Below are 56037 nucleotides of genomic sequence, written 5' to 3'. Positions count from 1 at the left end.
CGACAAGGATTTCGAGGTGAAGCTCACCCATGCCCTTGATGATCGTCTGGCCCGATTCATGATCGGTCGACACGCGGAACGAAGGATCCTCGGCAGCCAGACGATTGAGCGCAATGCCCATCTTTTCCTGGTCGGCCTTGGTCTTCGGCTCCACCGACAGCTCGATGACGGGTTCCGGGAACTCCATCCGCTCGAGGATGATCGGGTTGGACGTGTCGCACAGCGTGTCGCCGGTCGTCGTTTCCTTCAGGCCCGCGATCGCGACGATGTCGCCCGCACGCGCCTCGTCGATGTCCTCACGCGAGTTCGCGTGCATCAGGAGCATACGGCCGATCTTTTCCTTCTTGTCCTTCACCGAGTTCAGATACCCGCCCTTGGTGAGGGTACCCGAATAGATGCGGGCGAAGGTCAGCGTGCCGACGAACGGATCGTTCATGATCTTGAACGCGAGCAGCGACATCGGCGCGTCATCGGCCGGCGGACGCGAATCCGGGGTCTCGCCGTCGAGCTTCACGCCCTGCACGTCCGGAATGTCCAGCGGCGACGGCAGATAGTCGACAACGGCGTCGAGCAACGGCTGCACCCCCTTGTTCTTGAACGCCGAACCGCAGACGATCGGCACAAAGCTCATCGCCAGCGTGCCCTTGCGGATCAGCGCCTTCAGATCGGCGACCGACGGTTCATTGCCTTCGAGATAGGCTTCCATCAGGTCGTCGTCCTGCTCGACGGCCATTTCGATCAGTTCGCTGCGATACTTCGCGGCCTTCTCGGCCATGTCGGCCGGGATGTCCTGATATTCGAACTTCGCGCCCAGCGACTCTTCGAGCCAGATGATCGCGCGGTTCTCGACCAGATCGACGAGACCCTTGAAGCCGCCTTCGATACCGATCGGGAGATACAGGACCGCCGGACGTGCGCCCAGACGTTCGATGATCGAGTCGACGCAGAAATAGAAGTCGGCACCGGTGCGGTCGAGCTTGTTGACGAAGCACATGCGCGGCACGCCGTACTTGTCGGCCTGACGCCACACGGTTTCCGACTGCGGCTCGACGCCGGCAACGCCGTCGAAGCAGGCGACCGCGCCGTCGAGCACGCGCAGCGAGCGTTCGACTTCGATGGTGAAGTCGACGTGGCCCGGCGTGTCGATGATGTTGATCAGGTGCTCTTCACCCTTGCCCTCTTCCGCGCGCCACTTGCAGGTGGTTGCCGCCGAGGTGATAGTGATGCCGCGTTCCTGCTCCTGCTCCATCCAGTCCATGGTGGCGGTGCCTTCGTGCACTTCGCCGATCTTGTAGGACTTGCCGGTGTAGTAAAGAATACGCTCGGTCGTGGTCGTCTTGCCGGCGTCGATGTGCGCCATGATGCCGATGTTGCGATACCGTTCGAGCGGATGGCTGCGGGCCATGATCGTGCTTCCTTAGCAATGTGGGGAGCGAGGCATGTCGCCCGCTCCCCACGATATAGTCGGTTGCATCAGCGGTGAAAAGCCACCGCCGAGACTTACCAGCGGTAGTGCGAGAAGGCGCGGTTCGCTTCCGCCATGCGGTGCGTGTCTTCGCGCTTCTTCACCGCGTTGCCGCGGTTGTTGGCAGCGTCCATCAGCTCGCCCGACAGGCGTGCCGACATGGTGTTCTCGCTGCGGTTGCGGGCCGAGGTGATCAGCCAGCGGATCGCCAGTGCCTGGGCACGTTCGAAGCGGACTTCGACCGGGACCTGATAGGTCGCACCACCGACGCGGCGCGAACGCACTTCGATGTTCGGCTTCACGTTGTTGAGCGCATCGTGGAACACGCCCAGCGGATCGCGCTTCGCGCGGCTCTCGACGGTTTCGAATGCTGAATAGACGATGCCTTCGGCGACGGACTTCTTGCCGTCCAGCATCACCGAATTCATGAACTTGGTCAGAACCTCATCCCCGTATACGGGATCAGGCAGGATTTCCCGCTTTTCGGGACGACGACGACGAGCCATCAGATATTCCTTCAATCTTCAGCCGGTTCCCGAACCCGTCGGGGGCTTACTGGGGGTAGATGGACCTCTGGCCGCGCTGGCGATCAGCGCGGCGCGGGATCACTTCGGACGCTTGGCGCCGTACTTCGAACGCGACTGGCGGCGATCCTTGACACCCTGCGTATCGAGCACGCCGCGCAGGACGTGGTAGCGAACGCCGGGAAGATCGCGCACACGACCGCCGCGGATGAGCACGACCGAGTGCTCCTGGAGGTTGTGGCCTTCACCCGGAATGTAGCTGATGACTTCGCGCTGGTTGGTCAGGCGAACCTTGGCCACCTTGCGCAGAGCCGAGTTCGGCTTCTTCGGGGTCGTCGTATAAACGCGAGTGCAGACACCGCGCTTCTGCGGGTTCTGGTCCATCGCAGGGACCTTCGACTTGGCCTTCTGCGGTTCGCGGCCCTTGCGGACCAGCTGGTTGATCGTCGGCATGAAGCCCTTCACCTTATCTTGCGGTTACTTTGCCGGAGCCGTTCCTGTCAGAAATGCGCAAAGGCCACGTGTGCGAATCGCCACGAGGCCGATGTCTCCAGCAATGTTCAGCTCTTTGAACCCACATGCAGGCCAGCGACGGTTACGACGCCGACCCAGCGGGACGCGCGGCCTATACAGGCGGCACTCCGATCGGTCAATGGCACGCGGCGGACCGCCGCAGGCGCGAACGGGCGGCGAGGCCCCTGCCCCGCCGCCCGCCACAGGCCCGGCTATCGGACGCGATCAGTTGGCGCTGTTGCCCATCGTCGCGTTCATCGCGTCGGGGGTGTTGCCCATCATCGCGTCGCCCGCGGTCGTCACCGAATTGGCTTCGGTCTCCATCGGGTTGATCGCGATCATCTCGTTGCCGACCTCGCCGTCGTTGCGGAAGGCGGCATTGGCATAGGCATCGTTCAGCACGACGTTGCTGTCGTTGGTCGTCGTGATCTCCTGCCCCCCGCAGGCGCCGAGCAGCGCGAGGACAGGCAGTGTGGCGGCGGCGGCGAAGCGGATCATGGCATTCTCCCAGCAGGATTTCCCGGTCAACGTCAAAGCCCCCTGCCCGTTCCGCAAGCGTCCGCCACCGCGCCGACCGCCAAAACCAGCGCCACCACCGCAGCGGCCGGTCACGGCACTGCCAGCGTCCCGATTTACCTGGGCGAACCGGTCACGTAGAGCCGACGCAGCGATCAAGCCCGGAGCGAACCATGCCCTTTCTACTCCCTATAGAAGGCGGTTGCCGTTGCGGACGGATTCGGTTCCGCATCGACGCGACACCCATGATGACCATGGCCTGCCATTGTCGCGGGTGCCAACAGATGAGCGGGAGTGCCTTCTCGCTGAACGTCGCGGTGCCGAGCGCGGCGCTGATCGTCACGCAGGGCGAACCGGTCATCGGCGGTCTGCACGGCGAACAGGTCCGACATCACCACTGCGACCATTGCAAAAGCTGGCTGTTCACGCGGATCGAACCCGACCCGGGCTTTGCCAATGTCCGGGTCGGTGCACTCGACACCCCCGAACCATTCGCCCCGTTCATCGAGACATGGACCGATGAAGCCTTGCCATGGGCAATGACGCCCGCCCGCCATCGCTATCCGCAGTTTCCGCCGGCCGAGGCGTTCGGCCCCTTGCTGGCGGATTATGCCGCGACCCAAGCAGGCTGACATGCTTTCACCGGACGGTTCGGGACGGTAGGTAGCGGCGATGCGTATCCTGCTTGCCCTGATCCTGCTGGCCTTCGCCGTGCCCGCGTCCGCCCAGTCCGCCACCCGTGCGACACCCGGTTATGTCCGGGTCCGGTTCGACACCTCGGCGGGGCCGATCATCGTCGCGCTCGACGTCAGGCGGGCACCCGCGACGTCGAAAAATTTCCTCGCCTATGTCGATGACGGCCGGTTCGACGGCACGATCTTCTACCGGTCGGCGCGGCGCAAGGCCGATCCGTCGCTGGGTTTCGTGCAGGGCGGCATCCGCACCGATGCGCGACGCATCCTGCCCCCCTTCCCCCACGAACGGACCGACCGGACCGGCGTCAAGCATGTCGACGGCGCGATCTCGATGGCGCGGCGGCCCGAACCCAATTCGGCGGGCGGCAATTTCGTGCTGCTGGTCGGCGCGATGCCGAGCATGGACGCGAAAGGCGACTTCCCCGGCTATGCCGCCTTCGGGCGGGTGGTCGGCGGCATGGCGACGGTCAAGCGCATCCTTGCCAAGCCGACCGGCGGCGGATCGGATGCGATGAAGGGGCAGATGATCCTCGACCCGGTCCGCATCCTGCGCGCCCGCCGGCTGGACGGGACGCCGAAGCCGACCGGCGGGCCGAAGGTCTGGCTGATCGACGTGCCGCGATAGATCGCACCTGCCCCGTCACCTGTTACGCCGCCTGCATCTCGGCCACGGCCGCATCGTCCAGTTCGCTGGCCCGGACATGCGCCGGGCGAGCCGCAAGCCGCCCGATATAGGCCATGAAAGGGTCCAGCTTCGGCAGCGTCCCGAACTGCGTTCCCCACATCACGTGCGACCCGACATAGACATCGGCGGCGGTGAAGCGGTCGCCGGCGATATAGTCGTGCGCCGACACCGCCTGCTCCAGCACCGCGACGACCCGGTCGTAATCGCCATAGCCGACTATGCGCTGCTGATCCTCGCTCGGCGTCACCCCCAGCGACCGGTTGGTGATCGCCTGTTCCAGCGGCCCGGCGGCAAAGAACATCCAGCGATAATAATCGGCGCGTTCCTCCGCCGTCGGTGCGAGGCCGGCGGCGGGAAAGGCGTCGGCGAGATAGGCGCAGATCGCCGCACATTCGGTGACGACGCGACCGTCATGGACGATCGCCGGCACCTTCCCCATCGGGTTCAGCGCGAGATAGGCGTCGGCCTTCATCGAACCGCCATAGCCGAGCATCTCGACGTCATACTCGGCACCGACCTCCTCCAGCATCCAGCGGGCGATCCGGCCACGCGACATCGGGTTGGTGTAAAGCGTCAGTCCGGTCATGCTGCATTCCCCCTGCGATTCACTTGGAACAAAGATGGAACCTATCCGCGTTTCGCGTCAAGTTCTTGATGCAGGAACGCCGTGGTCCGCTCCCATGCCAGCTTCGCCGCCGCCGCGTCGTAGCGCATCGCCGAGGTGTCGTTGTTGAACGCATGATCGACGCCCGGATAGACATGGGTCGTCGCGTTCCTGCCCGCCTTGCGCAGCGCCTCTCCCCATGGAAGCGCGGTCGCATTCACCCGCGCATCCTTTTCGGCGAGTTGCAGCATCAGCGCCGTGCGGACCTTCGTCGCCTCGACCGGATCGGGCGCCGGGCCATAGTAACTGACCCCGGCGGTCAGCGCCGGATCGGCCACCGCCAGCCGGTTGACGAACGCCCCGCCCCAACAAAAACCAACCGCACCGGTATGCGCACCACTGTGCTGGCCGCGCGCCTTTGCGAGGAAGGATTTGGCCTGCGCCAGCGCAAGGTCGTAATCGATCGTCCCGATCAGGGTGCGGGCGCGATCCTCATCGGCGGGGGTGCCCCCCTGTGGTGCCAGAAAATCGGGCGCAATCGCACGGAAGCCCGCCAGTGCGACGCGACGGGCGACATCCTCGATATGCGCGTTCAGCCCGCGATTCTCATGGATGACCAGCACGATCGGCAGCGGCTGCTTCATACTCTTTGGCGCGGCGAAATAAGCGGTGGTCGGTTGGCCCGCCTCGGTGCCGCTGCGTTTGGCGGTATCGAGCCGGCTATCGGTCGCCGCGATCTGTTGCGCGGCGGCGGGCGACGCGGCGATGCCCGCGATCAGCGTTTCGGCAGCGGCGACAGACCCCGCCAGTGCCACCATCTCGGCCATGAAGGCACGCCGGTCGCGATGTTCGTGGGTGAAGGCGTCGTAAAGCGCGATCGCGCGGGCACGAAGGTCGGACATGGCTGCTCACTCCCCTGGGGACGTGGGCAACCTAACCGACTGGTCGGTTTACGCAAATGGCCCGGCCGCTCGATAAGAGCGACCGGGCCATCATAGGCGCGGACGCGCTTTAGCGGTTCAGCGTTTGAACGGATCGAAGAAGGAGCCCGACGTTTCGGGCAGTTCGCCGCGTTCGGCCAGTTCGGCGTCGCGGGCGGCCTGCGTACGTTCGTTGCGGAGCTGCTCGATCAGCGCCTCGCGATCGCCCTCCAGACGGGTGTCGGCGGGGGCTTCGATCCCGGCAGCCTTCGCGGCCTTGCCGACCAGCGCGTCGAGTTCGCGCTGCGAACACAGGCCCAGCGTGACCGGGTCCTTCGGCGTGATGTTGCCGATGTTCCAATGGGTGCGGTCGCGGATTGCGGCGATCGTGGTGCGGGTGGTGCCGATCAGCTTGCCGATCGCGCCGTCGCTGATTTCCGGATGGTTGCGGATGATCCACGCGATGCCGTCCGGCTTGTCCTGCCGCTTGCTCACCGGGGTATAGCGCGGGCCCTTGGTCCGGCGGACCTGATCGGGTCCCTTCATCATTACCAGGCGGTAATCGGGGTTCTTCTGCCCCTTCTCGATTTCGTCCATCGTCAGTTCGTGCGCGCGGACGGGATCGCGACCGGTCAGCTTGGTCGCGGCGGTATCGTCGGCAATCGCCTGCACTTCAAGAACGTGAAGGCCGCAAAAATCGGCGATCTGCGGAAAGGACAAGGCGGTGTTGTCGACCAGCCAGGAAGCGGTCGCGTGCGGCATCAGCGGCTGGGCCACGACGGGTCTCCGAAATAGAAAGGGCCGCCCAAACCGGGCGGCCACGTTGGGAACGGACTTAGTACCGCTTGCCGAAAAGGGCAAGCGGTCGCGGGTTTTGGCGGTTTGCAGCGCGTTTCAGGCTGTGGACGCAACCGTCAGCACGATTTTGCCGACATGATCGCCCGCCTCCATGCGTCGATGCGCCTCGTCCGCCCGATCAAGGGGAAAGGTCTTGTCGATCACCGGACGCAGCCGCCCTGCCTCGACATGCGGCCACACGGTCCGCGACAGTTCATCGGCGACCATTTCCTTGAACGCCGCATCACGGGCACGCAGCGTCGACCCGGTCAGGGTCAGGCGGCGGCGCATGATATCCCAGAGCGGAACGGTGGCGCTCGCCCCGCCCTGCACCGCGATCGAGACGTGGCGGCCATCCTCGGCGAGGCATTTGATATTGCGCGGGACATAGTCGCCACCGACCATGTCGAGCACGACGCTGACGCCCTTGCCGCCGGTGATGTCGGCTACACGTTCGACGAAATCCTCGGTACGGTAGTTGATCGCGTGCGCTGCCCCAAGGTCGAGCGCCGCGCGCGCTTTCGCATCGTTGCCGACGGTGACGATGACCTCCAGACCGAAGACGCGACCGAGCAGGATCGCCATCGTGCCGATACCGCTGGTGCCGCCATGGACCAGCACCGTGTCCCCGTCCGCCGCATACCCACGTTCGAACAGGTTGGTCCACACGGTGAACAGCGTTTCGGGCAGCGCCGCCGCCTCAACCATCGACAGCGCTTCGGGCACGGGCAGGCACTGGCCGGCCGGGACCGCGGCATATTCGGCATAGCCCCCGCCCGCCAGCAACGCGCAGACCGATTGCCCCAGCCAATGCAGATCGACGCCCTCACCCAGTGCCACGACCTCGCCCGATATTTCGAGACCGGGGATCGACGATGCGCCGGGCGGTGGCGGATAGCCGCCGGTGCGTTGCAGGACGTCGGGCCGGTTGACCCCGGCGGCGGCGATGCGGATCAGCACCTCCCCCTGCGCCGGTTGCGGCGTCGGGCGTTCGACGATCGTCAGCACTTCCGGGCCACCCGGTTCGGCCGGATCGATCGCACGCATCGCCGCTGGCACGTCCATATAGTCTTCCCCCTGCACCGGCGCGTTATTGACATCGTCGGCCACAGGGTCAACGCTGCTTGCAATGGAACCCGACGAAAATGTTAACCATGTTCGTGGCAACCTGCTCGCCATGCTGTTGCGCGAGGACCTCGATCCATTGTCTCAAGACGAACTGACCGCGCGAATCGACGCGCTGGAAGGCGAGATCGTGCGATGCCGTGCGCGAATCGACGCCGCGCGCAGCCACCGGTCCAGCGCCGACGCGCTTTTCCGGTCATGAGATGTTCCGCCCCCCGCTTGATGCCGGGCGGCGGCGTACCGACATGGTGGAAGACCCGGGACGCCGGGACGCAGGGCCGGCGCGTTCCCGCCGGCCGACCGGAGTGAATTGAATGCCATCCTTCGCATCCGCATTGGAATCCACGCTGCACAAGGCGCTCGAGGCCGCATCCTCGCGCCGGCACGAATATGCGACGCTCGAACATCTGCTCTTCGCGCTGACCGACGATCCGGACGCGGCGAAGGTGATGACCGGCTGCGGCGTCGAACTCGACGAACTGCGCACCACCGTCGCGCATTATCTCGACACCGAACTCGACACGTTCAAACTGGACGCCGCGACCGATCCGTCGCCGACCAGCAGTTTCCAGCGCGTCGTCCAGCGCGCCATCCTGCACGTCCAGTCGTCGGGCCGCGACGAAGTGACCGGCGCCAATGTGCTGGTCGCGATGTTCAGCGAGCGCGAAACCTACGCCGTCTATTTCCTGCAGCAGCAGGACATGAGCCGGCTCGACGCGGTCAGCTTCATCAGCCACGGCGTCGGCAAGGGCGGATCGACCGCAACCGAAACTCCTAGCCCCAAGGGTGCCGAGGAAAAGGAAACGCCGAAGGTGGCCGACAAGGGCAAGGGCGAAAGCGCGCTCAAGCAGTTCTGCGTCGACCTGAACGAAAAGGCGAAGATCGGCAAGGTCGACCCGCTGATCGGTCGGTCGGCCGAGGTCGATCGGACGGTGCAGATTCTGTGCCGCCGGTCGAAAAACAACCCGCTGTATGTCGGTGATCCCGGCGTCGGCAAGACCGCGATCGCGGAAGGGCTGGCGCGCAAGATCGTCGAGGGCGACGTGCCAGAGGTACTGTTGCCCGCCGTCATCTATTCGCTCGACATGGGCGCGTTGCTGGCCGGTACCCGCTATCGCGGCGACTTCGAGGAACGGCTGAAGCAGGTCGTGACCGAGCTGGAAAAGCTGCCGCACGCGGTGCTGTTCATCGACGAAATCCATACCGTCATCGGCGCCGGTGCCACCAGCGGCGGGGCGATGGACGCGTCGAACCTGCTGAAGCCCGCACTGTCGGGCGGGCAAATCCGCTGTATCGGCTCGACCACCTACAAGGAGTTCCGGAACCACTTCGAAAAGGATCGCGCACTGCTGCGCCGGTTCCAGAAGATCGACGTGAACGAACCGACGGTCGAGGATACGATCAAGATCCTGACCGGCTTGCGCACCGCGTTCGAGGAGCATCACAAGGTCAAGTACACCCCCGATTCGATCAAGTCGGCGGTGGAACTCTCGGCGCGCTACATCAACGACCGCAAGCTGCCCGACAAGGCGATCGACGTGATCGACGAAGTCGGCGCGATGCAGATGCTGGTGCCGGCCCCCAAGCGCAAGAAGACCATCACCTCGAAGGAGATCGAGGCGGTCATCGCGACGATGGCGCGTATCCCGCCGAAAACGGTTTCGACCGACGATACGCGCGCGCTCGCCAATCTCGAACTCGACCTGAAACGGGTGGTGTTCGGACAGGACGATGCGATCAAGGCGTTGTCCTCGGCGATCAAGCTGTCGCGCGCGGGTCTGCGCGATCCCGACAAGCCGATCGGCAACTATCTGTTCACCGGCCCCACCGGCGTCGGCAAGACCGAGGTCGCGCGGCAATTGTCGGAAATCATGGGCATTCCGCTCCAGCGGTTCGACATGTCCGAATATATGGAGCGCCATTCGGTCAGCCGGCTGATCGGTGCCCCGCCGGGCTATGTCGGTTACGATCAGGGCGGCCTGCTGACCGACGCGATCGACCAACAGCCGCATTGCGTGCTGCTGCTCGACGAGATCGAGAAGGCGCATCCCGACCTGTTCAACATCCTGTTGCAGGTGATGGACAACGGCAAGCTGACCGACCACCACGGCAAGACCGTCGATTTCCGCAACGTCATCCTGATCATGACGACCAATGCGGGCGCGTCGGACATGGCCAAGGAATCGATCGGCTTCGGCCAGATCGATCGCGAGGACGTGCAGGAAGAGGCGGTGCGCAAGCTGTTCACGCCGGAATTCCGCAACCGGCTCGATGCGATCGTGCCGTTCGGTTACCTGCCGCCGGAAGTCGTCGCGCGGGTGGTGGACAAGTTCATCCTCCAGCTCGAACTGCAGCTAGCCGATCGCAGCGTCCATATCCGCCTCGACGAAGCGGCCAAGACGTGGCTGACCGAAAAGGGCTATGACAAGCTGTACGGCGCACGTCCGATGGGCCGGTTGATCCAGGACAAGATCAAGCAGCCGCTGGCCGAGGAACTGCTGTTCGGCAAGCTGGTCCATGGCGGCGAGGTCGGCGTGACGCTCAAAGACAACGCGCTGGCATTCGAAATAACGCCAGCCGCTCCCAAGAAGCCGCGCAAGGGCGGCAAGGCCAAGGCTCCAGCCGAAGCATAACTCTGTTGTCCCGCCGCCAGTCCCGACTGGCGGCGGGCAAATCTTACGCATTCTATCGTAGAGCTCTGGTACGGATCGACAACGAAACGTCTGGCCGATCGAGTGGACCGCTCGACCGGCCTGCCTGTTACTCCGTACGGAACAGCATCGTGTCCGCAACCGTCGCGAAACTCATCGAAGGGGTCGGTCAGGCCGACGCGATGATCGCGCTCTACGACCCGGCCGGACTGATCCTGTTCGCCAATCCCGCGTTCCGGCGCGCCTTCTTTCTCGGACCGGACGAGCGGATCGACTGGGTGTCGATGATGCGTCGCAATCATGCCCATCGGCGCGGTCCGATCGAGTGATCGCGACGCAGCCGGACTTCCGGATCGATTTTTCCGCCGGCATGACCATGGTCCGCGCCGACGATAGCGTGTCGACCGTCTATACCCGCACCGACCACGCGCTCTACACCGCAAAGGCGGAGGGGCGCGGCCGGCTGAAGGTGGCGGGTTGATCCCCTGCCCGATCGTCATTCGACCGGGCAGGGGCAATCGCTTACTGAAGCACGACCGTCACCGCGCGACGGTTCTGCGCCCATGCACCTTCGTCCGATCCGAGCGCCAGCGGGCGTTCCTTGCCATAGCTGATCGTGGTGATGCGCGACGGCGAAATGCCGCGCGTCGCCAGATAGCTGGACGCCGCATTGGCCCGGCGATCGCCAAGCGCGAGATTGTATTCGCGGGTGCCGCGTTCGTCGCAATGCCCCTCGATCGTCACGCGCACATTGGGATAGCGCGCCAGCCACTGGGCCTGGCTGTCGAGCACGGCGCGGGCCGATGCGTCGATATCATATTGGTCGAGACCGAAATTGACCGTGTCGCTCGCCACCGACTGCTGGAAATCGGCGCGCGATCCCGGCACGACGCCGTTGGTGCCCGTACCCGTCCCGGTGTTGCCGGTACCGGCGTTCGGATCGACCGTCTGGCCCGGTGCCGGCGGCAGCACCTCGGGTCGCTTCTTGGCGCAGCCGGCGGTCGCCAGCAGCGCCGCGCCGACGATCAGCGTGGTCGAAAACTTGGTCATCAAAACCTCCCTTGGTCGTATCGCACCCGCTACAATGCCCCTGTACCGGAATTGCCCCTGTTGGTGAAAGCCTTAGGACCGGATCGGGCCCCAGCTCGGGTCGGACCCGTCAAGCGCGGTCGGAATCCGGCGGATGTTCGATCCGGTCAGGTCGACCGACCAGATCTGCGTCTTGCCCGACCCCTGTGCGCTGCGGAAGAACGTCAGCACGCGGCCATTGGGCGACCAGCTCGGCCCTTCGTCGCCCCACGCGTCGCTCAGCAGTTTCTCGCCACCACCCGAAGGCGACATGATGCCGATGCGGAACGATCCACCACCCTGCCGGGTAAAGGCGATCAGGTCGCCACGTGGGCTCCAGACCGGCGTCGCATAGCGTCCGCCGCCAAAGCTGATCCGCTGCTGGTTCGATCCGTCGGCGTTCATGACGTAGAGTTGCTGCGTGCCCGAGCGGTCGCTTTCGAACACGATCTTCGACCCGTCGGGCGAATAGCTGCCGCCGGTGTCGATGCCGGGCGCATTGGTCAGCCGCTGCGGACTGCCGCCCGCTGCCGGCACCCGGTAGATATCGGTATTGCCCGCCTGCGCCATCGAAAACAGGACATAGCGGCCATCGGGCGAGAAGCGCGGCGCGAAGGTCAGCGACGCATTCTGCACCAGCAGCCGCTGCCGCCCGGTACCGAGATCGAGGATGTAGATCGCCGGCCGGTCGTTGACATAGCTCATATACACGATCGACTGCTGGCCCGGCGCGAAACGCGGGGTCAGCACGATCGACTGGCCGTTGGTCAGGAAGCGGTGGTTGGCCCCGTCCTGATCCATGATCGCCAGCCGCTTGATCCGTTTGCCCTTCGGCCCGGTTTCGCTGACATAGACGATGCGGCTGTCGAAATAGGGGCCTTCGCCCGACAGGCGGGTATAGACGGCATCGGCGCATTTATGCGCGGCGCGACGCCATTCGGCCGGCGGTACGTTGAACCCCTGCCGCGTCAGTTCGGTGCGGCCGAACGTGTCGTAGAGATAGCAGCCGATCGTCAGCGTGCCGTTCGCCTCGGCACGGACATAGCCCTGCACCAGTGCCTGTGCGCCGCTCCATACCGCATAATCGGGCGACTGGACCTGTGCCATGGCGACGGCGGGAAGCCCGGCGGGGCCGGCGGGCTTGAACAGGCCCGAATTGCGCAGGTCGCCCGCGACGATCTCCGCCAGTTGCCGCCCGAGCGCATCGGTCGACCCGGCAGGGGTCGAGGCGATCTGCGGCGTCGGCATCACTGGCACCGCGATCGGCAGCGGTTCGGAGATACCGCCTTCGATATCCACCTCGACCTGCGCGAATGCGGCGGGCGCGGCCAGCACGCTGGCGAGTGCCGCACCAAGAGCCAGGGTCAGTTTCCGCATAAATCCTCTCCGGTCAGCCGGGCAGTTTGTAGTTGATGATGATATCCTTCCAGCCGCCCTCGTACAGGTCCGCCGGAAGTTCATAGGGGGCACACTGGATCAGCGCGGCGATGGCCAGTTCGGACACGCGCTGCGCATAGCGTTCATTCTCGCCATCAACCCCGGTCTGTCCGCGCAACTGCGGACGCGCGGCAAGCGTGCCGTCGGCGCGCATCTGCAAGCGGATCTTCGATCGGATCTGGTTCGCGCCGGGGCCGGGATTGGGAATCTTGTTGGCGCAAGGCTGCACCTGCCGCTGGATCGCGCTGGCAAGACCGGCGACCGACTGCGCAGTGACGGCCGTACCGCGCGGTGCCTCCGCCTTGCCCGGCTTGGGCGTGTCGGCAATGCCCTTCAGGAAATTGTCGCCCAGACGCCCGCCACGCGGCCGGGGGGCGGTCGCCTGCGCATTGGTCCCCTGCCCCTTGGTCGCCGCGGGTTTGGCCGGGGCAGGTTTTGCCGGAGCTTTCGCCGCCGGTGCGGGCCGTGCCGGTGCCGGCGCAGGACGCTGCGCCGGCTTGGCCGGGGCAGGCTTCGGCTCCGGCTTCGGCGCGGGGGCGGGTTTTGGCGCAGGCTTGGGGACCGGTTTCGGCACCGGTTTGGGAGCCGGAACCGGCTTCGGCGCGGGCTTTGGTTCGGGGCGCGGTGCCGGCTGCGGACGCGGTGCCGGTGCGGGCGGCGCGGGTGCGGGCTCCGGGGCCGGTTCCTCTACCGCCTCGGGCGGGGCGGCATCTTCCGGCGGTCCGGTGTCGGGAGCCTGACTGACGGCCGGGGCGTCGGTCTGGGCAGGGGCGCTTTGTTCGGCGGCGACGTCCTCCGCAAAGCTGACGTCCATCGGCTCGTTCTTCAACTTCACCGGGTTCGGCGTGGCGAGAAAACCGACCGACAGCAGGCCGAACAGGACGGCATGTCCCGCAACCGCTACGCCAAGCCCGATCTTCTCCGCCTTCTGCATCGCGTTACTGCGCCACGCTGATCAGCGACACCCGGTTCAGCCCCGCGCGGTTCAGTTCGCCGAGCACGCCGTTGACCCGGCCGTAATCGAGCGTGCGGTCGGCGCGCAGCATCACCTGTCGCGGTTCGGTCGCCCCGGCACCCGCCGCCGCGATCTTTTCCAGTTCGCCGGGCAGATTGTCGGCCGACACCTCGGCATCGTCGATAAAGGTCCGGCCATCGGCATCGATCGACAGCGTCACCGGCTGCTGCGTCTGTTCGACCGCCTTCGCGCGGCTGTCGGGCAGGTTCACCGGCACGCCCGCGGTCATCAGCGGCGCGGTGACCATGAAGATGATGAGCAGCACCAGCATCACGTCGACCAGCGGCGTGACGTTGATCTCCGCCATCGGCGCACGACGCCCTTTTCCCTTTGCCGACGGCAGGTTGACGCCCATCGCTCAGACCCCTTCGAGCTGGCGCGACAGCGTGGCGTGGAACGCGTCGGCAAAGCGGTTCAGCCGCGACTCGATCCGGTTCACGCCGTGGCTGAAGCGGTTATAGGCGATGACGGCGGGGATGGCGGCGAACAGGCCGATCGCGGTGGCGAACAACGCCTCGGCGATACCCGGCGCGACGACGGCCAGTGACGTATTCTGTTCGGAGGCGATCGCGGTGAACGACCGCATGATGCCCCACACCGTGCCGAACAGCCCGACGAACGGCGCGACCGCCCCGATCGTCGCCAGCACGTTCAGCCGGTCGGCCAGCGTCTCGCTCTCGTCCGCCACGCTCGACGCCATGGCGGTGGCGAGCCGTTCGCGGGTGCCGTCGCGGTCGATCTGCTTCGATGCGGTCGAGCGCCGCCATTCGCGCACCCCCGATGAAAAGACGCGGGCGATGGCGGTGTCGCGCGTCCCCTGCAACCGGTGGAACGCGTCGATATCCTCGGCCTGTTCGAAATCGGTTTCGAACCGGTCGATATCGCGGCGCACTTTCCGCGCGCGGACGAGGAAGCCGATGATGATCGCCCAGGTCCAGATGCTGGCGGCCAGCAGCCCCAGCATCACCGCCTTCACCACCCAGTCCGCGGCGAGGAAGAGCGCGACGGGCGACATGGTCGCGGCGTCGGTGTTCACGAGTACGTCCATCATGCCCCTTTTTTAGTTGCGACCAGCCGCTGGAAGGTATCGACCCACGCGGCCGGTTGACGACGCGGACGCCCGTTCGGGGCCACGAACGCAACCTCGACCCGGGCCGACGCCAGTAAGAGTGTGTCGCGGATGACTGTCTGATGAATATCGACCGCCGCCGCGCGTACGCGCTCGACGGTGCTGACCACGACCAGCGCATCGTTCAGTCGCGCGGGGGCCCGCCAGTCGAGCTGCATCGACCGGACGGCATAGGCCCCCTCGCCCGTTTCGTGCGCGGCACGCTGGTCGATGCCGGCGATCATCAGCATGTCGCTGCGCGCGCGTTCGAAATACCGAAGATAATTCGCGTGATAGACGACGCCCGACAGGTCGGTGTCCTCGAAATAGATACGGACGGGAAAGCGATGCGTACCGCCCGTGAAGCGGCCGCCGGCCGGCAGGACGGGGTCGGTCATTTGTCCGCTTTAACCATTGCGGCCGGACGGGGAAAGGGGTGACCGGATGAACCCGACGCTATGGCAGCACGACGGAACCGATCAGTCCGCCCGAATAACGGTGACGTTGCCAAAACCGGCAGAGCGGATCAGTTGGAGAACGACCCCGATCTGACGCGGCGATGCCATGGCACCGCCGCGGACCGACAGCGTCACCGGCCGGTCACGGTCGGGCAACGCACGAAGCGCCGCGACGAAGGCGGTTGCCGCGTCCGGCAGGACGAAGTTCGTGTCGGCGATGGTCGCCGAACAACTCGCGTCCGCCGCGAAGGTGACGTCGATCACCAGCGCGTCCGCCGCGGCGGCAACCCGCCCGGCCTGTCGCGGACCGATCGCCGCCGATGTCAGCAAATTGCCGCGATGCTTGCCGTTGCGTTCCATCAATCGAACAACCCATCCTGCACGCCCGCCGGCGGTTCGAAGCCGAGATGCTTCCATCCGCCGGCGTTCAGACAGCGCCCGCGCGCGGTGCGGGCGACCATGCCGATCTGGATCAGATAGGGTTCGATCACTTCCTCGATCGTGTCGCGCGGCTCCGACAGGCCGGCCGCCAGCGTCTCCACGCCGACCGGACCGCCGCGATACACATCGGCGATCATCGTCAGATAGCGGCGATCCATCGCGTCGAGCCCCTTCGCGTCGACCTCCAGCCGGTTGAGCGCGGCATCGGCGGTACGCGCATCGACGGTCTCGACCCCCGCGACATTGGCGAAGTCGCGGACCCGGCGCAGCAGGCGACCGGCGATCCGGGGCGTACCCCGCGCCCGGCGGGCGACCTCGGTCGCGCCGTCCTTCGCGATGCCGAGCCCCAGCAACCCGGCCGCGCGGACGACGACGCGGGTCAATTCGTCGACGGTGTAGAATTGCAGGCGGACCGGGATGCCGAACCGGTCGCGCAAGGGGGTGGTCAGCAACCCCTGCCGCGTGGTCGCCCCCACCAGCGTGAAGCGTGGCAGGTCGATGCGGACGCTGCGGGCCGACGGCCCCTCGCCGATCATCAGGTCGAGCGCACGGTCCTCCATCGCCGGATACAGCACTTCCTCGACCGCCGGATTGAGGCGATGGATCTCGTCGATGAACAGGACGTCGCCGTCCTCCAGATTGGTGAGCAGCGCGGCAAGGTCGCCCGACTTGGCGATGACCGGGCCGGAGGTGGCGCGAAAGCCGACGCCCATTTCGCGCGCGACGATCTGCGCCAGCGTGGTCTTGCCGAGGCCGGGCGGCCCGAAGAACAGCACATGGTCGAGCACGTCGCCCCGCCCGCGCGCGGCATCGATGAACACGCGCAGATTCTCGCGCGCCGCCTGCTGCCCGACGAATTCGTCGAGCGCCTTGGGGCGCAGGGCTGCGTCGACATCCTCGGGACGGCGAAGGGGGGTGGTCATGCGGTCGTCGGTCACCCGTGTTCCCTAGCTGTTCGCGTGCCGCATTTAAAGCTCCTCCCCGGCACGGGAAGGGAGACCAGCGAAGCATGGTGGAGGGGGCTTACCGCCAGCGCGACCGGTCCGCATGAGGACAACCCCCTACACCAGCTTCGCTGGTCCCCCTCCCCCGTGCCGGGGAGGATTTTAGGTGCGGGACGCCTTGCGCAGCGCCAGCCGCACCATCGCGTCGAGACTGGCACCAGCCCCCAGTTCCTCCGCCGCCTTGCCGACCGCCGTCGCCGCTTCGGCCGGACGGAAACCGAGGTTGAGCAACGCCGACACCGCGTCACCCTCGACCCCGTCACCGCCCGCCGCAGGTGCCACCACGCCCGGACCGATGGCGATGCCGCCGACCTTGTCCTTCAACTCCATCGCGATGCGCTGCGCCAGCTTCGGCCCGACGCCATTGGCGCGAGCGATGCTCGCCTTGTCGCCGCGCGCGATCGCGGTGCGGACTTCCTCGGGTGCCAGCGTCGACAGGATGCCCAGCGCGACGCGCGCGCCGACGCCTTGCACCCCGGTCAGCAGCCGGAACCAGTCGCGCTCGTCGGCGCTCGCGAAGCCGACCAGCCGGATGAAATCCTCGGCGACCAGCATCTCGGTATGGATCGTCACGCTGCCGCCGACCGGCCCCAGCGCCTGCAACGTCCGCGACGACGCGCCGACCAGATAACCGACGCCGTTCACGTCGATCACCGCGTGGTCGATACCGGAAACGGACAGCGTGCCTTTGAGATGGGCGATCATGCGGGATTTCTCTCAATACGCCGTATCCCCGCGCAGGCGGGGATCCAGGGCAACAATTGACGCCGGTTCTGTGTGGCTCTGGATCCCCCGTCTGCACAGGGATACGGGCGCGGCGAGGGTCACGCCCCGATCCCCGTCGACCGCCTTGCCCTTGCCTGCGCGCTGGCAAGGTGGTGCGCATGGGTGATCGCCACCGCCAGCGCGTCGGCGGCGTCGGGACCCGACAGCTTCACGCCGGGCAGCAAATGGCCGACCATCGCCTGGATCTGCTTCTTGTCCGCGCCGCCGGTGCCGACCACCGCCTTCTTGACGATGCTCGGATGATATTCGCCAATCGGAAGCCCGGCGGTCGAAGCGGACAGCAGCACGACGCCGCGCGCCTGCCCCAGCTTCAGCGTCGATTGCGCGTTGCTGTTGCCCAGCACCTCTTCGACTGCCGCGCCATCGGGGCGTTCGGTGCGGATCACCTCGCCCAGCGCACCGAACAGCAGCGCAAGGCGGCGGGGAAGCTGCATCGACGGGTCGGTGCGGATCTGGCCGTTGGCGATGTGCGACAGGCGGTTGCCATCGGCGCGGATGATGCCCCAGCCGGTGGTGCCGAGACCGGGGTCGAGACCGAGGATCAGCATGAAAAACTCCTCCCCGCCTGCGGGGAGGGGGACCGCCGCGAAGCGGTGGTGTAGGGGGATGGCCACCCAGCGCAGCGTCTGCGGAAGCCCCCCTCCACCAGCTTTGCTGGTCCCCCTCCCCGCGCAGCGGGGAGGAATCGCGTGGTCAACCCAGCTTCTCCATGACCTCGTCGGATACTTCGTAATTGCCCCATACGGTCTGGACGTCGTCGTCGTCGTCGAGCGCGTCGAGCAGCTTGAACAGCGTCGCCGCATCGTCCTCGCCGACCGCGACCATCGTCTGCGGCCGCCATGCGAGCTTGGCACCTTCCGCCTCGCCCAGCACCGGTTCCAGCGCCTTGGCGACTTCGTGCAGGTCGCCCACGGCCGTCCAGATTTCGTGGCCGTCCTCGCTCGACGTCACGTCCTCGGCCCCGGCTTCCAGTGCGGCTTCGAACACCTTTTCGGCGTCGCCGGCCTTGGCCGGATAGTTGATCAGGCCGACCCGGTCGAAGCCGTGGCTGACCGAACCGGCGGTGCCGAGGTTGCCGCCATTCTTCGACACGGCGGTCCGCACATTGGTCGCGGTGCGGTTCCGGTTGTCGGACAACGCCTCGATAATCAGCGAAACACCGGCCGGGCCGAAGCCTTCATAGCGGATTTCCTCGTAATTTTCGAGATCGCCCTTCGACGCCTTGTCGACCGCGCGCTGGATATTGTCCTTGGGCATCGACTGCGCCTTGGCGGCGTTGATCGCCGCGCGCAGGCGCGGGTTCATGTCGGGATCGGGCAGGCCCATCTTCGCCGCGACGGTGATTTCGCGGCTGAGCTTGCTGAACATGCCCGACCGCTTCTTATCCTGCGCACCCTTGCGGTGCATGATATTCTTGAATTTGCTATGGCCTGCCATCGGTGCCTCTTTATGTTCTGTGTCCGCTCTTAGGCGGACGGCGCGGTTCGCGCCAGCGCGTCGATCTTCGCCTCCAGCGCCGCCAGCCGGTCGATCACGTCGACGTCCAGCTTGGCATGCAGCGCGAGGATGTCGATCTCGGCGCGCAGGTTGGTTTCATAGTCGAGCCGCGCCGCCAGCCGGTCCTTTTCCGACTGCCGGTTCTGGCTCATCATGATGACCGGTGCCTGGATCGCGGCCAGCGTCGACAGCATCAGGTTCAGGAAGATGTAGGGGTACGGATCGAACGCCAGCCCGAAATGCGACAGCACGTCGGAATTGAGCAGCATCCACCCGAGCAGCACCGCTGTGAAGGCGATGATGAACCCCCACGACCCGCCGACCGCCGCCACCCGGTCCGCCAGCCGGTCGCCGACCGTCGAGCGCAGGTCCGATTCGTCGGCCGCATCGCGCGAGATCGGCGCGCCGCGCTCGATCGCGGACAGGACATGGGCTTCCTCCTCGCCATGCGGATCGCCATGCCCCTTGAGCAGGCGCGTCGCGAAGTGAAAGACGCTGGCCATGTCGCTGCCCCCTTGTCCGGCGTTCAGATACCGAGTGCCTGCTTGTAGGTTTCGAGCAGCATGTCCGCTTCGTCGCGGTGATGCTTTTCCATCCGGCGCAGGCTGATGATCTTGCGCATCGTCTTCACGTCGAACCCGGTCGACTTGGCTTCGCCATAGACATCCTTGATGTCGTCGCTGATGCCCTTCTTTTCTTCTTCCAGCCGTTCGATACGTTCGATCAGCAGGCGGAGCTGTTCCGCCGAAACATTGTCGGTCATGCGGTCCTCGAATTTCACGCGAATAGGGAACGGGCGCGCCTAGCCGATCCGTGCCCGGGCCTCAACCGATCAGCTTGGGTTCGGTCATCGCCGGCGGATCGCTGGCCGGGAAACTGTCCTCCAGCGCCTCGTCGAGCGCGGCGTCGGTCCGGTTCTGCGCGACGCTTTCCTCCATCTTCGCGATCTGCTCCGGCGTGGCGGGAAGCTGGTGAGTCGCTTTCCACCGGGCATAGGGCATGCCGTACACCGCCTCGCGTCCTTCCTCCTTCGACACGCCCGCCGCTTCGCCCAGCCAGTCGCCAAGGCAGTTGCGGCAGAAACCGGCCAGTCCCATCAGGTCGACATTCTGCGCGTCGGTGCGATGTTGCAGGTGACGCACCAGACGGCGGAATGCCGCGGCCTGTGCCTGTTCGCTCATTGAATCGATTGTTGCCATGACATTGGCCTCCAAGGTTGATCGTTTGTGAATAAGGGCTAGAGGCAGGCGCGCAACGCCCGGAGAGTGATTATGACCAAGGCCATTAGCCCCCGTTCGCGCAAGGTTCGCGTTCTCGCCACGCTCGGTCCCGCCAGCAACACGCCGGAAATGATCGCGAAATTGTATGAAGCCGGTGCCGATGCCTTCCGGGTGAACATGAGCCATGGCGACCAGCAGTCGAAGATCGCGGTGATCGAGGCGATTCGCGGACTGGAGCGCCAATATGGCCGCCCGACCACGATCCTCGCCGATCTTCAGGGACCCAAGCTGCGCGTCGGCCGCTTCGCGGAGGGCAAGGTGATGCTGGAAACCGGGCAGCGTTTCACGCTCGACCGGTCGAACGAGCCCGGCGATGCGACCCGCGTCGAATTGCCGCATCAGGAAATCTTTGCCGCGATCGCTCCCGATGCCCGCCTGCTGCTGGATGACGGCAAGCTGGTGCTGCGCGTGCTCGACCATGACGATCAGAAGATCGTGACCGAGGTCGTGGTCGGCGGCGCGCTGTCCAATTCGAAGGGGCTGAACGTCCCCGACGTGGTGCTGCCGATGGCGGCGCTGACGCCCAAGGATATTTCCGACCTGCACTTCGCCGTCGAACAGGGCGTCGACTGGATCGCGCTGTCGTTCGTGCAGCGACCGGAGGATCTGGCCGAGGCGCGCAAGCTGATCCAGGGCAAGGCCGCGCTGCTCGCCAAGATCGAGAAACCGTCGGCGGTCGCGCGGCTGGAGGAAATCGTGGAGCAGTGCGACGGCGTGATGGTCGCGCGCGGCGATCTGGGCGTCGAACTGCCGCCGCAGTCGGTGCCGCCGCTGCAAAAGCGCATCGTCGAGACCGCCCGTCGCCTCGGCCGCCCGGTGGTCGTCGCGACGCAGATGCTCGAATCGATGATTACCTCGCCCTCGCCGACCCGCGCGGAAGTGTCCGACGTCGCCACCGCCGTCTATGACGGTGCCGACGCGATCATGCTGTCGGCAGAAAGTGCCGCGGGCAGCTGGCCGGTCGAATCGGTCACCATGATGAACGACATCTCGCACGCCGTCGAACGCGACCCGGCGCATGGCGACCGCGTCCACTTCACCGTGCTGCGTCCCGATCCGACCACCGCCGACGCGCTGGCCGAAGCCGCCAAGAACATCGCGGCGACGGTCGATGCGAAGGCGATCCTGTGCTTCACCAAATCGGGATCGACCGCGCGCCGGATCGCGCGCGAGCGTCCGGCGGTGCCGATCATGGTGCTGACCCCGCAGATCGATACGGCGCGCCGGCTGGGGCTGTTGTGGGGTGTCCACGCGGTCCATACGCGCGACGTCGCGTCGTTCGAGGAAATGGTGGCAAAGGCCAAGCGCATGGTGCTGCGCCACAATATCGCGGGTGCCGGCGACCGCGTCGTCGTCTGCGCAGGCGTGCCGTTCGGGACGCCGGGGTCGACCAACGTGCTGCACGTCGTGCAAATCGTCGGCGACGAATTGAAGAACTACAAGAAAGACGAGGCGTAACGCCCTAGCTCCTCCCCGGCACGGGGAGGGGGACCAGCGAAGCTGGTGGAGGGGGATCTCAGCGCACGAACCGCTCGTGAAGCGCCCCCTCCGCCATCGCCTTTCGCGACGCCCCCCTGCCGCGGCGGAGTCTAGGCTTCCTCTACCCGCACATCGACGTCGAGCACTTCCTCGCCCGCGCCCATCCGCACGCCCGCAATCGGCGCGGCCGCAGCGGCGTCGAGCGCCACCGCGACGCGGATGTGGTCGAGGCCCGACCGGCCACCCACCGCCGGGTCGAACGCATACCAGCCATTCGCGACGAACGCCTCCGCCCAGGCATGCGGGGCGGCGGTACGGCGCGCGTCATCGCCTGACAGGCTGTACCCCGACACATAGCGCGCCGGAACGCCCTGCGCGCGGGCAGCGGCGACGAAGATCTGCGCCATGTCGCGCGGCGACAGCCGGTCGTCCGCCGTCGCGTCGAGCGCGCTGCGAATCGTCGGCGTGGGTCGCCGGTCGAGCGGCCAGCGCGCGTGGATCGCCGCCGCCAGCGCCGTCATCGCCGCCAGATCATTGCCCATCGCCAGCGCGGCGATCGCATCGTCGGCGATCGTCAGCGGCGTCGTCCGCAGGAACAGATCGGGTGGAAACGGTTCGTCGGTGCCCTCGATCGGCCCCTCGCTCTCGCTCAACAGCGCTTCGCCGGTGACGATCAGGTTCAGCGTCTCGACCGGCCCCTCGGCATACAACATGCGCGTCCGGTTGCCGTAGCCGTCGATGCTCTCGCGCAGCCGCGCGTCGCAGTCGACGTCGATCCGCCAGTTCACCACCGTCTGCTGACTGGTATCGCCGGGAAACAGGCGCAGCAGCTGGACGACGCGCGCCTGCGGCTCGCTGAAGCGATACTGCGTTTCGTGTTGGACCGACAGCCGCATCAGATGAAGCGGAACTGGCGGGCGATCGCGGCGTCGAGCATCGCATTCTCCCGGATGAAAGCGGTCAGATATTCGTGGAGGCCGTTGACGATGACCTCATGCGCGCGGGTCTTCTGCATCCGCGCCAGCCGGGCACGCGCCATGCGATCGGCCTCACCCTGAAAGCCGGTGCGCTTGCCGAGCATGTTGAGCATCTCGACCGTTTCATCGACGCACGCCGCCAGACTGCGCGGCACCTCGCCCCGCGACAGCAGCAGCTCGATGACGCTCGCCGGCTTCAACCCGTCGCTGTAGAGCCAGCGATAGGCGGTGACCGCCGATACGGTCTGCAGGATCGTCGTCCATTGATCGCGGTCGATCGCACCGCCGATCCGCTCCCCCTCGGGCAGCAGCAGGTGATATTTGACGTCGATCAGCCGCGCGGTGTTATCCGCCCGCTCGATCGCCGCGCCCAGCTGGACGAACCACGTCGCCTCGTTCTTCATCATGCGCTGTACCGCGCCTTCGAAGCCCCGCGCCTCGGCCTTGATCGCCTCGACCAGATCGAGAATGTCCTCGCCCTCCTCGCCCCGCGGCGCGTTGAAGACGATCCATGCGCGATTGATCGCGGTCCATGCGTCGCGGGTCAGCGCGGTGCGCACCGCCTTCGCATTGTTGCGCGCGGCGTCGAGGCACCACAGGATCGACCCCGGATGGCTGCGGTCATGGGTCAGGAACTGCGCGACCGTCGCCTGCCCCACCGGCTGGTCCGTCGCGGCGAAACTGTCCTCGGTATAGCTGACCGCCAGCGCGCTGGCCCATGCCGCATCGCCCGCCGGGCGCGACGACAGTGCGTCGAGCCGCACCGTCGCCTCGACCAGCCGGGCGAGGAAATCGGCGCGTTCGACATAGCGGCCCAGCCAGTAGAGCGAGGCGGCCGTGCGGGAAAGCATCGCCATGTCAGCGTCCCCCCTGCGACTGGGTCATGCCGCCCATCGTCTGCGACTGCATGGGCGGATCGTCCATCAGCACGAAACTGTCCTTGGTCCCGCCGCCCTGGCTCGAATTGACGACCAGCGACCCTTCCTTCAGCGCGACGCGGGTCAGGCCGCCCGGTACGACCTGTATCTTGTCGGCACCGGTCAGCACGAACGGACGGAAATCGACATGGCGGGGTGCCAGCCCCGTATCGGTCAGCGTCGGCACCGTCGACAGCGCCAGCGTCGGCTGCGCGATGTAGCGTTGCGGCTCGGCGATCAGCGCGCGGCGGAAATCCTCGATCTCCGCTTTCGACGCGGTCGGCCCGACCAGCATGCCATAGCCGCCGGAGCCATCGACCAGTTTCACCACCACTTCGTCCAGATGATCGAGGACATATTTCAGCGCGTCGGGCTCACGGCAGCGCCACGTCTCGACATTGGGGAGCAGCGGCTCGCTCTCCGCATAGAATTTCACGATCTCGGGCATGTAGCTGTAGATCGCCTTGTCATCGGCAATGCCGTTGCCCGGCGCGTTGACCAGCGCGACGTTGCCCGCGCGATAGGCGGCGATCAGCCCCGGTACGCCCAACAGCGAATCGGGGCGGAACACGACGGGGTCGATGAAGTCGTCGTCGATCCGGCGATAGATCACGTCGACCCGGACCCGGCCGGCAATGGTCTGCATCCACACCACATCGCCGTCGACGACCAGATCGGCGGGCTCGACCAGTTCGATTCCCATCGAATCGGCGAGGAAACTATGTTCGTAATAGGCCGAATTGAAATGCCCCGGCGTCAGCACGACGCAATTGGGATGCGCACCGGCACCCGGCGGTGCGACCGATCGCATCGTTTCGAGCAGCAGGTCTGGATAGCTGTCGACCGCCGCCACCCGGAAATTGCGGAACAGTTCGGGGCACAGCCGGATCATCGCCTCGCGATTCTCCAGCATGTACGACACACCCGACGGCGTACGGGCATTATCCTCCAACACGAAGAATTCGTCCGGCCCGGTCCGCACCAGATCGATGCCGCAAATATGCGCCCACACGCCGTGCGGCGGCCGGATGCCGGCGATTTCAGGACGGAATTGTGCGTTGCCGAAGATCAGGTCGGCGGGCAGCACGCCTGCTTTCAGGATACGGCGTTCGCCATAGATATCGTCGAGGAATGCGTTGATCGCCTGCGTCCGCTGGATCAGCCCCTTGGACAGGCGGGTCCACTCGTCGGCCTTGAACACGCGCGGCACGATGTCGAACGGGATGATCCGCTCCGCCGCCTCGCTCTCGCCATAGACGGCAAAGGTGATGCCGAGCTGGCGGAAGGTCGCCTCGGCCGATTGCAGGCGTCGTTTCAACTCGTGCGGCGGCACCTCGCGCATCCACCGCGCCAGTGCCGCAAGGTCGGTGCGCGGATTGTCCGGCCCACCATGTCCCCAGATCTCGTCGAATGCCTGCCCCATTCGTCCCCCAACGCCGCCTGCCGATAATTTCTCCCTATGCTGCGTTGCGAAGCGCGCGCTGGCAAGCGCGTTCGGGGTCAGGCGACGAGATCGGTGAGCGTCGCCGGCGTAAGTACCTGCGGCAGAACCCGGGCATCGCGGCTGCCCGGCGCATAATATAGATAGAGCGGCACCCCGGCGCGGTTATGCGCCTCGATGAAACGGCCCAGCACCGGGTCGCCATCGGTCCAGTCGCCGACCAGCACCTTCACCCCGCCCTTGCCGAACGCATCGGCGACCGCCCGAGTCTCGATCGCGGCACGTTCGTTGACCTTGCACGTCAGGCACCAGTCGGCGGTGAAATAGGCGAAGACCGGCTTGCCCTCGGCCCGCAGCGCCGCCAACCGCGCCTCGCTGAACGGTTCGGCCCCGGCGATGCCGGTCGGTGCGGCACCGGCGGGCGGCGCGCGGTCGACCAGCATGGCCGAACCGATCGCCAGCACCAGCGCCGCCAGCCCCGGCCACCATGGCCGATCGCGCCCGCGCAACTGCCGCCGGCCGGTCCACCACAGACCGAGCGCCGCCACCAGCAGCGCGGCCAGTCCCGTCGCCATGCCGTCGACGCCCGCCTGGCGCCCCAATATCCATGCCAGCGCCAGCGCGGTCAGGAACATCGGCACCGACAGGCATTTGCGGAACACATCCATCCATGCCCCCGGTCGCGGCAGGCGACGGCGCAGCGCGGGCACGAAGCCCAGCAGCAGGAACGGCAGCGCCAGCCCGAAGCCCAGCCCGGCGAACACCGCCATCGCCGCGACCGGCGGCAGGACCAGTGCCGATCCCAGCGCCGCGCCCATGAACGGCCCGGTACACGGCGTCGCGACGAACGCGGCCAGCGCGCCGGTCGCGAACGCCCCGCCCCGCCCGCTGCGCGCGCCCACCTGCGGCGTCGGCAGTTCGAACAGCCCGGCAAGGTTCAGCGCGATGCCGCCGGTCAGCACCAGCAACAGCAGCACGACCCGCGGATCGGTCAGCTGAAACGCCCAGCCCGCCGCCACGCCCGCCGCGCGGATCGCCAGCAGCGCACCGCCGAGCAGCAGGCACATCGCCACCGCACCGGCGGTGTACGCCACCCCCTCCGCGCGCGCATGGGCCGCCGACTCGCCCGATCGGGCAAGGCTCAACGCCTTCAGGCTCAGGATCGGAAAGACGCACGGCATGATGTTGAGCAGCAACCCACCCAGCAGCGCCCCGGCAAACGCGATCAGCGCGGCGCGGACCGGTGCCGGTTCGGCGGGCGCGGCGACGACTCCCGGTGTCGCGCGAATCGCGAACCCCTGACCTTGTCCGGTCGCCAGCACGCCTTCGAGGACCGCCGGACGCCCGGTGCCTTTCGTCGTGACGACGATCGCGTCGCCGTCGCGCCGGATCGTCTGTGGCGCGTCATACTCGACGGCATTCTCGGTCAGCGGAAAGAAATAGGCGTTGCCGATCGCGACATCGGCCGGAAACGGCACGCGCAACCGCAGCTGCTCGCCGGGCTGGAACACGGCCGGCGATCCGATCGGTCTGGGCAGGGCACGCCGCCAGCCATCGAACGCCGCGCGCCGTGCCGGATCGATCGCACCATCGCCGACGGTCAGATCGGCGGTCAGCACCGCCTTTTCCGGCACGCAGATTTCGCGCGTGCAGACCAGATAATCGATCGCCAGCCGGATCGGCAGCCTCGTACCGACGGCCAGTCCCGCCGGCACCCGCAACTCGGTAAGCAACGTCCAGGGGCGTTCATAGACATAGTTCATGATGCCCGCGACGGTCAGCCGTTCGGGCACCGGATAGCGGAGGTCGCCGACGCTCGCACCGGCCGGCAACGTCCAGTCGAGCCGGGGCTGGGTCCCCACCGCACCCGGATTCTGCCAATAGCCGTGCCAGCCGGCATCGGGCACCGACACCAGCGCGATCGCGACGCGCGATCCGGCAGCGGGCGCGTCGCTTTCGGCGACGATCCGCATCTGCACGTGCCGCTGCCCCGGAACCTGCGCCGCCGCCGGCCCGCTACCCAGCAACAGCGCCAGCAGCCCGGTGAGCAACAAGGCGATTCGACCCGATACTATTCTTGCTGCTGTCATGGTCGGGGAGTAGCGGAGTTCGAGGACGGATGCACCGTCCGCGGAGTACCCGATGCGCCTCGTTTCCCTTGCCGCGCTGTTGCTGGCAACCGCTACCCCCGCGCTGGCGCAGACCGCCGCGCCCGCCGCCGCCGATCCGGCCCCGCCGACCTATCCGGCGACCCCGCCCCGGCTGATCGTCGCGATCTCGGTCGATCAATTCTCGGCCGATCTGTTCGCCGAATATCGCGGTCGCTTCACCGGCGGTTTCGCCCGGTTGATGCAGGGGGTGGTATTCCCGTCGGGATATCAGAGCCATGCCGCGACCGAGACCTGTCCCGGCCATTCGACGATCCTCACCGGATCGCGTCCGTCGCGCACCGGCATCATCGCCAACGACTGGATCGACCAGCGCAGCAACACCCGTCCGGGGTTCAAGGTCTATTGCGCGGAAGACGAACGCGTCTCCGGGTCGACCTTCGACAACTATACGGTGTCCGACGCCCACCTGATGGTGCCGACGCTCGGCGAACGGATGAAGGCCGCCGATCCCCGCACCCGTGTCGTGTCGGTCGCGGGCAAGGACCGCGCGGCGGTGATGATGGGCGGCCACAAGGTCGACGAACTCTGGTGGTTCGGCAAGGACGGCTTCGTCAGCTATGCCGGCCGGGCAATGCCGCCGGTCGTGGCCCGAGCCAACGCCGCCGTCGCCACGCGGATCGCGACCGCGCAGCCGGCGATGACGCTACCCACCTTCTGCCAGCCGCTGGCACGCGCGGTACGGGTCGGTGACAAGACCATCGGCACCGGCCGGTTCGAACGCGCGGCGGGCGATATCGCCAATTTCCGGCGGTCGCCCGAATATGACGCGGCGGTACTCGCACTTGCCGCCGGCCTGATCCAGGACATGAAACTGGGTCAGGGTCCGCAGACCGACATCATCTCGATCGGCGCGTCGGCCACCGACTATGTCGGCCATGGCTATGGCACCGAGGGCAGCGAGATGTGCCTGCAACTGACCTCGCTCGACCAGAGCCTCGGCGAATTCTTCCGCGTGCTCGACGCGACCGGCGTCGATTATCAGGTCGTGCTGACCGCCGATCATGGCGGCAGCGATGCTAGCGAACGGCTGGCGCACCATGCCGTACCCGACGCGGTGCGCCTCGACGGCGACTTGACCGTCGACCGCATCGGCAAGGCGATCGGCGATAAGCTGAAGATCGCCGGTCCGGTGCTGTTCGGCGGCGTCAATGGCGATGTCTGGTACGACATCAAACTGACGGCGGCGCAGAAGGTCGCGGTCGAACGCGAAGCGATCGCGATGTTCTCCGCCCATCCGCAGACGCAGGCGGTGTTCACCCGCGCGCAGATCCTCGCGACGACGGTGCCGAACACGCCGCCCGAAACATGGTCGCTGATCGAACGGGCGCGCGCATCCTATTATCCGGCGCGCTCGGGCGATCTGCTGGTCGCGATGAAGCCGCGCGTGCTGACCGTCCCGCATCCGGTCGCCGGCACCTCCGTCGCCACGCATGGCAGCTTCTGGGACTATGACCGCCGCGTGCCGATCCTGTTCTGGCGAAAGGGTCAGGGCGGGTTCGAGGAGCCGTTCGGCGTCGAAACCGTCGACATCCTGCCGACGCTGGCCGCGACGATCCGCCTGCCGGTACCCAAAAACGAGATCGACGGCCGCTGCCTCGACCTCGATCCGGGCGAAGGAACGACCTGCCGGTAATCGGCCGGCATCGGAGGACCATCCGTCGGGGACGATACCCGACGGATGCTTCGATCAGGGCAGCGTCACCGACGCCGTCGCTGCCGACGACGGATCGAGCCGGTCCTGCAACGACTGGACGATCGCCGCCGCCGTCCGCTGTACCCGGCCGTCGAACGCCTTGCGGCCATTGACGACCACCCGCACCCGCTGGTCGAGATTCAGCAACCGGTCGGACAGGCGGACGACGGTTCCGGTCGGGACGCTGCCGGTCAGGGTGATCGTCTGTCCCTTTGCCACGGCCTCGATCCGATCACCCGCCTTCGCCGCCGCCGCATTCGGAATGCGAAGCCAGTAGAAGCGGTCGTGCGTGACATCGTCCTGCACCCACACGATCCGGTTCGGCCACGGATTGCGGGTGAACTGCGCCATCCACGGCAGCGCCTCCGCATCTTTCCGCTTCATCCAGTGCGGCAGTCCCGGATAGATGCGCGTCATCGACACATAACCGCCCGGATCGGCGGCATGGAGCCGTTCCAGCTCCGCCCCGCGCTCGGCGGCGATCCGGTTGCGATCATAGGCGCTGTCCGCCCCACCCATGAAGATCGCGAACGGCAGGTTGCGGAGCGACGCGACCCCCGCCTCGTTCGGATGCCCCGCCATCATCGCCGCTGCCGCGAAGCGATCGGCCATGCGCGGTGCCAGCTGCCACACGCCATCGCCCCCCGCCGAATAGCCCATCAGATAGACGCGATCGGGATCGACTCCGTTGATCGCGACCTGCGCATCGATCAGTTGCTGGAACAGCGGGTCGATCTGCGGCTCATGCCACAAATTCCACGTATCGGTCGGCGCTCGCGGCGCGAGATAGATGCCCTCCGCCGGTTGATACAGGCCGATCTGGTTGCGCCACTGCTGATCGTTGACCGCCGGTGGCGCGTTGCCACCGCCGTGCATCGATATCCACAGGCTGCGCTTGCCGAACGGCGCGTTGCCGAACGCGTTACTTTCCCAGCGCAGCGTCCGCTCACCAATCCTGATCGCCTTCGCCTCGACCGCTGCCTTGGCCGAAGCGGTCACTTCCCGCGTCCGGGCCGCCGCGATCAGGTCGATCGCCGTCTCCGCTTCGTGCCGGGACAGCGGCCGCTGCAGCGCGGGCGCGTCCGCGCTCCGCTTGCCCGCACCGGTGAGCCAGTCGGACAGCGCGTTCAACGACTGGGCCGGCGGCGATTCGTCGGAAGCCGCGACCGGTGCGGTGACGAAGAGCAACGGAGCGAGCAGAAAATGTATACGCATGCGCCATGCCTACCGGCTATCGGACCGAAGTCGAGGCGAAAGCATCGTCGACCGTGCCCAGACGGTGCCGGCCGTCACCGCCGTTCGAACGTGTGCACCCCCGGTCCCAGGCGGTTCACGCCGACCGCGACGCCGTCGCCGGTATAGTCGGCGACGAACGCCGGGCTCTTCGTCATCCCCGGGGCCAGTCGCGCGTCATTCCCCTCGACGCGCAGGCCATTGGCCGGAAATGTCCGCTTTTCCGCTCCCACGACGATGAAGCCGGTCCAATTCTCCTTCGCCTTGCCCTGTACGAAGGTGTTGCGCGCGATCAGCCCGGTCGCCCCTTCGGGCAGGTCGATCATATAGTTGGTCTTGGAGCCGCGGCTGTCGTCGAAGCTCGAATCGATGATATCGATGCGCGGCGCACGGATCTTGACATAATGGCCGCCGGTGCCGCGTTCGAAGCGCGATCGCCGGATCGTGATCGAGCCGTTGTTGCTCAGATAGACCGAATGCGAACAATCGACCGTCTCGTCGCACTGTCCCAGTCCGGCAAAGGTCGAGCGGTCGATCGTGATGCGCTGCTGTCCCTCTGGATTGCCGCCGAGTATTCCTTCCTGACTGTCGAGGAAGGTCGAGTTGGTGACCGTCAGGTCGCCGATCTCGGTCCGGATGCCTGCACCATTGCCATCGGGCACGCGGATGCCGCGAAAGATGATGCCGTCGATTGTCGACCGCCGCCCACGCAGGACGAACGTCGCCTTCCCCTCGCACGCGCCGCCGTCGAAGATCACGGTGCCCGGCACGCGCGCGCGATAGGTGATGTCGCCGCCGGTCTGGACGGTGCAGTCGCGATAGGTGCCCGGCGCGATCAGGATCGTCGCCGTGTCGTCGCGCACCGCCGTCACCGCGGCATCGATCGTCGGATAGCCGACCCCGGTCTGCTCGATCACGAACGGCGCGGCGCGCTCCTGCGCCGGCAGCGACGCAGCGGCAAGCAGCAGGATCAGGGGCGATACGATAGGAGCGTTCATCGGTTGGGCCTCGACAATATCGGCCCCGACATGCGCCGCCGCGGCGGTAGACGGAAGTGCTAAATCAGCACTGTCGCCATCCCGCCGCAACCCGCGATCAGACGTTCAGCCGCGCGCGCATTTCCTTGCCGGGCTTGAAATAGGGCACGCGTTTCGCATCGACTTCGACGGCTTCGCCGGTGCGCGGATTGCGGCCGGTGCGGGCATCGCGGGCACGGGTCGAAAAGGCACCGAAGCCGCGCAGTTCGACGCGCCCGCCGGCATGCAGCCGTTCGGTGATGGTGTCGAAAAAGATCGAGACGATCCGCTCCACATCGCGCAGTGGCAGTGTCGGATTATCCTGCGCAACCTTTTGAACCAGTTCGGATCGGATCATCTTTTCCTCGGCAATCCAGATATCTACGCCAAAATTATATCGGCTGGGCAGCGCACGCCTAACCTGAATTTATTTGCCGCCACAATCCGCCTTTCGAATGAACGAAAAACGGGGCGCTCCGCTTTGGAGCACCCCGTCGATCGTCCCGTACAGGAAGGAGAAGCTTACTTCTGCTCGCCGCGAGCCTTCAGCGCTTCGCCGAGGATGTCGCCAAGCGACGCACCCGAGTCCGACGAACCGTACTGCGCAACGGCCTGCTTCTCTTCGGCGATCTGCATCGCCTTGATCGAGAAGGTCGGCTTCTTCGAACGATCGAAGCCGGTGACCATCGCGTCGAACTTCTGGCCGACCTGGAAACGCTCCGGACGCTGTTCGTCGCGGTCGCGGCCGAGATCGGTGCGCTTGATGAAGCCGGTCGCGCCATCGTCGCCCTGCTGCACTTCGAGGCCCGCATCGCGGACTTCGAGCACGGTCACGGTCACGATCGCGCTCTTGTTCAGACGGTCGCCCGCCTGCGCCGCGACCGGGCCGCCACGCTCAAGCTGCTTCATACCGAGCGAGATACGCTCCTTGTCCGGCTCGATCGCCAGCACGACGGCCTGGACCGTCTCGCCCTTGCGATGCAGGTTCAGCGCGTCTTCGCCCGAAATGCCCCATGCGATGTCCGACATGTGGACCATGCCGTCGACGTCGCCGTCCAGACCGATGAACAGGCCGAATTCGGTCGCGTTCTTGACTTCGCCCTCGACGGTCGAGCCGACGGGGTGATCTTCCGCGAACTTCTCCCACGGATTGGCCTGTGCCTGCTTGAGGCCCAGCGAGATGCGGCGCTTGTCCTGATCGACCTCGAGGACGATCACATCGACTTCCTGCGAGGTCGACACGATCTTGCCCGGATGAACGTTCTTCTTGGTCCAGCTCATTTCCGACACGTGGACCAGACCTTCGATGCCCGGCTCCAGTTCGACGAACGCACCATATTCGGTGATGTTCGTGACGCGGCCCGACAGCTTCGCGCCGACCGGATACTTGGCACCGGCACCATCCCACGGATCGCTCTCAAGCTGCTTCATGCCGAGCGAGATGCGCTGCGTGTCGCGGTTGATGCGGATGATCTGAACCTTGACGGTGTCGCCGATGTTCAGGACTTCCGACGGGTGACCGACGCGCTTGTACGACAGGTCGGTGACGTGCAGCAGGCCGTCGATACCGCCGAGGTCGACGAACGCACCGTAATCGGTGATGTTCTTGACGACGCCGTCGATGACCTGACCTTCGGCCAGGCTCTGGATCAGGCCCGAACGCTGCTCGGCGCGGGTTTCTTCCAGCACCGCGCGACGCGACACGACGATGTTGCCGCGCTTGCGGTCCATCTTCAGGATCTGGAACGGCTGCGGAATGTCCATCAGCGGCGTGACGTCGCGCACCGGACGGATATCGACCTGCGAACCCGGCAGGAACGCCACGGCACCCGACAGGTCGACGGTGAAGCCGCCCTTGACGCGACCGAAGATGACGCCCTCGACGCGGGCGGTCTTGGCGAATTCGGTTTCCAGCTTGTCCCACGCGGCTTCGCGACGGGCGCGGTCGCGGCTCAGCATCGCTTCGCCGTTCGAATTCTCGACGCGGTCGACATAGACTTCGACTTCGTCACCGACCTTCAGATCGGCCTTCTGGCCCGGCGCGGCGAATTCACGCAGCGGCACGCGGCCTTCCGACTTCAGACCGACGTCGATGACGGCGAGGTCGTTTTCGATCCCGGTGACGGTGCCGATGACAACGCGGCCCTCGAAGCTTTCCGAGGCACCGAACATGTCGTCGAGCATCGACGCGAAATCGTCACGGGTGGGATTTGCCATGCTGGCCATATAAATCTTGGTTCCTGATCGTACTATTTTCCGGCCGGCCGGTTGAATCCGGCGGTCTTTGACCGGGAGTGCCCCGTGCGCCGAATGCGACACGCGGCATCCGGCGACCATGTCGTCACGAAAGGCATGACCCGGCTATGCGGAAAGGGCGCGTACGCCCGGCCTTCGCGAGTCTGTGCTCGTCGAACCGGCGCGCCTTACGCCTTTTGGCGGTAGCGCGCAACGGTTGGTGGGTCGCAGCGGCGGGTGAAGGAAGGATTGATTCACGCGAAGGCGCGAAGACGCGGAGCAGAAGTGAGAAGGTTAGATTTCGCGCAGAGGCGCGGAGGCGCAGAGGAGGTTGCGTGCTGGATGCTGATGATTGTTCGGCGCAGCCTTTCCATATCGCTGCAATTATCAATGACGGCCGCTGGTGCGGCAGAACGTCGCCTTAATCGCAACCTCTCTGCGCCTCCGCGCCTCTGCGCGAAATCTACCTTCTCCCCCTTACCGTCCCGCCTCCGCGCCTTCGCGTCAAACCAGCCTCAGCTCCGCCGCGCACCCGGTCGATAAGGCTTGGCCGAATGCCGCGGCGGTGCGCTGTTCGTGCGGCGCTGAGGGGCTGCCGGCGGGCCTGCCATCTGTTCGAACATTAGATCGTCGTCGGGTGTCGCCGTCCGCTTGACCGATGCGACGAACTTGCCGGCGATCGCCTTGGGAATTTCGAACGCCGATTCGTCGTTACCGATGCGGATCGCACCGATCTCGCTTTTGGTGATGTGACCGCGACGGCACAGCAGCGGCAACAACCAGCGCGGATCGGCATTGTGGCGACGGCCGACATTCATGCGGAACCACACGGTATCCTCGAAGCCCGGACGCGGCCCTTCCGGACGCTCGCGCCGCTCGGGCACCCCGCCCGCCGACAATTCCTCGGGCGCGGGCAGCTTGGCACGATAGGCGCGAACCAGCAACGCCGCGATATCCTCGGGCGACTTCTCGGTCAGCAACCGCGCGCCCAGTTCAACATCGGCCTCGTCGAATTCGACCGGCTCGGCCAGCTTGGCGAGCAGACGCTCGCGATCGGCGGCATGAATCTCCTCGGGCGTCGGTACGCCGATCCATTCGGCGTTGATCTTGGCATCGCGCAACAGCCCTTCGACCCGGCGACGGCGCTGGAACGGCACGATCAGCGCGGCGATCCCCTTCTTGCCCGCGCGACCGGTCCGGCCCGAGCGGTGCTGCAACGCCTCGGCATCGCGCGGCAATTCGACATGGACGACCAGGCTCAGCGACGGCAGATCGATCCCGCGCGCGGCGACGTCGGTCGCGACACAGACACGGGCGCGGCGGTCGCGCAGCGCCTGCAACGCATGGTTGCGCTCCGACTGCGAATGCTCGCCCGACAGCGCCACCGCATCGAAGCCGCGCTCGACCAGATTGGCGTGCAGATGTCGTACCGCTTCACGCGTCGCGCAGAACAGGAACGCGGTGTCCGGTTCGTGCAGGCGCAGCAGGTTGACGACCGCATTCTCGATATCGTTCGGGGCGACGGTCATCGCCTGATAGCTGATGTCGCCATGGCCCCGCTCCGCCTCGCGCGTGTCGATGCGGAACGCGTCCTTCTGGTACCGCTTGGCCAGCGCAACGATCGGCTTGGCCAGCGTCGCCGAGAACAGCATCGTGCGGCGTTCGGCGGGCGTGCGGTCGAGAATCCCTTCGAGATCCTCGCGAAAGCCCATGTCGAGCATTTCGTCCGCTTCATCGAGAATCGCGACCTTCAGGCTCGACAGGTCGAGCGCCCCGCGCTCGATATGATCGCGCAACCGGCCCGGCGTCCCTACGACGATATGCGTGCCGTGGCTCAGGTTGCGGCGTTCGCGCGCCGCGTCCATGCCGCCGACGCACGACACGATGCGCGCCCCGTTCTCGCCATACAGCCACTGCAATTCGCGCGCGACCTGCAACGCGAGTTCGCGGGTCGGGGCGATGGCCAGCGCGAGCGGCGCGCCGGCGCGCGGCATCTTGTCGTCGGCGTCGAGCAGGTCGCGCGCCATGGCAAGGCCAAAGGCAACGGTCTTGCCCGATCCGGTCTGGGCGGACACGAGCAGATCGCGTCCCTCGGCTTCGGGGGTAAGGACGGCCGCCTGCACGGCGGTCGGGGCTTCATAGCCGCGCGCGGAAAGCGCCGCGGCTAACGGTTCGGGCAACGTCGAAAAAGGCATAATGCGCCAAATGGCCCCAAATTGCGGCCACTACAAGGCCAAGACGGCGGCTTCACACCAATGCATGTAGCGCGACGTGCAAATTCCGGGCTGCCGTCGGTTCGGTCGGGAAGCGTACGCGCGACGTTGTCGGCCCCGGCGCGGCCACCCACATCGGGCTTTCGAAAGGAATTTCCATGTCGATCGATCGCCGCCGCCTGCTGGAACTGACCGGATTATCGGGACTTGCCGCCCTGATCGGCTGCGCGCCCGAGACGAGCGAGGCCGCGCCCGGTTTTCCGTTCAGGCTGACCGATGCACAATGGAAGGCCCGCCTGACACCCGCGCAATATAATGTGTTGCGGGAGGAAGGAACCGAGCGCCCCTATAGCAGCCCGCTGAACGGCGAGAAGCGCACGGGACAGTTTGCATGCGCCGGGTGCGGCCATCCGCTGTTCGCGTCGACGACCAAGTTCGAAAGCGGGACCGGCTGGCCCAGCTTCTACGCACCGCTGAACGGCGCGGTGGCGACCGCGACCGATCGTTCGATGCTGATGACCCGGACCGAAGTGCGGTGCGCGCGCTGCGGCGGGCATCTCGGCCATGTGTTCGACGACGGCCCCAAGCCGACCGGCAAACGCTATTGCATGAACGGCGCGGCGATGACCTTCCGCCCGGCCTGAAACGACGAACGGCCCGCAATACCTGTCGGTACGGCGGACCGTTCGTCGAAGTTCGGTGGAGGGATCAGTCGTTGAGGGCGACGACCTGCCGGGCGTGCTGCGGCTGGATGCTCGCCCCACCGGTCGGGGCCGGCGGATCGACCTTGGCGATTTCCATCGGCGCGGCGAATTCGGCGGGCGCAGGGGCGTGGCCGGCATAGATGAAGCCGTTCGCCGGATAGGCGGAGGTGCCGAGCCCGCCGAGCGGACCGAACCATACCTTCACTTCGCTCCAGTCACCCGCCGCCGACACGTCGACCGCGCGGACATCGCGTTCGATGCCGCCGCGCTGCGACCAGTTGGCATGGGTGAGCAGCACTTCGCGATCGCTGACGACCTTCGACACCATGGCGACATGACCGAAGCGCATCTTCGACGTGGCGGCGAACGACAGGACCGCGCCTTCCTTCGGGGCATGGCCGCGTTCGTACTTGCCGGCGGCCTGACCCCACCAGGTATGGGCGTTGCCGAAAATTTCGACGCCCGAGATTTCGCGGGCATAGGGGGCGCATTGCCAGAACCGGGCCTGCGCCGGGGCCACCATCGCCAGGGCGCACGAAACCACCAGCGCAAAACGCGCTGCCAAAGCACCAAAATTCATCTGATCCCCACGGCCCAACGAATATCGTGAGCGGCATGAAGCAGGGTTTGGTGGCCACGGGAACCCCGTGCCCGGCCAATCGGGAACCAATTCGGACGAAGCGTGTTTCGGCGGCGATGACTGGCAGAGGAACCGATCCACACGGCGATTTCCTGCTCCTCCGTTCACCATTCCAACGCTTCGTCGGGTTCGCGCCGATGCGACGAGCCGCATGACAATGATGTTGCAATGCAGCACCCGACATGATCGGATGTGTCGTCGGCCGGGTTACGCCACGTTCGTTCAGCAAGCTGTTAACCGTTTCCGCGTAACATCCGGTCGTTGGCTAATTGGGCGGGGAGTTGATGATGGCGATTGCACGCAGACCAGCCGAGGGGGCGATGACGCTGGCCGAAATGAAGGAATTCGCGACGTTTTCGTCGGCGACACAGCGTTACATCCGGCGCTCGCTGGATATCGGCCTCGACCGGGACGACGCGATGCGGCGCTGGTCGCGCGACGTCGTGGAGGCCGCCAGCATCCGCGCACAGGCCCGCATCTACGACCGCCTGCCCGATATCCGTGCCTGCATCCCCGAAGACAGCGGCCTTGATGCGACCGAGCCGTTCATGACGCCGCTGCTGATGGTCACCGCCTTCGATCTGGGTCAGGGACGACTGACGACGTTCGGTGCCTATCGCTTCCTGTACGAACGGCTGGTCGGTGCCGAAGCGCGGCCTTGGCTGCCCGCCGCCTTCTGCGCATCGGCGGCGCTGCCGCATCTGCATCCCGAACTGCGGCGCAAGCTGTTGCAGTCGCTCAGCGAAGCGGCGGCGACCGCATCGGGCTGGTCGCTTCGCCAGCCCGCATTCTACCCGGCATGGGTCGAAAAGGTCGAAGCGGGCGCGCCCATGCACTGATCGATCGACGGGTTCAGCGGCACGCGCCGCCGAACCCGCGTGCCGCCTGATCGAAATGGAAATGGTCGCGATGGGCGGCGTTGTAATCGGGGGACAGTACCGTCGAGAACACACCGCATGCCCCGTCGCGAACCTCGCGCAGGAACGCCGCCTTCGCCGCGTCGTCGCGCCCCTTCCCCGCCGTCCAGTCGCCGACGACACTGATCCGGCGACCATCGTCCAGAACGAAGGCGGCGATATCCAGCGCATTCGCCGTCGCGTGCTCGCTGAATGCGCCGGTGTCGCGGCCATAGAGCCGGCGGCAATTATAGCTGCCGAAATTCTGGATCCGGGCGACCGGCGTTCCAAAATGCTTCTGCGCGGCAGGCTGCACGACCTGCCACTCCCATAGCGCCATGGCGGTCGCCACCCGGCAAGACACGCCTACATCGGGCGTGATGGCGATGGTGCGCGATCCGCCGCCGCGCATCCGCACGGCGTCGTCATAGCCACATTGCGCCGATCCCGCGCGTGGCGGCAGCGCGGTATAGCGCACCCCCGCCCCATCGAGCAGCGCCCGACAGCCGGCAAAGTCGCCGCGCAAAGCACCGATCTTCCCACGCGTGAACATGCCGACCGGCTGCGACAGGTCGAGCGGCGTCCATGGCACATCCTGCGGACGGCTGCGCGCAAAGGCGTAGAGCGCGAAGGCGATCGCGGCGAGGATCGCAAGCCACACCAGCGCCCGGATGCCTGCCGACAGCGCCTTCACCCCCGCACCGCGTCCGATGCCCGTTCGGCGGTGACCGGATAGCCGAGATCGTCGGGAATACAGACCCAGTCCCCGTCGGTACGGGTTTCGACCCATGGCGTGATGGTCCGTACCGGCCAGCGCGCCGCCGATGCGAAGGCGGCATCGACATCGGCATGGTCGGCCAGACGCTCCAGCACCCGCCGCGTCGGAAACAACAGGGTCGCCTCCCCCCGGTCGGCCGCCGCCAGAGCCGCCGCCGCCGTCGTCCACAGCACGCGGCTATTCTCGGTCGCGTCGACGCGCGCGTCCGGCGCATGGTCCGGCAAGCGCGCCAGAAAGAAATGCGTGTCGAACACCCGTACCGGCACGTGCGTCGGTCGCCACCGCGCATAGGGCACCAGCGGCGTCGGATCGACCGGTCCCAGGTCGGCAATCGCGGCACCGTCCGCCAGCGCGGCCCGCATCGACTCGACCTCGCCGGCGATGCCGATCGCGATCCCCGCCTCCTCGATCGTTTCGCGGATCGCGGCCAGTCGCGGTGCCAGATCACTATCGCCCATCGCCAGTGCCAACGCATGGTCGCCGGCGTCGATCCGGCCACCGGGAAACACCAGCGCCCCGCCGGCAAACGCCATCGTTGCCGCGCGTTCGACCATCAGGATGTCGGGCGGGCCATCGGATCGGTCGCGCAGGACGATCAGCGTGGCGGCGGGAATGGCAACGGAAGTGGCAGCGGTCATCCATCCCGACGTGGGGAGCGGCGGACGCGATGTGAAGTCAGTTCGGCGGTACGATCGGCGGCGCGATCAGCAACCGCCAGCCCTCGGGCAGATAGTCGAGCGACATATAATAATAGAAGACGCACGACCGGTCGGGCCGATAGCTCGCGCCCTTCAACAGCCCGATCGCGATGCTGCCCAGAAACACCGGCCCCCCGCTGTCGCCACCACGACATCCCGGCCCGGCAACGGCGACCCAGGTCGGCAGGCACGGCCCGCCGCATAGATCGCCCGATGGCGCGAAATCGACCATCATCACCTCGGCACAGCTGTAGCCGCTATTCTCGCCCCGGTGGCAGACGATATCGCCGACCCGCGTGGCGGCGCGACTGCGCTGTCCCTCGACCATCCGGATCTGCGTCCGGGCCACGTCGGCAAAGAACAGCGGGCGGGCCGCCTGCGGCGTCGCATTGACCTGTACGTCGTGAAAGCCCCAGCCCCATTGCCCGACGAACGTCGTCGGCGTGACCGATCGGTCGGGGCCGATATGGTCGAGCTGATCGGGGCAATGGGCGGCGGTGACGATGCCGGTCTGCGTGCCGTCGGTGACGACGAAGCCGGTCGTGCAATAATAACGGCGACCGGTGACCGGGTCCGGCCCGATCAGCCTCGATCCGCCGATCACTTCCCCGGCAAGATCGAGATCGGGCTGCCCGGTCGTCGCGATCCGGATCGGCACGCCGGTCAGCTCGGCGATCCGACGCCGCAATGCCGCGACATCGCCGGCAGCATCGGCTGCACCGATCTGGATCAGCAGCGCTCCCTGCCGGGCATCGACGCCGATCGCCGGCGGGCGGGTCAGAATCGCGCGGATCGCCGCCTGATGCTTGTTAAGGGCGTCGAGCAGTTCCACCCGGGTCGATTTCGCCCCGATCCGGAAGCGGACGGGAATGACCAGATCGCCCGCCCGGACCTCGCCATCCGCGACCGGTCGATTGCCGGTCAGCAGCACCGAGACCGCGCCGTCCGGCTCGATCGCGACACCGGCGAGCCGATCGCGATAGCGGCCGTCGATCCAGTCGGTCGCGGCGATGCTGGCGACCTGTTTGCGCAGCAGGACCAGCGCGGTCGCCGGGTCGATACCGCGCAGGCGCGCGACCTCGGCGGCATCCTGCGCCAACGCCGCCTCGCCCGAAACGACCGTGGCGGCGTCCTGCGCCGCGACGGGATGTCCCGCCACCAGCGCAAGCGCCGCCACCATCCAGCGCAGCATGGCCGTCAGTCGAGCCTGCGCGCCAGTTCCTTGTTCAGGGCCAGCGCCGCCAGCGTGCCGACGGCACCCGACAACAGGTACAGCCCCGACGCGATCAGCCCCAGCTTGTCGGCCAGCGCCAGCGCGACCAGCGGTGCGAAGCCGGCACCGAACAACCATGCAAGGTCCGAGGTCAGCGCCGCGCCGGTGTAGCGCGAATCCTTGGCGAAGTTCGCCGCGACCGTGCCCGACGACTGGCCGAACGACAGGCCCAGCAGGATGAAGCCGGTGATCATGAACGCGATTTCGCCGGCATCGCCACCGTTCAGCAGCAACGGCGCCAGTCCGGAGAACAGCGCGATCGCGACCGCACCGATGCCGAGCAGCGTCCGGCGACCGATATGGTCGGCCAGCACGCCGGAAATAATGATCGCGAAGATGAAGAAGACGGCGCAGGCGGTCTCGATCCACAGGAAGCGCGCAATCTCCTGTTCGGTGAACAGCAGGATCCACGACAGCGGAAACACGGTGACCATGTGGAACAGCGCAAAGCTGGCCAGCGGCACCAGCGCGCCGATCACGATCGTCTTCCACTCACGGCCGACCGTCGGCAGCACCGGCGACGCCTTCAGCTCGCGATTCTCGAACAGCGCGGTATATTCCGGCGTCACGACGATCCGCAGCCGGGCGAACAGCGCGACGACGTTCAGCGCGAACGCGACGAAGAACGGATAGCGCCAGCCCCAGCTGATGAAATCCTCGGCACTCATATAGGCGGTGAAGAACGCGAACAGCGCGCTGGCGACCATCAAACCGAGCGGCGCACCGAGCTGCGGGATCATGGCGTACCAGCCGCGCCGGTCTTGCGGCACGTTGAGCGCGAGCAGCGACGCCAGACCGTCCCACGCGCCGCCGAGCGCGATGCCCTGCAGGATGCGCAATGCCGCCAGCAGGATCGCCGACCACACGCCGACCGCGGCATAGCCGGGCAGGAAGCCCATCGCCACCGTCGCGGTGCCTAGCAGGAACAGCGCCATGGTCAGCTTCGTACCGCGGCCATGCCGGCGATCGACCCACATGAACAACAGCGTGCCGAGCGGGCGGGCGAAAAACGCCAGTGGGAACAGCGCGAACGAATACAGCGTGCCGGTCAGTCGATCGACGAACGGAAAGACCAGCTGCGGGAACACGATGACCGATGCGATCGCATACACGAAGAAGTCGAAAAATTCCGACGTGCGCCCGATGATGACGCCGATCGCGATCTCTTCGGACTGGACGCTGATCTGCGCCTCGCCGTTCGGGGATGCGTTGACGGCCCGGGCATCGGCCTCGATTTCTTGGGAATGGACGAAGGCCTCGGCCATAGGGACTCCAAACGTTGCGCGGACGAAGGCGCGGTAAGACTGATTGCTCGCCCGTTATCGCAATGCACCAAACGCGGGGATAGGACAAAATGTCCTATCGCAGTGCAGCATCGCTCGGCATAGGTCGCCCCCATGATCCTGCCCCGCTCGATTCCGTGGCATCGGCCACTGCGCTCGCTCCTGCCCCTCGCGGCCCTGCCGCTGGTCGGCGGTTGCAACATGGTCGTGCTCAATCCCGCCGGCGACGTCGCGCGCCAGCAAGCCGACGTCCTGATGATCTCGGTCGGCCTGATGCTGCTGATCATCATTCCGGTGATGGCACTGACCGTCTGGTTCGCATGGAAATATCGCGCGACCAATGAAAAGGCGACGTACAAACCCGATTGGGACCATTCGACCGCGCTCGAACTGGTCATCTGGTCGGGTCCGCTGCTGATCGTCATCGCGCTCGGCGCACTCACGTGGATCAGCACCCACCTGCTCGATCCGTATCGGCCGATCGGCCAGATTTCGGCGGGCAAGCCGGTACCGGAAAACCAGCAGCCGCTGGAAATCCAGGTCGTGTCGCTCGACTGGAAATGGCTGTTCATCTATCCCGAACAGGGCATTGCGACCGTCAACCGGCTGGTCCTGCCGGTCGACCGCCAGGTCCGCTTCCGCCTGTCGTCGTCGTCGGTGATGAACACCTTCTACGTCCCCGCGATGGCCGGCATGATCTACACGATGCCCGGCATGGAGACGAAGTTGCACGCGGTGATGAACAAGGCGGGCACCTATGACGGCATGTCGGCGCATTACAGCGGTGCCGGCTTCTCCTATATGAACTTCAAGACGACCAGCACCGACCAGGCCGGCTTCGACCGGTTCGTCGCGGGCGTGAAGGCGATGCCCAACCGGCTCGACACCGGCCGCTATCTGGTGCTGGAACGGCCGAGCGAGAAGGTCGCGCCGATGGGCTTCAGCGGCGTCGAGCAGGGCCTGTTCACCCGCATCGTCCAGATGTGCGTGAAGCCCGGCACGCCGTGCATGACCGAAAGCATGCACCACGGCGGCCCCGACGGCGCGCTGGGCGGGCCGACCAACAACCGCCTGCCGCCGCAGGGTCAGAACACCAAGGGCGCGCTCGAAAAGGCCCCGTCCGAATACGGCGTCAGCCCGCACAGCAGCGGCGACGCCCCCGAAGGATCTAAGGCCGCACCCGGCAGCAACAAACCCGGCAGCGCCAACAACCGTAACATGACCCGCATCGCACCGCCCGCGATCCCGGGCCGCCCCGCTTCGGCGCAAGGCTGAGAAACATCATGTCCGATACCCTTACCAAGCTGATCTTCGGTCGTCTCACGATCGAAAGCTTCCCGATCCACGAACCGATCATCGTCATGACCTTCGCGGCGGTCGCCATCGGCGGCGCGGCGGTGCTCGGCGCGCTGACCTATTTCAAGCTGTGGGGCTATCTCTGGAAAGAGTGGTTCACCACGGTCGATCACAAGCGGATCGGGATCATGTACATGATCCTCGGCATCGTCATGCTGCTGCGCGGCTTCGCCGACGCGATCATGATGCGCGCCCAGCAATCGATCGCCTTCGGCCAGAACGAAGGCTTTCTGAATTCGCATCACTATGACCAGGTGTTCACCGCCCACGGCGTCATTATGATCTTCTTCGTGGCGATGCCGCTGGTCACGGGGTTGATGAACTACATCGTGCCCTTGCAGATCGGCGCGCGCGACGTGTCGTTCCCGTTCCTGAACAATTTCAGCTTCTGGATGACCGCGTCGGGCGTCGTGATCGTGATGGCCAGCCTGTTCGTCGGCGAATTCGCGCGCACCGGCTGGCTGGCGTTCGCGCCGCTGTCGGGGCTGGATTATTCGCCCGACGTCGGCGTCGATTATTATATCTGGGCGCTACAGCTCGCCGGCGTCGGCACGTTGCTATCGGGCGTTAACTTGATCGCAACCATCGTCAAGATGCGCGCGCCGGGCATGGGCCTGATGAAGATGCCGATCTTCACCTGGTCGGCGCTTGTCACCAACATCCTGATCGTGGCCGCCTTCCCGGTGCTGACCGCCGTGCTCGCGCTGTTGTCGCTCGACCGCTATGTCGGCACCAACTTCTTCACCAACACGTTGGGCGGCAACCCGATGATGTACGTGAACATGATCTGGATCTGGGGCCACCCGGAAGTCTACATCCTGATCCTGCCGGCGTTCGGCGTGTTCTCGGAAATCGTGTCGACCTTCTCGGGCAAGCGGCTGTTCGGCTATACGTCGATGGTCTACGCGCTGCTGGTCATCACCATCCTGTCGTACCTCGTGTGGCTGCACCACTTCTTCACCATGGGATCGGGGGCGAGCGTGAACTCGTTCTTCGGCATCACCACGATGATCATCTCGATCCCGACGGGCGCGAAGATCTTCAACTGGCTGTTCACCATGTATCGTGGCCGCATCCGCTACGAACTGCCGATGCTGTGGGCGATCGCATTCATGCTGACCTTCACGGTCGGCGGCATGACCGGCGTGCTGCTGGCGGTTCCGCCCGCCGACTTCGTGCTGCACAACTCGCTGTTCCTCGTCGCCCACTTCCACAACGTCATCATCGGCGGCGTGGTGTTCGGGATGTTCGCCGGCATCAACTACTGGTTCCCCAAGGCGTTCGGCTTCAAGCTGGACAAGAAATGGGGTCTGGTCAGCTTCTGGTGCTGGTTCGTCGGCTTCTGGGTCGCGTTCACCCCGCTCTATGTGCTGGGCCTGATGGGCATCACCCGGCGTCTGCGCCACTTCGACGATCCGTCGCTCCAGATCTGGTTCGTGATCGCCGCCGTGGGTGCCGCGATCATCGCGGTCGGCATCGCCGCCTTCCTGATCCAGATCGCGGTCAGCATCATGAACCGCGACAAGCTGCGCGACTTCACCGGCGATCCGTGGGGCGGCCGCAGCCTCGAATGGGCCACCTCGTCGCCGCCGCCCGACTATAACTTCGCGTTCACGCCGGTCGTCCACGACATGGACGCATGGTACGACATGAAGAGCCACAAGTACGCCCGGCCGACCGAAGGCTTCACCGCCATCCACATGCCGAGCAACACCTGGGCGGGGATCGTGCTTGCCGGCCTGTCGACCGTGTTCGGTCTGGCGATGGTCTGGTACATCTGGTGGCTGGCGGCGCTGGCATTCGTCGCCGTGATCGGCACCGCGATCGTCCACACCTTCAACTACAAGCGCGACTTCCACATTCCGGTCGAGGAAGTCATCGAGACGGAGGCGCGGCGGACCGCCGACCTCCAGGCCGCGGGGGCGTAAGGATATGGGTTCGTCGGTACAAGTCCCCGCAGGCGCATCGGAGCGCGCCTTCCATCTGGCGGAGGAGCATGAGCACGAAGCGGGATCGAGCACGATGCTCGGTTTCTGGCTCTACCTGATGAGCGACTGTCTCATCTTCGCCATGCTCTTCGCCTCCTATGGCGTCTATTCGGGCAGCACCGCGGGTGGCCCGGACGCCAAGGAGCTGTTCGACCTGCCGCTCGTCGCGCTCAACACCGCGATGCTGCTGTTCTCGTCGATCACCTACGGCTTCGCGATGATCGCCGCCGAAGAGGGCAAGAAGGCGGCGACGCTGCGCTGGCTCGCCATCACCGGCGTGTTCGGCCTGTGCTTCCTCGGCATCGAACTCTACGAGTTCAGCCACCTGATCCACGAAGGCGCCGGTCCGCAGCGCAGCGCGTTCCTGTCCAGCTTCTTCACGCTGGTCGGCACGCACGGCCTGCACGTCACCTTCGGCATCGTCTGGCTGGTGACGTTGATGGTACAGGTCGCGAAGTTCGGGCTGGGTGCCGCCAATATGCGCCGCCTGATGTGTCTGTCGCTGTTCTGGCACTTCCTCGACGTCGTCTGGATCGGCGTCTTCACCTTCGTCTATCTGCTGGGAGTGCTGTAATGGCCGGCCACGCACATCACGATGCGCACGGACATGGCCATGCGCCCGCCCACGGCTCGCGCCGCGAATATGTCATCGGCTTCTTGCTGTCGGTGGTACTGACCGCGATCCCCTTCGCGCTCGTCATGACCAACGCCTTCGCCGATACCCGGATCACCGCCGCGATCGTCATGATCTGCGCGATCGTGCAGATCGTCGTGCACATGATCTACTTCCTGCACATGAACACGAAGTCGGAAAATGGCTGGACGCTGATGGCGCTGATCTTCACCGCCATCCTCGTCGTCATCGTGCTGTCGGGGTCGTTGTGGGTCATGTACCATATGAACCTGAACATGATGCCGCAGATGTCCGGGGAAATGAGCGGGATGTGACCCGGCCGGGGGGCATGCGACGCATCCTGATCGGCACGCTGATCGGATGCGTCATCACCGGCCTCCTCGCGCTGGGGGTGTGGCAGTTGCAGCGTCGGACATGGAAGCTGGACCTGATCCAGCGAACCGAAGCGATGCTGCGCTCCCTCCCCGTCCCCGCCCCGCCGCCATCGGCATGGGGCCGGATCGGCACCGACGACGTCTACCGGCCGGTCACCGTCACCGGTCGTTATCGTCGCAACGCCGATACCTTTACCCAGGCCGCGACCGCGCTTGGCGGCGGCTTCTGGGTGCTGACCCCGCTCGATACCGGGCGTTTCATCGTCATGGTCAATCGCGGCTTCGTGCCCCCCGATCAGCGCGGCAAGGTTCCGCCACCCGCAGGCACCATCACCGTCCGCGGCCTGTTGCGCGTCACCGAACCCGGCGGCGGCTTCCTGCGCAGCAACGATCCCGCCGCCGACCGGTGGTATTCGCGCGACGTTGCCGCGATCGCGACCAGCCGCGGCCTGTCCGGCGTCGCCCCCTATTTCATCGATGCCGCCGCGACACCGGGCACGGCATGGCCGCGCGGCGGCCTGACGGTGGTGAAGTTCCGCAACAGCCATCTGGTCTATGCCCTGACCTGGTTCGGTCTCGCCGCGCTGCTGGCGGGCATGACGTGGTTTGTCGCGCGGCCGAACAAACGGGCGTAACATGCGCCCGATGCAGCCCGCCGCCGCCCCGACTCCCTATGTGCCGCCGACCGAAGGCGTCGGACGCAACATGCTGCTGCTGGTTCAGCTGCGCTGGCTGGCGGTCGGTGGACAGCTGGCGACGATCCTCGTCGTTGACGGATTGCTGGGCATCCGTCTGCCGCTGGTACCGATGGCGGGCGTCCTCGCGGCGCTGGTGCTGCTCAACCTGCTGACCCTCGCGCGTCGATCGCGGTGGAGCGACACCAACCTGCCGCTGTTCGCCGCTTTGCTGTTCGATGTCGCCGCGCTGACCGCGCAACTCTATCTGTCGGGCGGGGCACGCAATCCGTTCGTGTCGCTCTACCTGTTGCAGGTCGTGATCGGCGCGATCCTGCTCAACGTCTGGTCGAGCTGGGCACTGGTCGCGATCACCAGCGTCACCTTTGCGCTGATGGGACCGTTCCACCGTCCGCTGCAACTGCCCCCCACCTATGCCAGCAGCCTGTCCGATGCGTTCCTGCTCGGCAACTGGATCAATTTCGTGCTGGCAGCGACGCTGCTGGTCGCGTTCGTGACGCGGATCGCCGCCAATCTGCGCGACCGCGATACCAAGGTCGCGCAACTTCACCAGCGTGCGGTCGAGGAGGAGCATATCGTCCGCATGGGCCTGCTGGCGAGTGGCGCGGCGCATGAACTGGGCACGCCGCTATCGTCGATCTCGGTGCTGCTGGGCGACTGGAAGAACGAACCGGCGGTGCGCCGCGACCCGCGCTTCGCGGCCGAGGTCGACGACATGCGGGCCGAGGTCGCGCGCTGCAAGGAGATCGTGTCGGGCATCCTGTTCGCAGCCGGGGAAGTGACGGGCGAGGCACCGACGCGGACGACGCTGCGCACCTTCCTGACCGCCACGCTCGACCGCTGGCGCGGCACCGATCCTGCCCGCGCCGCGTTCGACGACCGGCTGGGTCCCGACGTGCCGATCGTCGCCGATCGCGCGCTGGCACAGGCGCTGACCAACCTGCTCGACAATGCGGTCGAGGCCGGCGGGCGCAATATCGCGCTGGTCGCGCTACGCGACGGGGCGATGCTGCGGCTGACGGTGCGTGACGACGGCAACGGCTTTGCCGACCGTATTCTTTCCAGCCTCGGCAAACCCTATAATACCAGCAAGGATCGGCAGGGTGCCGGCCTCGGCCTCTATCTCGCCACCAACGTGCTGCGGCCGCTCGGGGGGACGATCGAGGCGGTGAACCGCGACAGTGGCGGCGCGGAGACGACGCTGATCCTGCCGATCGAGTCGCTGGCGCTGGAGAAAACGAAATGACCGACCGTCGCCTGCTGATCGTCGAGGACGATGCGACGTTCGCGCGCACGCTGTGCCGCTCGTTCGAACGGCGCGGCTATGCGGTGGAGGTGATCGGCGGTCCCGACCGGCTGGACGATGTCGCGCGCGGCTTCGAACCCGAATATGCGGTCGTCGACCTGCGGCTGGGCGGCGCATCGGGTCTCGCCTGCGTCTCCGCGCTCTCGGCGATCGACCCGACCATGCGGATCGTGGTGCTGACCGGTTTCGCCAGCATTGCGACGGCGGTGGAGGCGATCAAGCTGGGGGCCACCAACTATCTGACCAAGCCCGCGAATACCGACGAAATCGAGGCGGCCTTCGCCAAGGTCGACGGCAACCCCGAAGCCGACCTGACCGCCGCGCCGACCTCGATCAAGACGCTGGAATGGGAACACATTCACCAGACGCTGGCCGATACCGGCTTCAACATCTCCGAAGCGGCGCGCCGGCTGGGCATGCATCGCCGGACGCTTGCCCGGAAACTGGACAAACGGCATCTTTCCTGACCCATCGGGGTTCGAAACCGTTCGCGGCTTGTGGTAACAGGTCGCCAGGGGGCAACGGTTCATCGTGCGGCAGGTTGGGATCCGTATAGGACGACCACCGTACCAACAGAGTCTGGGATGAAAGCGATTACCGATCACCGCCTATGTTTCGCCCGCACGCTGCGGCGTGCCCTGTTCGCCGGCGCGGGTCTGAGCCTTGCCGGCGTCGCTTCGGCGCAGGTCCTGCCGCCACCGGTCGTGCCGACCGTCCCGATGGCCGCGCCGATGGCGCAACCGATCCTAGCGCCCTTGCCGCTGCCGACGCTGACCGCCGCGCAGGAAAGCGAGCTTGCCCGGCTGCTGGCGCGCGATGCGGTGGCACAGGGGCTGAAGGACCGCGCGCCGCTGCTGGGTGCGCTGGGCGGACCGGCGCTGGTGCAGGCGGCGCTCGACCACGCCCATGCGGTCCGCGCTGGTCGACTCGACACCGCCGATTTCCAGAAGGACTGGGCGATGCGCCCGCAATCCTACGATCCGCTGCCCGCATTTCGCGAGGCGGTGGCCAAGGACCGGCTGGCGGCGTGGGTCGCGTCGCTGCCGCCACCCTATGCCGGATATGACACGCTGGTCGCGGGCCTCGCGCGCTATCGCAAGATCGCCGCGAATGGTGGCTGGCCGATCGTGGCCGCCGGTTCCGACCTGCGCATGGGCGGACGTGGTCCGCAGGTCGCAGCGCTGCGCAAGCGGCTGGCGGCCGAGGATCCTGAATTGTCAGCCAGCGGCGACAGCTTCGATCCGGCGCTGCTCGACGCCGTCCGCCGGGCGCAGCGCCGCTATGGCCTGAACCCCGCCGGACAGGTCGGCGCGCAGACCATCGCTTCGCTGAACGTGCCCGTCGGGGAGCGGATCAAGCAGATCAAGGCGAATATGGAACGGTGGCGCTGGCTCCCGACCGAGCTGGAAAGGAACCGCATTCAGGTCAACATCGCTGCGGCGGTGCTGACGGTGTTCGACGGCGATCAGCCGGTGACGTCGATGAAGGCGGTGACCGGGCGACCGGGCGACGAGACGCCGATGCTGACCTCGACGATTCATTCGATCGTGCTCAATCCGCCATGGAACGTGCCGTCGTCGATCGCCGACAAGGAATTGTGGCCGAAAGAACGCGCCAATCCCGGCTATCTGAAGCGCAACGGGTTCCGCGTCATCGAAACCGAAGGCGGCGGGCGTCGCCTGCAACAGGCATCGGAGCGAAGCGCGCTGGGCCGGTTCAAGTTCGATTTCGACAATCCGTTCGCGGTCTATCTGCACGACACGCCGGCCCAGGCGGGCTTCGCCAATTTCGACCGGCTGGCTAGCCATGGCTGCGTCCGGCTGGAAAAGCCCGAGGATCTGGCGCGGCTGTTGTTGCGGACCACGCCCGACTGGTCGGCCGGACAGATCGACACGACGCTGGCGTCGGGCAAGACCGTGCGCGCGCGCGTTGCCGACCCCGTAAAGGTCTATCTGCTGTATTGGACCGCCTTCGCGACGCCCAACGGCACGATGAGCTTCCGCGAGGATCCGTATAAATGGGACGGCGTGCTGGCGAACAAGATCGCCGCGCGCGCCGAAGCCAGCCAGTTGGCGGCACGATAAGGGGATGGCGATGAAGAGCGGATGGCGTGCGATGCTGCTGGCGGGCAGCGGCCTGTTGCTGACGGCCGGGCTGGCGGCCTGTTCGAACGACGATGTTAACGAGGCACCGATCGAAAACAGCGCGTTCGATGAGGACTCGCCGCCGCCGACGCCCCTGCCCGAGGAAAATTACGAAGCCGCGCCGCCGATGATGGAGAATCTGAGCGCGGTCGCGCCGGTCGAGGAACTCCCCCCGCCCCCGCCGATCGAGCCCGATCAGCAGGTGCTCGACGACGCATCGGCGACGGGGATGACGTCGCGCTCCTCGCGGGGCGAGGACAAGGCGGCGGACGATGCTGCGGATGCCCCGGTCGACGACGCGATGTCGAACCAGCAAGATCAGTGACGTTTCGGTATCGGCCATGCGCATGGCCGATACCGGGATTGCGGGGTGGGCGAGCGTGTGGCGCAACGCAAGACGTTCGCAGAGGCCCTAGGACCGATCGACATTCAGTACGGTTTCAACCGCTCCCTTCCCTGACAAGGGGTCGAGAGTGGGTTGTCCTGTTAGGGAGCGGCTCGCCAGCCCCAGGCCGACCCACCCCCAGCCCCTCCCTTTTCAGGGAGGGGAGCAGTTCGCTAGCCTGATAGCCAAACCCAGATCGGGAGCCTGCCACGCCTCCTTCCGGACGCTTCGACGCCATCCGACCCGTTCCATGACGCTGCTCCCCTGCTTGTGGCAGGCATCGCGTGGTTCGGAATGGGTTCGATGTTTGCAGCATCATTCGTCCGCAACCGCAGACCGAGCGGCCCTCGTCAAACCCTTAACGCGGACCACCTGTCAGCCAGTCCCCACCCTTCCGGGCGGAACGCATCACCGCCGCCCAGTCCACTGCGACAGTCGATCAACAACCACCATCGACCACCGTTCAAGCCGCCTGCGCAGCGACCTCCACCACGGCAGCGGCATCGGCATAGGCTTTGTCGAGGTAGAGGTTGGCGAGTTCGTAATGCGCATGCACAACCTGTTCATGGTCGGCCTGCTGCGCCAGTTCCAACTGCTGCTCCGCACGGCGTACAAAATAGGACATTTCGTCCGGTCCGATCAAAGACACGACAACCTCTCAAGGGCGTTTGCCGCCCGTCTATCATACTCGCCCGGTGCAACCGGACCTGACTGAAACGCTCGGCGGCTGCGAGGGATGCCTGTCGCTGCAAATTCTGACGTGGTGATTACAGTGGCGGCCGCCGGATCACATCCGGCGATGCTTTCCGCCATAGCGCCCACCGATATACGCCCCGAGCCGGTTCATCTCGCTCGCAGCGGCGACGACCGCATCGGACTGGCACGGCAGCGGATCGCGATCATGCTCGGCCGCCCGACTCGCGACCTTGGCCGCCAGTTCCTCGATATCGGCGCGCGACAACAGGTTCTTCTCGCGCAGCAAGCAGAGCAGGCTTTGCAGGATCACCATGCTCTTCTCGCCGGCGGCATCGCCCGGTTCGATCGGATTCATCGTTCCTCTCCTTTATGTTATGCGGGAGAGCATATGCCGATCGGGCGACGATGCAAGCGGGTGGGCCTAGTTCAGCCCACCCCCCAATGTCCGATACAGGGTCACCAGATTGGTCGCCCGCGCGAGGCGCGTCTGCACCAGCGTCTGCCGCGCGGCATAGCTGGTCCGCTGCGCATCGAGCGTGTTGAGGAACGAATCGATCCCCGCCCGATAGCGCGCATCGGACAGCCGTTCGGCGGTCGCCGCCGCCCGTGCCCGCGCGGTCTGGGCCGACAATTGCTCGCCGATCGTGCCGCGCGTCGCCAACGCATCGGCGACCTCGCGAAACGCGGTCTGGAGCGTCCCTTCATAGGTCGCGACCGCCGCCAGCTGCTGGCCGCGCGCCACCTCGACATTGCCGCGCCGCTGCCCGCCATCGAACAACGGCAGCGAGGCGGCCGGCGAGATCGAGAAGTTCTGCGTCCCCGCACCGAACAGCCCGCCCAGCGCAGTGCTGATGGTGCCCAGCGTCGCGGTCAGCGAGATAGTGGGGAAGAGCGCCGCACGCGCCGCGCCGATATTGGCGTTGGCCGCATAGAGCCGCCGTTCGGCCTGCAACACATCGGGTCGCCGCAGCAGCACCGCCGACGACACGCCGGTCGGCAGGTCGGCCAGCACCGGATCGCGCTCGCCCAGTTCGGTCGGCAGCTGTTCGAGGGGGATGGTCGTGCCGGCGAGCAGGTTGATCGCATTCTGGTCCTGCGCGATCTGTGCGGTCAGCGCCGCGATATCGTTGCGCGCCTGCTGGTACGTGGTTTCGGCCTGCTGCACCTCCAGTTCGGAGATGACGCCGACGCGAAACTGCGCGCGCGTCAGTTCCAGCGTCCGCCCGAAACTGTTCAGCGTTTCGCGCGACAGCCGCAACTGGTCCTGATCGGCCGCCATCGTCAACCACGCCGTCGCGACTTCGCCGACCAGCGAGATTCGCGCGGCGCGCTGGGCTTCCTCGGTCGCGAAATATTCCTGCAGCGCGGCCTGGCTCAGGTTGCGGACCCGGCCGAACAGGTCAAGTTCGAACGCCGAAAAGCCGACCGACGCCTGATAGATTTCGAGGTTGCTCGTCTGCGCGGGCACGCCGCCGACCCCGGCACCCGTACCGCCGGTGCCGGTCCCGCCGGTGGCACCCCCCGCCCCGCCCAGCGCGCCGAACGGATTGTTGGTATAGGTGACGCCGCCATTGACGCCGGTCGCCGGCACCTGACTCGCACGGGTCACGCGATATTGTGCGCGGGCGACCAGTACGTTGGCGGCCGTAACGCGATAATCGCGGTTATTTTCCAGCGCGGTCGCGATCACCGCCTGCAACCGCGGATCAGTGAAGAAATCGCGATAGGCGATCGCGGTCACGTCCGCCTGTTCGGCCCCCAGCGGCGGATACGCCCCGCCCTGCGGCAGGGTCAGCGGGATCGCCCCCTCCGGCCGGACATTGCCCGGCGCGAAGTTGCATCCCGCCAGCGCGGTGGTGGCGGCAAGGAGGATCAGGCTACGCAGCGTCATCACATGGTTGCTCATCATCATGCCCCCTGCGGCGCGGGTTCGCCGCCGCCGGAGGACCGGTTGCCGCCATCGGGTTCGGTGCCTTGGTCATCGGACGGCCGATTGGCGGACGGGGTGTCCTTGTCACCGCCATGGCCGAACAGGCGCAGGACGACCACGAAGAACATCGGCACGAAGAAGATGGCGAGGATCGTCGCCGACAACATGCCGCCGACCACCGCGCGGCCGATCGCATTCTGCCCACCGGCACCAGCGCCGGTCGACAGCGCCAGCGGCAGCACGCCGAAGACGAAGGCGAGCGAGGTCATCAGGATCGGCCGCAGGCGCAGCCGTGCCGCCTCCGCCGCCGCGTCGATCGGGTTCATGCCGTCGGCCATCCGTTCCTCGGCGAATTCGACGATCAGGATTGCGTTCTTCGCCGACACGCCGATCGTGGTGATCAGACCCACCTGCAGGTAGATGTCGTTGTTCAGCCCGGTCAGCCACGCTGCGAGCAGCGCACCGAGAATGCCCAGCGGCACCACCAGCAGGACCGAGATCGGCACCGACCAGCTTTCGTACAGCGCGGCAAGGCACAGGAACACGATCAGCAGCGACAATCCGTACAGCGCCGGTGCCTGTCCCCCGGACAGCCGTTCCTCGAACGACAGGCCGGTCCATTCGAGTTCGGTGCCCGGCGGCAGCTTGGCATGGATTTCCTCCATCGCCTCCATCGCCGCACCGGTGCTCAGGCCCGGCCCCGGCGACCCCTGCAACTGCATTGCCGACTGTCCGTTATACCGGGTCAGCTGTACCGGTGCATTGGCCCATTCGAGCGTCGAGAAGGCGGTGAACGGCACCATCTGCCCGGTGGCACCGCGAACGTACAGGTCGCCGATATCCTCGGGGCTGAGGCGATAGGGGGTATCGGCCTGGATATAGACGCGCTTCACGCGACCACGGTCGATGAAGTCGTTGATGTAGCCGCCGCCCCACGCAGTCGCGATCGTCGAGTTGACGTCGGCGAGGTCGAGACCCAGCGCGCGCGCCTTGTCCTCGTCAATATTGACTTTCAGCTGCGGCGCATCGTCGAGGCTGAGCGGACGCACCTGTGCCACGCGGCCATCCTGCGCGGCCATGCCGAGCATCATGTTGCGCGCCTGCAGCAGCCGGTCATGGCCGATACCGCCGGTATCGACCAGCTGTACGTCGAACCCGGTCGCATTGCCCAATTCCTGCACCGCCGGCGGGACCAGCGCGAAGATCAGCCCGTCCTTATACCCGGCAAAGGTGCCCATGGCGCGACCGACGATCGACTGCGCCTTGTTCTCCGCTCCGCTACGCTCGTCCCACGGCTTCAGGTTGACGAACACCAGACCGGCATTCTGCCCCTGCCCCGCGAAGCTGAAGCCGTTGATCGTGAAGACACCTGCGACGTTGGCGCTTTCCTGCTTCAGGAAATGGTCGCGCACCAGGTTCAGGCCCTTTTCGGTGCGACCACTGGTCGAACCCGCCGGACCCTGCACCAGCGCCAGCACCGTCCCCTGATCCTCGTCGGGCAGGAAGCCCGAGGGCAGGCGCGTGAACACGAACACCATGCCGCCGACGATCAGCAGATAGACCAGCATCGAGCGTTTCCAGTTGCGCGTGGTGCGCCGGACGCCGCCCTCATATTTCTGCTGCCCGCGTTCGAACCGGTCGTTGAACCAGCGGAAGAAGCGCGCGAGCGGGCCATTGCCCTGTCCGTGCTGCTGCGGATCATGCGGCTTCAGGATCGTCGCGCACAATGCCGGCGTCAGGATCAGCGCGACCACCACCGACAGCACCATCGCCGACACGATCGTGATCGAGAACTGGCGATAGATGACGCCGGTCGATCCGCCGAAGAACGCCATCGGCAGGAACACCGCCGACAGGACGAGGCCGATACCCACCAGCGCGCCGGTGATCTCGTCCATCGACTTGCGCGCGGCCTCCCTCGGCGACAGCCCCTCGGTCTGGATCAGGCGTTCGACGTTCTCGACGACGACGATCGCGTCGTCGACCAGCAAACCGATCGCCAGCACCATGCCGAACAGCGTCAGCGTGTTGATGGTGAAGCCCGCGACCGCCATCACCGCGAAGGTGCCGAGCAGCACCACCGGCACCGCGATGGTCGGGATGATCGTCGCCCGCCAGTTCTGCAGGAACAGGAACATCACGAGGAAGACGAGCACCACCGCCTCGATCAGCGTGTGGATGACCTGTTCGACCGACAGGCGGACGAACGGCGTCGTATCGTACGGATAGATGACCTTGACGTCGCTCGGCAGC

Annotated in this window: 59 protein-coding genes (2 of these 59 running past the window's edge); 19 read left to right on the top strand and 40 right to left on the bottom strand. The window is 66.2% G+C overall.

Annotation, left to right across the window (positions count from 1 at the left end; genetic code table 11):
• The 4 genes from fusA to ASE70_RS11555 form a co-directional block, all read right to left on the bottom strand.
• Positions 1-1405 carry the 5' portion of an elongation factor G gene (gene fusA / locus ASE70_RS11570; protein ID WP_055996124.1) on the bottom strand. It extends 689 nt beyond the left edge of the window, so 1405 of the gene's 2094 nt are visible here — the first part of the coding sequence; it begins with the start codon at positions 1403-1405; its stop codon lies beyond the left edge, outside the window.
• Positions 1406-1500: 95 nt separating this feature from the next.
• Complete coding sequence (rpsG, locus tag ASE70_RS11565) at positions 1501-1971, bottom strand: 30S ribosomal protein S7 (protein WP_055997235.1); 471 nt, start codon at positions 1969-1971, stop codon at positions 1501-1503.
• Positions 1972-2070: 99 nt separating this feature from the next.
• Entirely contained in the window at positions 2071-2442 is a 372-nt protein-coding gene (gene rpsL, locus ASE70_RS11560; protein WP_055757399.1) for a 30S ribosomal protein S12, read from the bottom strand.
• A 285-nt stretch (positions 2443-2727) separates the two neighbouring features.
• The gene (locus tag ASE70_RS11555; protein WP_056504891.1) at positions 2728-3000 is read right to left on the bottom strand and encodes a hypothetical protein; all 273 of its coding nucleotides are present in this window, start codon (positions 2998-3000) and stop codon (positions 2728-2730) included.
• Between the two features lie 191 nt (positions 3001-3191).
• Between ASE70_RS11555 and ASE70_RS11550 the strand changes: the two genes are divergently transcribed.
• Both ASE70_RS11550 and ASE70_RS11545 read left to right on the top strand, forming a co-directional pair.
• Positions 3192-3650 (top strand): GFA family protein, encoded by a 459-nt coding sequence (locus tag ASE70_RS11550; RefSeq protein WP_056504886.1) that lies wholly within the window; start codon positions 3192-3194, stop codon positions 3648-3650.
• A gap of 40 nt (positions 3651-3690) precedes the next feature.
• Positions 3691-4338: a peptidylprolyl isomerase gene (locus ASE70_RS11545; RefSeq protein ID WP_056504885.1), complete on the top strand. Its 648-nt coding sequence runs from the start codon at positions 3691-3693 to the stop codon at positions 4336-4338.
• A 22-nt stretch (positions 4339-4360) separates the two neighbouring features.
• On the opposite strand, the gene ASE70_RS11540 is transcribed toward ASE70_RS11545, so the two are convergent.
• The 4 genes from ASE70_RS11540 to ASE70_RS11525 form a co-directional block, all read right to left on the bottom strand.
• Positions 4361-4984, bottom strand: coding sequence for a glutathione S-transferase family protein (locus tag ASE70_RS11540; RefSeq protein WP_056504882.1), 624 nt, complete (start codon positions 4982-4984; stop codon positions 4361-4363).
• A gap of 41 nt (positions 4985-5025) precedes the next feature.
• The gene (locus ASE70_RS11535; RefSeq protein WP_056504880.1) at positions 5026-5904 is read right to left on the bottom strand and encodes a dienelactone hydrolase family protein; all 879 of its coding nucleotides are present in this window, start codon (positions 5902-5904) and stop codon (positions 5026-5028) included.
• A 117-nt stretch (positions 5905-6021) separates the two neighbouring features.
• Complete coding sequence (locus ASE70_RS11530; protein ID WP_082438756.1) at positions 6022-6684, bottom strand: DUF1013 domain-containing protein; 663 nt, start codon at positions 6682-6684, stop codon at positions 6022-6024.
• 132 nt (positions 6685-6816) lie between these two features.
• Positions 6817-7806, bottom strand: a complete 990-nt coding sequence (locus ASE70_RS11525; protein WP_056504998.1) for an NAD(P)H-quinone oxidoreductase — start codon at positions 7804-7806, stop codon at positions 6817-6819.
• An 82-nt stretch (positions 7807-7888) separates the two neighbouring features.
• On the opposite strand from ASE70_RS11525, the gene ASE70_RS11520 reads away from it, so the two are divergent.
• The 4 genes from ASE70_RS11520 to ASE70_RS19885 all read left to right on the top strand — a co-directional run bounded on the left by ASE70_RS11520 (position 7889) and on the right by ASE70_RS19885 (position 11016).
• Entirely contained in the window at positions 7889-8086 is a 198-nt protein-coding gene (locus ASE70_RS11520; protein WP_055996142.1) for a DUF1192 domain-containing protein, read from the top strand.
• A 112-nt stretch (positions 8087-8198) separates the two neighbouring features.
• Positions 8199-10517: an ATP-dependent Clp protease ATP-binding subunit ClpA gene (gene clpA, locus ASE70_RS11515; RefSeq protein WP_056504877.1), complete on the top strand. Its 2319-nt coding sequence runs from the start codon at positions 8199-8201 to the stop codon at positions 10515-10517.
• Between the two features lie 149 nt (positions 10518-10666).
• Entirely contained in the window at positions 10667-10864 is a 198-nt protein-coding gene (locus tag ASE70_RS11510) for a PAS domain-containing protein (protein WP_056394537.1), read from the top strand.
• Positions 10861-11016 (top strand): hypothetical protein, encoded by a 156-nt coding sequence (locus ASE70_RS19885; protein ID WP_156356186.1) that lies wholly within the window; start codon positions 10861-10863, stop codon positions 11014-11016. Before ASE70_RS11510 ends, ASE70_RS19885 begins: the two co-directional genes overlap by 4 nt.
• Positions 11017-11057: 41 nt before the next feature.
• On the opposite strand, the gene pal is transcribed toward ASE70_RS19885, so the two are convergent.
• The 14 genes from pal to ASE70_RS11440 form a co-directional block, all read right to left on the bottom strand.
• The gene (pal, locus tag ASE70_RS11505; RefSeq protein WP_056394534.1) at positions 11058-11585 is read right to left on the bottom strand and encodes a peptidoglycan-associated lipoprotein Pal; all 528 of its coding nucleotides are present in this window, start codon (positions 11583-11585) and stop codon (positions 11058-11060) included.
• A gap of 72 nt (positions 11586-11657) precedes the next feature.
• Entirely contained in the window at positions 11658-12980 is a 1323-nt protein-coding gene (gene tolB, locus ASE70_RS11500) for a Tol-Pal system beta propeller repeat protein TolB (protein WP_056504874.1), read from the bottom strand.
• 13 nt (positions 12981-12993) lie between these two features.
• On the bottom strand, positions 12994-13974 hold the full coding sequence (locus ASE70_RS11495; protein WP_056504871.1) for a hypothetical protein: 981 nt from the start codon (positions 13972-13974) through the stop codon (positions 12994-12996).
• Between the two features lie 4 nt (positions 13975-13978).
• Complete coding sequence (gene tolR / locus ASE70_RS11490) at positions 13979-14410, bottom strand: protein TolR (RefSeq protein WP_056504868.1); 432 nt, start codon at positions 14408-14410, stop codon at positions 13979-13981.
• A gap of 3 nt (positions 14411-14413) precedes the next feature.
• Complete coding sequence (gene tolQ / locus ASE70_RS11485) at positions 14414-15103, bottom strand: protein TolQ (protein ID WP_443024873.1); 690 nt, start codon at positions 15101-15103, stop codon at positions 14414-14416.
• Positions 15103-15561, bottom strand: a complete 459-nt coding sequence (locus ASE70_RS11480; protein ID WP_056504859.1) for a YbgC/FadM family acyl-CoA thioesterase — start codon at positions 15559-15561, stop codon at positions 15103-15105. The genes tolQ and ASE70_RS11480 overlap by 1 nt, the downstream gene beginning before the upstream one ends.
• A gap of 81 nt (positions 15562-15642) precedes the next feature.
• Complete coding sequence (locus ASE70_RS11475; RefSeq protein ID WP_056394517.1) at positions 15643-15981, bottom strand: hypothetical protein; 339 nt, start codon at positions 15979-15981, stop codon at positions 15643-15645.
• Positions 15981-17000: a Holliday junction branch migration DNA helicase RuvB gene (gene ruvB / locus ASE70_RS11470; RefSeq protein ID WP_056394513.1), complete on the bottom strand. Its 1020-nt coding sequence runs from the start codon at positions 16998-17000 to the stop codon at positions 15981-15983. Before ruvB ends, ASE70_RS11475 begins: the two co-directional genes overlap by 1 nt.
• Positions 17001-17168: 168 nt before the next feature.
• Positions 17169-17771: a Holliday junction branch migration protein RuvA gene (gene ruvA / locus ASE70_RS11465; RefSeq protein ID WP_056394509.1), complete on the bottom strand. Its 603-nt coding sequence runs from the start codon at positions 17769-17771 to the stop codon at positions 17169-17171.
• Positions 17772-17890: 119 nt separating this feature from the next.
• A complete protein-coding gene (gene ruvC, locus ASE70_RS11460; protein WP_056394506.1) occupies positions 17891-18400 on the bottom strand; it encodes a crossover junction endodeoxyribonuclease RuvC in 510 nt (169 codons plus the stop codon).
• Positions 18401-18545: 145 nt separating this feature from the next.
• The gene (locus tag ASE70_RS11455; RefSeq protein WP_055996177.1) at positions 18546-19289 is read right to left on the bottom strand and encodes a YebC/PmpR family DNA-binding transcriptional regulator; all 744 of its coding nucleotides are present in this window, start codon (positions 19287-19289) and stop codon (positions 18546-18548) included.
• A gap of 29 nt (positions 19290-19318) precedes the next feature.
• A complete protein-coding gene (locus ASE70_RS11450) occupies positions 19319-19852 on the bottom strand; it encodes a DUF1003 domain-containing protein (RefSeq protein ID WP_056394503.1) in 534 nt (177 codons plus the stop codon).
• 23 nt (positions 19853-19875) lie between these two features.
• Positions 19876-20112, bottom strand: a complete 237-nt coding sequence (locus tag ASE70_RS11445; RefSeq protein ID WP_055997244.1) for a DUF2312 domain-containing protein — start codon at positions 20110-20112, stop codon at positions 19876-19878.
• Between the two features lie 61 nt (positions 20113-20173).
• The gene (locus tag ASE70_RS11440; protein ID WP_056504856.1) at positions 20174-20548 is read right to left on the bottom strand and encodes a DUF1244 domain-containing protein; all 375 of its coding nucleotides are present in this window, start codon (positions 20546-20548) and stop codon (positions 20174-20176) included.
• Between the two features lie 72 nt (positions 20549-20620).
• On the opposite strand from ASE70_RS11440, the gene pyk reads away from it, so the two are divergent.
• Positions 20621-22087 (top strand): pyruvate kinase, encoded by a 1467-nt coding sequence (pyk, locus tag ASE70_RS11435; RefSeq protein WP_056504853.1) that lies wholly within the window; start codon positions 20621-20623, stop codon positions 22085-22087.
• A gap of 131 nt (positions 22088-22218) precedes the next feature.
• Here the strand turns inward: pyk and ASE70_RS11430 are convergent, their stop codons facing one another.
• From ASE70_RS11430 to ASE70_RS11415, 4 genes are all read right to left on the bottom strand, one after another.
• Positions 22219-23004 (bottom strand): transglutaminase family protein, encoded by a 786-nt coding sequence (locus ASE70_RS11430; RefSeq protein WP_056504850.1) that lies wholly within the window; start codon positions 23002-23004, stop codon positions 22219-22221.
• The gene (locus ASE70_RS11425) at positions 23004-23936 is read right to left on the bottom strand and encodes an alpha-E domain-containing protein (protein ID WP_200909456.1); all 933 of its coding nucleotides are present in this window, start codon (positions 23934-23936) and stop codon (positions 23004-23006) included. Before ASE70_RS11425 ends, ASE70_RS11430 begins: the two co-directional genes overlap by 1 nt.
• Before the next feature lie 7 nt (positions 23937-23943).
• Positions 23944-25425, bottom strand: a complete 1482-nt coding sequence (locus ASE70_RS11420) for a circularly permuted type 2 ATP-grasp protein (protein ID WP_056394488.1) — start codon at positions 25423-25425, stop codon at positions 23944-23946.
• Between the two features lie 77 nt (positions 25426-25502).
• Entirely contained in the window at positions 25503-27533 is a 2031-nt protein-coding gene (locus ASE70_RS11415; RefSeq protein WP_056504847.1) for a protein-disulfide reductase DsbD family protein, read from the bottom strand.
• A gap of 52 nt (positions 27534-27585) precedes the next feature.
• Here ASE70_RS11415 and ASE70_RS11410 point away from each other — a divergent pair, with 52 nt between their 5' ends.
• Positions 27586-29247 carry an alkaline phosphatase family protein gene (locus tag ASE70_RS11410; RefSeq protein ID WP_056504844.1) on the top strand — a complete coding sequence of 554 codons (1662 nt, stop codon included), beginning with the start codon at positions 27586-27588 and terminating at the stop codon, positions 29245-29247.
• A 54-nt stretch (positions 29248-29301) separates the two neighbouring features.
• Here the strand turns inward: ASE70_RS11410 and ASE70_RS11405 are convergent, their stop codons facing one another.
• The 5 genes from ASE70_RS11405 to ASE70_RS11385 all read right to left on the bottom strand — a co-directional run bounded on the left by ASE70_RS11405 (position 29302) and on the right by ASE70_RS11385 (position 35986).
• Positions 29302-30522, bottom strand: coding sequence for a hypothetical protein (locus tag ASE70_RS11405; protein ID WP_056504841.1), 1221 nt, complete (start codon positions 30520-30522; stop codon positions 29302-29304).
• 74 nt (positions 30523-30596) lie between these two features.
• Positions 30597-31538 carry a right-handed parallel beta-helix repeat-containing protein gene (locus tag ASE70_RS11400; protein WP_056504839.1) on the bottom strand — a complete coding sequence of 314 codons (942 nt, stop codon included), beginning with the start codon at positions 31536-31538 and terminating at the stop codon, positions 30597-30599.
• 97 nt (positions 31539-31635) lie between these two features.
• Positions 31636-31914 carry an integration host factor subunit beta gene (locus tag ASE70_RS11395; RefSeq protein WP_056394473.1) on the bottom strand — a complete coding sequence of 93 codons (279 nt, stop codon included), beginning with the start codon at positions 31912-31914 and terminating at the stop codon, positions 31636-31638.
• Between the two features lie 164 nt (positions 31915-32078).
• Positions 32079-33782 (bottom strand): 30S ribosomal protein S1, encoded by a 1704-nt coding sequence (gene rpsA / locus ASE70_RS11390; RefSeq protein ID WP_055996208.1) that lies wholly within the window; start codon positions 33780-33782, stop codon positions 32079-32081.
• Between the two features lie 524 nt (positions 33783-34306).
• Positions 34307-35986: a DEAD/DEAH box helicase gene (locus ASE70_RS11385; protein WP_056504836.1), complete on the bottom strand. Its 1680-nt coding sequence runs from the start codon at positions 35984-35986 to the stop codon at positions 34307-34309.
• Between the two features lie 176 nt (positions 35987-36162).
• Between ASE70_RS11385 and msrB the strand changes: the two genes are divergently transcribed.
• Positions 36163-36648 (top strand): peptide-methionine (R)-S-oxide reductase MsrB, encoded by a 486-nt coding sequence (gene msrB, locus ASE70_RS11380; protein WP_056504834.1) that lies wholly within the window; start codon positions 36163-36165, stop codon positions 36646-36648.
• A gap of 64 nt (positions 36649-36712) precedes the next feature.
• Here the strand turns inward: msrB and ASE70_RS11375 are convergent, their stop codons facing one another.
• Positions 36713-37288 carry a CHAP domain-containing protein gene (locus tag ASE70_RS11375; RefSeq protein ID WP_056504830.1) on the bottom strand — a complete coding sequence of 192 codons (576 nt, stop codon included), beginning with the start codon at positions 37286-37288 and terminating at the stop codon, positions 36713-36715.
• Between the two features lie 347 nt (positions 37289-37635).
• On the opposite strand from ASE70_RS11375, the gene ASE70_RS11370 reads away from it, so the two are divergent.
• Positions 37636-38187 carry a hypothetical protein gene (locus ASE70_RS11370; RefSeq protein ID WP_056395575.1) on the top strand — a complete coding sequence of 184 codons (552 nt, stop codon included), beginning with the start codon at positions 37636-37638 and terminating at the stop codon, positions 38185-38187.
• A 13-nt stretch (positions 38188-38200) separates the two neighbouring features.
• Here the strand turns inward: ASE70_RS11370 and ASE70_RS11365 are convergent, their stop codons facing one another.
• The 4 genes from ASE70_RS11365 to ASE70_RS11350 are packed head-to-tail and all read right to left on the bottom strand — an operon-like array spanning position 38201 to position 42258.
• Complete coding sequence (locus tag ASE70_RS11365; protein WP_056504825.1) at positions 38201-38938, bottom strand: extensin-like domain-containing protein; 738 nt, start codon at positions 38936-38938, stop codon at positions 38201-38203.
• Positions 38935-39660: an NUDIX hydrolase gene (locus ASE70_RS11360; protein WP_056504822.1), complete on the bottom strand. Its 726-nt coding sequence runs from the start codon at positions 39658-39660 to the stop codon at positions 38935-38937. The genes ASE70_RS11365 and ASE70_RS11360 overlap by 4 nt, the downstream gene beginning before the upstream one ends.
• 37 nt (positions 39661-39697) lie before the next feature.
• Positions 39698-40912, bottom strand: coding sequence for a S1 family peptidase (locus ASE70_RS11355; RefSeq protein ID WP_235519845.1), 1215 nt, complete (start codon positions 40910-40912; stop codon positions 39698-39700).
• Between the two features lie 5 nt (positions 40913-40917).
• Entirely contained in the window at positions 40918-42258 is a 1341-nt protein-coding gene (locus ASE70_RS11350; RefSeq protein WP_056394448.1) for an MFS transporter, read from the bottom strand.
• A 132-nt stretch (positions 42259-42390) separates the two neighbouring features.
• Between ASE70_RS11350 and cyoA the strand changes: the two genes are divergently transcribed.
• From cyoA to ASE70_RS11305, 9 genes are all read left to right on the top strand, one after another.
• On the top strand, positions 42391-43551 hold the full coding sequence (cyoA, locus tag ASE70_RS11345; protein WP_200925630.1) for a ubiquinol oxidase subunit II: 1161 nt from the start codon (positions 42391-42393) through the stop codon (positions 43549-43551).
• Positions 43552-43559: 8 nt separating this feature from the next.
• Positions 43560-45560 (top strand): cytochrome o ubiquinol oxidase subunit I, encoded by a 2001-nt coding sequence (gene cyoB / locus ASE70_RS11340; RefSeq protein WP_082450990.1) that lies wholly within the window; start codon positions 43560-43562, stop codon positions 45558-45560.
• Between the two features lie 4 nt (positions 45561-45564).
• A complete protein-coding gene (gene cyoC / locus ASE70_RS11335) occupies positions 45565-46194 on the top strand; it encodes a cytochrome o ubiquinol oxidase subunit III (protein ID WP_055996231.1) in 630 nt (209 codons plus the stop codon).
• Entirely contained in the window at positions 46194-46568 is a 375-nt protein-coding gene (gene cyoD / locus ASE70_RS11330) for a cytochrome o ubiquinol oxidase subunit IV (RefSeq protein ID WP_056504817.1), read from the top strand. Before cyoC ends, cyoD begins: the two co-directional genes overlap by 1 nt.
• Before the next feature lie 14 nt (positions 46569-46582).
• Positions 46583-47263: an SURF1 family protein gene (locus ASE70_RS11325; protein ID WP_056394436.1), complete on the top strand. Its 681-nt coding sequence runs from the start codon at positions 46583-46585 to the stop codon at positions 47261-47263.
• Positions 47264-47273: 10 nt separating this feature from the next.
• Positions 47274-48569 carry an ATP-binding protein gene (locus ASE70_RS11320; protein WP_056504990.1) on the top strand — a complete coding sequence of 432 codons (1296 nt, stop codon included), beginning with the start codon at positions 47274-47276 and terminating at the stop codon, positions 48567-48569.
• The gene (locus ASE70_RS11315) at positions 48566-49096 is read left to right on the top strand and encodes a response regulator transcription factor (protein WP_056394433.1); all 531 of its coding nucleotides are present in this window, start codon (positions 48566-48568) and stop codon (positions 49094-49096) included. The genes ASE70_RS11320 and ASE70_RS11315 overlap by 4 nt, the downstream gene beginning before the upstream one ends.
• Before the next feature lie 117 nt (positions 49097-49213).
• Positions 49214-50713, top strand: coding sequence for a L,D-transpeptidase family protein (locus tag ASE70_RS11310; protein ID WP_082450989.1), 1500 nt, complete (start codon positions 49214-49216; stop codon positions 50711-50713).
• Positions 50714-50723: 10 nt separating this feature from the next.
• A complete protein-coding gene (locus ASE70_RS11305; RefSeq protein ID WP_200925629.1) occupies positions 50724-51098 on the top strand; it encodes a hypothetical protein in 375 nt (124 codons plus the stop codon).
• Between the two features lie 523 nt (positions 51099-51621).
• On the opposite strand, the gene ASE70_RS20430 is transcribed toward ASE70_RS11305, so the two are convergent.
• The 4 genes from ASE70_RS20430 to ASE70_RS11290 form a co-directional block, all read right to left on the bottom strand.
• Positions 51622-51783 (bottom strand): hypothetical protein, encoded by a 162-nt coding sequence (locus tag ASE70_RS20430; RefSeq protein ID WP_200910772.1) that lies wholly within the window; start codon positions 51781-51783, stop codon positions 51622-51624.
• A 162-nt stretch (positions 51784-51945) separates the two neighbouring features.
• The gene (locus ASE70_RS11300) at positions 51946-52209 is read right to left on the bottom strand and encodes a hypothetical protein (protein ID WP_056394428.1); all 264 of its coding nucleotides are present in this window, start codon (positions 52207-52209) and stop codon (positions 51946-51948) included.
• 66 nt (positions 52210-52275) lie between these two features.
• The gene (locus tag ASE70_RS11295; RefSeq protein ID WP_327196832.1) at positions 52276-53763 is read right to left on the bottom strand and encodes an efflux transporter outer membrane subunit; all 1488 of its coding nucleotides are present in this window, start codon (positions 53761-53763) and stop codon (positions 52276-52278) included.
• A protein-coding gene (locus ASE70_RS11290) for an efflux RND transporter permease subunit (protein WP_056504810.1) crosses the window boundary here: on the bottom strand, positions 53763-56037 show its 3' portion. Its footprint extends 947 nt past the window's final position; only the last 2275 of its 3222 coding nucleotides appear in the window; its start codon lies beyond the right edge, outside the window; the stop codon is at positions 53763-53765. The genes ASE70_RS11295 and ASE70_RS11290 overlap by 1 nt, the downstream gene beginning before the upstream one ends.

The organism is Sphingomonas sp. Leaf22 (assembly GCF_001421715.1).
In the GTDB taxonomy this organism is placed as follows: Bacteria; Pseudomonadota; Alphaproteobacteria; order Sphingomonadales; family Sphingomonadaceae; genus Sphingomonas.
This window is presented reverse-complemented; position numbering and strand designations above follow the sequence as displayed.

Coding starts and splice junctions, on each gene's coding strand:
- ASE70_RS11450 (WP_056394503.1), bottom strand. CDS start 19,852: ATGGCCAGCGTCTTTCACTTCGCGACGCGCCTGCTCAAGGGGCATGGC.
- ASE70_RS11295 (WP_327196832.1), bottom strand. CDS start 53,763: ATGATGAGCAACCATGTGATGACGCTGCGTAGCCTGATCCTCCTTGCC.
- ASE70_RS11475 (WP_056394517.1), bottom strand. CDS start 15,981: ATGGAACGCAACGGCAAGCATCGCGGCAATTTGCTGACATCGGCGGCG.
- ASE70_RS11315 (WP_056394433.1), top strand. CDS start 48,566: ATGACCGACCGTCGCCTGCTGATCGTCGAGGACGATGCGACGTTCGCG.
- ASE70_RS11445 (WP_055997244.1), bottom strand. CDS start 20,112: ATGACCGACAATGTTTCGGCGGAACAGCTCCGCCTGCTGATCGAACGT.
- rpsL (WP_055757399.1), bottom strand. CDS start 2,442: ATGCCGACGATCAACCAGCTGGTCCGCAAGGGCCGCGAACCGCAGAAG.
- tolB (WP_056504874.1), bottom strand. CDS start 12,980: ATGCGGAAACTGACCCTGGCTCTTGGTGCGGCACTCGCCAGCGTGCTG.
- ASE70_RS11425 (WP_200909456.1), bottom strand. CDS start 23,936: ATGCTTTCCCGCACGGCCGCCTCGCTCTACTGGCTGGGCCGCTATGTC.
- ASE70_RS11535 (WP_056504880.1), bottom strand. CDS start 5,904: ATGTCCGACCTTCGTGCCCGCGCGATCGCGCTTTACGACGCCTTCACC.
- cyoB (WP_082450990.1), top strand. CDS start 43,560: ATGTCCGATACCCTTACCAAGCTGATCTTCGGTCGTCTCACGATCGAA.
- pyk (WP_056504853.1), top strand. CDS start 20,621: ATGACCAAGGCCATTAGCCCCCGTTCGCGCAAGGTTCGCGTTCTCGCC.
- ASE70_RS11305 (WP_200925629.1), top strand. CDS start 50,724: ATGAAGAGCGGATGGCGTGCGATGCTGCTGGCGGGCAGCGGCCTGTTG.
- ASE70_RS11395 (WP_056394473.1), bottom strand. CDS start 31,914: ATGATCCGATCCGAACTGGTTCAAAAGGTTGCGCAGGATAATCCGACA.
- rpsG (WP_055997235.1), bottom strand. CDS start 1,971: ATGGCTCGTCGTCGTCGTCCCGAAAAGCGGGAAATCCTGCCTGATCCC.
- ASE70_RS11545 (WP_056504885.1), top strand. CDS start 3,691: ATGCGTATCCTGCTTGCCCTGATCCTGCTGGCCTTCGCCGTGCCCGCG.
- ASE70_RS11360 (WP_056504822.1), bottom strand. CDS start 39,660: ATGACCGCTGCCACTTCCGTTGCCATTCCCGCCGCCACGCTGATCGTC.
- tolR (WP_056504868.1), bottom strand. CDS start 14,410: ATGGGCGTCAACCTGCCGTCGGCAAAGGGAAAAGGGCGTCGTGCGCCG.
- ASE70_RS11430 (WP_056504850.1), bottom strand. CDS start 23,004: ATGCGGCTGTCGGTCCAACACGAAACGCAGTATCGCTTCAGCGAGCCG.
- ASE70_RS11375 (WP_056504830.1), bottom strand. CDS start 37,288: ATGAATTTTGGTGCTTTGGCAGCGCGTTTTGCGCTGGTGGTTTCGTGC.
- ASE70_RS11415 (WP_056504847.1), bottom strand. CDS start 27,533: ATGACAGCAGCAAGAATAGTATCGGGTCGAATCGCCTTGTTGCTCACC.
- rpsA (WP_055996208.1), bottom strand. CDS start 33,782: ATGGCCAGCATGGCAAATCCCACCCGTGACGATTTCGCGTCGATGCTC.
- ASE70_RS11405 (WP_056504841.1), bottom strand. CDS start 30,522: ATGCGTATACATTTTCTGCTCGCTCCGTTGCTCTTCGTCACCGCACCG.
- ASE70_RS11455 (WP_055996177.1), bottom strand. CDS start 19,289: ATGGCAGGCCATAGCAAATTCAAGAATATCATGCACCGCAAGGGTGCG.
- tolQ (WP_443024873.1), bottom strand. CDS start 15,103: ATGGACGTACTCGTGAACACCGACGCCGCGACCATGTCGCCCGTCGCG.
- ASE70_RS11300 (WP_056394428.1), bottom strand. CDS start 52,209: ATGAATCCGATCGAACCGGGCGATGCCGCCGGCGAGAAGAGCATGGTG.
- ASE70_RS11355 (WP_235519845.1), bottom strand. CDS start 40,912: ATGCTGCGCTGGATGGTGGCGGCGCTTGCGCTGGTGGCGGGACATCCC.
- ASE70_RS11530 (WP_082438756.1), bottom strand. CDS start 6,684: ATGCCGCACGCGACCGCTTCCTGGCTGGTCGACAACACCGCCTTGTCC.
- ASE70_RS11540 (WP_056504882.1), bottom strand. CDS start 4,984: ATGACCGGACTGACGCTTTACACCAACCCGATGTCGCGTGGCCGGATC.
- ASE70_RS11385 (WP_056504836.1), bottom strand. CDS start 35,986: ATGCCTTTTTCGACGTTGCCCGAACCGTTAGCCGCGGCGCTTTCCGCG.
- cyoC (WP_055996231.1), top strand. CDS start 45,565: ATGGGTTCGTCGGTACAAGTCCCCGCAGGCGCATCGGAGCGCGCCTTC.
- ASE70_RS11520 (WP_055996142.1), top strand. CDS start 7,889: ATGGAACCCGACGAAAATGTTAACCATGTTCGTGGCAACCTGCTCGCC.
- ASE70_RS11320 (WP_056504990.1), top strand. CDS start 47,274: ATGCAGCCCGCCGCCGCCCCGACTCCCTATGTGCCGCCGACCGAAGGC.
- cyoA (WP_200925630.1), top strand. CDS start 42,391: ATGATCCTGCCCCGCTCGATTCCGTGGCATCGGCCACTGCGCTCGCTC.
- pal (WP_056394534.1), bottom strand. CDS start 11,585: ATGACCAAGTTTTCGACCACGCTGATCGTCGGCGCGGCGCTGCTGGCG.
- ASE70_RS11480 (WP_056504859.1), bottom strand. CDS start 15,561: ATGACCGACCCCGTCCTGCCGGCCGGCGGCCGCTTCACGGGCGGTACG.
- ruvA (WP_056394509.1), bottom strand. CDS start 17,771: ATGATCGCCCATCTCAAAGGCACGCTGTCCGTTTCCGGTATCGACCAC.
- ASE70_RS11495 (WP_056504871.1), bottom strand. CDS start 13,974: ATGCAGAAGGCGGAGAAGATCGGGCTTGGCGTAGCGGTTGCGGGACAT.
- ASE70_RS20430 (WP_200910772.1), bottom strand. CDS start 51,783: ATGTCCTATTTTGTACGCCGTGCGGAGCAGCAGTTGGAACTGGCGCAG.
- clpA (WP_056504877.1), top strand. CDS start 8,199: ATGCCATCCTTCGCATCCGCATTGGAATCCACGCTGCACAAGGCGCTC.
- ASE70_RS11410 (WP_056504844.1), top strand. CDS start 27,586: ATGCGCCTCGTTTCCCTTGCCGCGCTGTTGCTGGCAACCGCTACCCCC.
- ASE70_RS11350 (WP_056394448.1), bottom strand. CDS start 42,258: ATGGCCGAGGCCTTCGTCCATTCCCAAGAAATCGAGGCCGATGCCCGG.
- ASE70_RS11310 (WP_082450989.1), top strand. CDS start 49,214: ATGAAAGCGATTACCGATCACCGCCTATGTTTCGCCCGCACGCTGCGG.
- ASE70_RS11400 (WP_056504839.1), bottom strand. CDS start 31,538: ATGAACGCTCCTATCGTATCGCCCCTGATCCTGCTGCTTGCCGCTGCG.
- ASE70_RS11420 (WP_056394488.1), bottom strand. CDS start 25,425: ATGGGGCAGGCATTCGACGAGATCTGGGGACATGGTGGGCCGGACAAT.
- cyoD (WP_056504817.1), top strand. CDS start 46,194: ATGGCCGGCCACGCACATCACGATGCGCACGGACATGGCCATGCGCCC.
- ASE70_RS11555 (WP_056504891.1), bottom strand. CDS start 3,000: ATGATCCGCTTCGCCGCCGCCGCCACACTGCCTGTCCTCGCGCTGCTC.
- ASE70_RS11525 (WP_056504998.1), bottom strand. CDS start 7,806: ATGCGTGCGATCGATCCGGCCGAACCGGGTGGCCCGGAAGTGCTGACG.
- ASE70_RS11370 (WP_056395575.1), top strand. CDS start 37,636: ATGGCGATTGCACGCAGACCAGCCGAGGGGGCGATGACGCTGGCCGAA.
- ASE70_RS11550 (WP_056504886.1), top strand. CDS start 3,192: ATGCCCTTTCTACTCCCTATAGAAGGCGGTTGCCGTTGCGGACGGATT.
- ruvC (WP_056394506.1), bottom strand. CDS start 18,400: ATGCTGATCCTCGGTCTCGACCCCGGTCTCGGCACCACCGGCTGGGGC.
- msrB (WP_056504834.1), top strand. CDS start 36,163: ATGTCGATCGATCGCCGCCGCCTGCTGGAACTGACCGGATTATCGGGA.
- ASE70_RS11325 (WP_056394436.1), top strand. CDS start 46,583: ATGCGACGCATCCTGATCGGCACGCTGATCGGATGCGTCATCACCGGC.
- ASE70_RS11440 (WP_056504856.1), bottom strand. CDS start 20,548: ATGGCAACAATCGATTCAATGAGCGAACAGGCACAGGCCGCGGCATTC.